Annotated in this window: 41 protein-coding genes and 1 other RNA gene (1 of these 42 cut by a window edge); 31 read left to right on the forward strand and 11 right to left on the reverse strand. The window is 32.4% G+C overall.

Annotated elements, in window-relative coordinates:
- Positions 1-1724 carry the 3' portion of a reprolysin-like metallopeptidase gene (locus BTO05_RS03140; protein WP_087491259.1) on the forward strand. 1051 nt of this gene lie to the left of the window's left edge, so 1724 of the gene's 2775 nt are visible here — the last part of the coding sequence; the start codon falls outside the window, past its left edge; its stop codon occupies positions 1722-1724.
- A gap of 69 nt (positions 1725-1793) precedes the next feature.
- On the opposite strand, the gene BTO05_RS03145 is transcribed toward BTO05_RS03140, so the two are convergent.
- The gene (locus tag BTO05_RS03145; protein ID WP_087491260.1) at positions 1794-2321 is read right to left on the reverse strand and encodes a hypothetical protein; all 528 of its coding nucleotides are present in this window, start codon (positions 2319-2321) and stop codon (positions 1794-1796) included.
- 122 nt (positions 2322-2443) lie between these two features.
- On the opposite strand from BTO05_RS03145, the gene uvrA reads away from it, so the two are divergent.
- From uvrA to BTO05_RS03250, 22 genes are all read left to right on the forward strand, one after another.
- The gene (gene uvrA / locus BTO05_RS03150) at positions 2444-5272 is read left to right on the forward strand and encodes an excinuclease ABC subunit UvrA (protein WP_087491261.1); all 2829 of its coding nucleotides are present in this window, start codon (positions 2444-2446) and stop codon (positions 5270-5272) included.
- A 45-nt stretch (positions 5273-5317) separates the two neighbouring features.
- Positions 5318-6004, forward strand: a complete 687-nt coding sequence (locus BTO05_RS03155) for a TIGR00730 family Rossman fold protein (protein WP_087491262.1) — start codon at positions 5318-5320, stop codon at positions 6002-6004.
- A 7-nt stretch (positions 6005-6011) separates the two neighbouring features.
- Entirely contained in the window at positions 6012-8855 is a 2844-nt protein-coding gene (locus BTO05_RS03160; protein WP_087491263.1) for a metalloprotease, read from the forward strand.
- Between the two features lie 154 nt (positions 8856-9009).
- Positions 9010-11421 (forward strand): thiamine pyrophosphate-dependent enzyme, encoded by a 2412-nt coding sequence (locus tag BTO05_RS03165; protein ID WP_087491264.1) that lies wholly within the window; start codon positions 9010-9012, stop codon positions 11419-11421.
- Between the two features lie 154 nt (positions 11422-11575).
- Positions 11576-12748: a helix-turn-helix domain-containing protein gene (locus tag BTO05_RS03170; RefSeq protein ID WP_232459767.1), complete on the forward strand. Its 1173-nt coding sequence runs from the start codon at positions 11576-11578 to the stop codon at positions 12746-12748.
- 98 nt (positions 12749-12846) lie between these two features.
- On the forward strand, positions 12847-13341 hold the full coding sequence (locus BTO05_RS03175) for a DoxX family protein (RefSeq protein ID WP_087491265.1): 495 nt from the start codon (positions 12847-12849) through the stop codon (positions 13339-13341).
- A 19-nt stretch (positions 13342-13360) separates the two neighbouring features.
- Complete coding sequence (locus BTO05_RS03180) at positions 13361-13690, forward strand: hypothetical protein (protein ID WP_087491266.1); 330 nt, start codon at positions 13361-13363, stop codon at positions 13688-13690.
- A gap of 5 nt (positions 13691-13695) precedes the next feature.
- Positions 13696-13848 carry a hypothetical protein gene (locus BTO05_RS13925; RefSeq protein WP_157662521.1) on the forward strand — a complete coding sequence of 51 codons (153 nt, stop codon included), beginning with the start codon at positions 13696-13698 and terminating at the stop codon, positions 13846-13848.
- Positions 13849-13949: 101 nt separating this feature from the next.
- A complete protein-coding gene (locus BTO05_RS03185) occupies positions 13950-14237 on the forward strand; it encodes a hypothetical protein (protein ID WP_157662522.1) in 288 nt (95 codons plus the stop codon).
- Between the two features lie 82 nt (positions 14238-14319).
- Entirely contained in the window at positions 14320-14703 is a 384-nt protein-coding gene (locus BTO05_RS03190) for a DoxX family protein (RefSeq protein WP_317041906.1), read from the forward strand.
- Positions 14704-14807: 104 nt separating this feature from the next.
- Positions 14808-15467 carry a hypothetical protein gene (locus tag BTO05_RS03195; protein ID WP_087491269.1) on the forward strand — a complete coding sequence of 220 codons (660 nt, stop codon included), beginning with the start codon at positions 14808-14810 and terminating at the stop codon, positions 15465-15467.
- Complete coding sequence (locus BTO05_RS03200) at positions 15454-16518, forward strand: sensor histidine kinase (RefSeq protein WP_087491270.1); 1065 nt, start codon at positions 15454-15456, stop codon at positions 16516-16518. The genes BTO05_RS03195 and BTO05_RS03200 overlap by 14 nt, the downstream gene beginning before the upstream one ends.
- A complete protein-coding gene (locus BTO05_RS03205; RefSeq protein ID WP_087491271.1) occupies positions 16508-17197 on the forward strand; it encodes a LytR/AlgR family response regulator transcription factor in 690 nt (229 codons plus the stop codon). Before BTO05_RS03200 ends, BTO05_RS03205 begins: the two co-directional genes overlap by 11 nt.
- A 1-nt stretch (position 17198) precedes the next feature.
- Positions 17199-17669: a hypothetical protein gene (locus BTO05_RS03210; protein ID WP_087491272.1), complete on the forward strand. Its 471-nt coding sequence runs from the start codon at positions 17199-17201 to the stop codon at positions 17667-17669.
- 69 nt (positions 17670-17738) lie between these two features.
- The gene (gene gcvT / locus BTO05_RS03215) at positions 17739-18821 is read left to right on the forward strand and encodes a glycine cleavage system aminomethyltransferase GcvT (protein WP_087491273.1); all 1083 of its coding nucleotides are present in this window, start codon (positions 17739-17741) and stop codon (positions 18819-18821) included.
- Positions 18822-18848: 27 nt separating this feature from the next.
- Entirely contained in the window at positions 18849-19679 is an 831-nt protein-coding gene (locus BTO05_RS03220) for a sugar nucleotide-binding protein (protein WP_087491274.1), read from the forward strand.
- Between the two features lie 56 nt (positions 19680-19735).
- Entirely contained in the window at positions 19736-20179 is a 444-nt protein-coding gene (locus BTO05_RS03225; protein ID WP_087491275.1) for a hypothetical protein, read from the forward strand.
- 86 nt (positions 20180-20265) lie between these two features.
- Positions 20266-20556, forward strand: coding sequence for a 4a-hydroxytetrahydrobiopterin dehydratase (locus tag BTO05_RS03230; protein ID WP_087491276.1), 291 nt, complete (start codon positions 20266-20268; stop codon positions 20554-20556).
- An 81-nt stretch (positions 20557-20637) separates the two neighbouring features.
- Positions 20638-21387 carry a YebC/PmpR family DNA-binding transcriptional regulator gene (locus tag BTO05_RS03235; RefSeq protein WP_087491277.1) on the forward strand — a complete coding sequence of 250 codons (750 nt, stop codon included), beginning with the start codon at positions 20638-20640 and terminating at the stop codon, positions 21385-21387.
- 208 nt (positions 21388-21595) lie between these two features.
- The gene (locus tag BTO05_RS03240; protein WP_087491278.1) at positions 21596-22060 is read left to right on the forward strand and encodes a nuclear transport factor 2 family protein; all 465 of its coding nucleotides are present in this window, start codon (positions 21596-21598) and stop codon (positions 22058-22060) included.
- 99 nt (positions 22061-22159) lie between these two features.
- Positions 22160-24754: a zinc-dependent metalloprotease gene (locus BTO05_RS03245; protein ID WP_087491279.1), complete on the forward strand. Its 2595-nt coding sequence runs from the start codon at positions 22160-22162 to the stop codon at positions 24752-24754.
- A gap of 194 nt (positions 24755-24948) precedes the next feature.
- Entirely contained in the window at positions 24949-25446 is a 498-nt protein-coding gene (locus BTO05_RS03250) for a hypothetical protein (protein WP_232459768.1), read from the forward strand.
- Here the strand turns inward: BTO05_RS03250 and BTO05_RS03255 are convergent.
- The 5 genes from BTO05_RS03255 to BTO05_RS03275 form a co-directional block, all read right to left on the reverse strand.
- Positions 25443-25991: a 1-acyl-sn-glycerol-3-phosphate acyltransferase gene (locus BTO05_RS03255; RefSeq protein ID WP_087491281.1), complete on the reverse strand. Its 549-nt coding sequence runs from the start codon at positions 25989-25991 to the stop codon at positions 25443-25445. The genes BTO05_RS03250 and BTO05_RS03255 overlap by 4 nt on opposite strands.
- A gap of 1 nt (position 25992) precedes the next feature.
- A complete protein-coding gene (locus BTO05_RS03260) occupies positions 25993-27075 on the reverse strand; it encodes an iron-containing alcohol dehydrogenase family protein (protein WP_232459769.1) in 1083 nt (360 codons plus the stop codon).
- Positions 27076-27136: 61 nt separating this feature from the next.
- A complete protein-coding gene (locus BTO05_RS03265) occupies positions 27137-27844 on the reverse strand; it encodes an HAD family hydrolase (RefSeq protein WP_087491282.1) in 708 nt (235 codons plus the stop codon).
- The gene (gene kdsB / locus BTO05_RS03270) at positions 27845-28573 is read right to left on the reverse strand and encodes a 3-deoxy-manno-octulosonate cytidylyltransferase (protein WP_087491283.1); all 729 of its coding nucleotides are present in this window, start codon (positions 28571-28573) and stop codon (positions 27845-27847) included.
- 47 nt (positions 28574-28620) lie between these two features.
- Positions 28621-30051, reverse strand: a complete 1431-nt coding sequence (locus BTO05_RS03275; RefSeq protein WP_087491284.1) for an ATP-dependent RecD-like DNA helicase — start codon at positions 30049-30051, stop codon at positions 28621-28623.
- 159 nt (positions 30052-30210) lie between these two features.
- On the opposite strand from BTO05_RS03275, the gene BTO05_RS03280 reads away from it, so the two are divergent.
- The 3 genes from BTO05_RS03280 to rsmD are packed head-to-tail and all read left to right on the forward strand — an operon-like array spanning position 30211 to position 32244.
- On the forward strand, positions 30211-30936 hold the full coding sequence (locus BTO05_RS03280) for a hypothetical protein (RefSeq protein ID WP_087491285.1): 726 nt from the start codon (positions 30211-30213) through the stop codon (positions 30934-30936).
- Positions 30937-30961: 25 nt separating this feature from the next.
- On the forward strand, positions 30962-31696 hold the full coding sequence (locus BTO05_RS03285) for a DUF3822 family protein (RefSeq protein ID WP_157662523.1): 735 nt from the start codon (positions 30962-30964) through the stop codon (positions 31694-31696).
- On the forward strand, positions 31696-32244 hold the full coding sequence (gene rsmD / locus BTO05_RS03290) for a 16S rRNA (guanine(966)-N(2))-methyltransferase RsmD (protein ID WP_087491287.1): 549 nt from the start codon (positions 31696-31698) through the stop codon (positions 32242-32244). The genes BTO05_RS03285 and rsmD overlap by 1 nt, the downstream gene beginning before the upstream one ends.
- Positions 32245-32277: 33 nt before the next feature.
- Here rsmD and rnpB read toward each other — a convergent pair.
- Positions 32278-32614, reverse strand: an RNA gene (gene rnpB / locus BTO05_RS03295) — RNase P RNA component class A.
- Positions 32615-32714: 100 nt separating this feature from the next.
- On the opposite strand from rnpB, the gene dnaX reads away from it, so the two are divergent.
- The 3 genes from dnaX to BTO05_RS03310 are packed head-to-tail and all read left to right on the forward strand — an operon-like array spanning position 32715 to position 35613.
- Positions 32715-34436 carry a DNA polymerase III subunit gamma/tau gene (gene dnaX, locus BTO05_RS03300; RefSeq protein ID WP_087491288.1) on the forward strand — a complete coding sequence of 574 codons (1722 nt, stop codon included), beginning with the start codon at positions 32715-32717 and terminating at the stop codon, positions 34434-34436.
- Between the two features lie 9 nt (positions 34437-34445).
- A complete protein-coding gene (locus tag BTO05_RS03305; protein ID WP_087491289.1) occupies positions 34446-35027 on the forward strand; it encodes a hypothetical protein in 582 nt (193 codons plus the stop codon).
- 4 nt (positions 35028-35031) lie between these two features.
- On the forward strand, positions 35032-35613 hold the full coding sequence (locus BTO05_RS03310; protein ID WP_087491290.1) for a tRNA-(ms[2]io[6]A)-hydroxylase: 582 nt from the start codon (positions 35032-35034) through the stop codon (positions 35611-35613).
- 48 nt (positions 35614-35661) lie between these two features.
- Here BTO05_RS03310 and BTO05_RS03315 read toward each other — a convergent pair whose 3' ends face one another.
- The 4 genes from BTO05_RS03315 to BTO05_RS03330 all read right to left on the reverse strand — a co-directional run bounded on the left by BTO05_RS03315 (position 35662) and on the right by BTO05_RS03330 (position 39819).
- Positions 35662-36201: a porin family protein gene (locus tag BTO05_RS03315; protein ID WP_087491291.1), complete on the reverse strand. Its 540-nt coding sequence runs from the start codon at positions 36199-36201 to the stop codon at positions 35662-35664.
- A 95-nt stretch (positions 36202-36296) separates the two neighbouring features.
- Positions 36297-37202 (reverse strand): Ppx/GppA phosphatase family protein, encoded by a 906-nt coding sequence (locus BTO05_RS03320; protein ID WP_087491292.1) that lies wholly within the window; start codon positions 37200-37202, stop codon positions 36297-36299.
- Position 37203: 1 nt separating this feature from the next.
- A complete protein-coding gene (ppk1, locus tag BTO05_RS03325; RefSeq protein ID WP_087491293.1) occupies positions 37204-39261 on the reverse strand; it encodes a polyphosphate kinase 1 in 2058 nt (685 codons plus the stop codon).
- Positions 39262-39324: 63 nt separating this feature from the next.
- Positions 39325-39819 carry a SixA phosphatase family protein gene (locus BTO05_RS03330; protein WP_087491294.1) on the reverse strand — a complete coding sequence of 165 codons (495 nt, stop codon included), beginning with the start codon at positions 39817-39819 and terminating at the stop codon, positions 39325-39327.
- A gap of 634 nt (positions 39820-40453) precedes the next feature.
- Between BTO05_RS03330 and BTO05_RS03335 the strand changes: the two genes are divergently transcribed.
- A complete protein-coding gene (locus BTO05_RS03335; RefSeq protein ID WP_157662524.1) occupies positions 40454-40798 on the forward strand; it encodes an Fn3-like domain-containing protein in 345 nt (114 codons plus the stop codon).
- Between the two features lie 27 nt (positions 40799-40825).
- Positions 40826-43178: VWA domain-containing protein (locus BTO05_RS14085; protein ID WP_198295254.1), on the forward strand; the 2353-nt coding region annotated here is incomplete at its 3' end.

Here is a 43178-nt window from a genome sequence, read left to right on the forward strand (position 1 = left end):
GAGACCCTTACGATGTTGACTTTGTTGCTCATGAAATGGGGCATCATTTTGGCGCAAATCACATATTTAACGGTAGTCAAGGTAATTGCTCTGGGGCAAATAGAAATGCTTCAACTTCAGTTGAACCAGGAAGTGGCACAAGTATTATGGGGTATGCTGGTATTTGTGCTGGTGATAATATTCAACCAAATAGTGACGATCATTTTAATGCCATAAGTATTGATGAAATATTTGCAAGAATTACGGGTACAGCTCAATATTCTGCTTTTCCGACATGTTCTGTTAACACATCTAATAGTAATACCGCTCCAACAGTAAATGCTGGAAGCGACTATACGATTCCATTTGGTACTGCATTCACACTTTCTGGGACAGCCAGTGACTCAGACGGTACGGCAGTATTATCTTATAATTGGGAACAAGTTGATGCGGGTACAACAGCAGGTCAACCATCAGCAACAGATACTGATGGTCCAATGTTTAGATCAAGACCATCGCAACCTAATGGAGATAGAACATTTCCTCAGTTGAGTGATATTCTTGCAGGTAATTTAACACCTCAATGGGAAGTTATCCCTAACGTTGCTAGAGACTTGAATTTTGCCTTAACAGTGAGAGACAATCAAACTCCTAATGGTGGACAAACTAATAGAGATGATATGCTAGTGAGTGTTGCTAATACGGGACCATTTAGAGTAACATCTCAGTCTGCAGTTGGTACTGTCTTCAATGAAAATTCTTCAACAACAATTGAATGGGATGTCGCAGGTACAACTGCAAATGGAATTAATACATCTCAAGTAAATATACTGTTATCGACTGATGGTGGTCAAACTTTTAATACGACATTAGTTTCTGGTACAAATAACGATGGAAGCGAAACTATTACTTTTCCAAACGGTTTGACTTCAGGAAACTGTAGAATTAAAGTTGAATCTGTTGGGAATATTTATTTCGCTATAAACCCACAAGTATTTGCAATTGGTAATTATACAGTTAATTCTCAAGAATTCTGTGATGATTATCTGTTTAATGCTGGGATAACAGTTGTCGAAAATGGAGCCTCTTATACTGGGTATGCTTTGAACATTCCAGATTCTAGAGTAATATCAGATACTAATATAAATGTAAATATTACTAGTCCTAATAATGGAGATATTTGGTATGCTATTAGAGCTCCTTGGCAACCTGCAGGATTACAACAATTAGCTTCTGGTATTTGTTCAGGAACAACAAATACAGATATTACTTTCGATGATGAAGGTGTTGCTGTAAATTGTTCTAGTACCAATAGTGGCGACAATTTTATACCTCAAGTTGCTCTATCATTTGCAGATGGACAAAATTCACAAGGCGATTGGATATTTTTCTTAACAGATGTAGTAGTAGATGGTACAACTAGTACTTGGAACTCCGCTACAATAACAATTTGTTATGAAGAAACTTCATTTGTACTAAGTAATGATAATTTTGAACTAGACGATTTTGCCTTATTCCCTAACCCAAATAAAGGAGATTTCACATTACAGTTTAACTCTAACTCTGGTAAAGAAATTAATGTAGATGTATATGATATTTCTGGAAAATTAGTATTTGATAGTAATTATGATGCTACTTCAAGGTTTGATAAACAAATAATTTTAAACAATGTTAGCACAGGCATTTATATTATGAAAGTTAATGATGGTAATAAAACAATTACTAGAAAACTTATAATTGAATAATTTTAAAACTTAAAATAAATTAAAATGCCGAAGCTGTTAACTTCGGCGTTTTTTATTTGACAATATTTTTTATTTGGACGACTGTCCCTTAAACTGTTGACTTTTCAACTTAAACAATACATTAAAACTTGTTAAACTTCCGTAACTCCTTGTGATATATTGTTGTAAATCAATTTTCTCCTGATCGTCAAGATTTTTGCTAGAGTTAATTTTTTGTTCCATAACTCGCAAACGATCACGAACCATTGTTATCTTATGAAAAAAAGTGTCTATATCCATGACTTTACCTTGCATGTTAGGATCCCCTGCTTCAAAAATTAATTTCCCACCTTTCCATTTATCAGCGATAGTTACAACTTCAGAGGCATCAGACCATTTTTTTAAAATGTTACGCAAACTTTTTTCAACTTCATAAAAGCTAATTGTATCGACATCGTCTTCAGCAGCTTCAATAACTTCAAATTCAGCATCTAAATCAAGAGTCTCTAATCCATTTTCGATAAATGTCACCCAATAATGTTGAGTAGTCACATTAGTAACTACACCTTTACCATATTCAGCATGATTAATTCTTGAACCTATTCCTAATAATTTCATAGTATTTGTATTATAATTCTATCACAATTATAACAATTCTCGAGCAAACCTTCACACCAAATTAACAACTAAAAATTGTACCTTTGCAACTTTGCCAGTTTATCACTTAGCTGAAGTAATTTATGACAACATACGACGATTCTATTGAAGTAAAAGGCGCTCGCGTTCACAACCTTAAAAATATTGATGTTACGATTCCGAGAGAAAAACTAGTCGTTATTACTGGTCTTTCTGGAAGTGGAAAATCTTCATTAGCATTTGATACAATCTATGCTGAAGGACAACGTCGTTATATCGAAACATTTTCGGCTTACGCACGTCAGTTTTTAGGAAGTTTAGAACGTCCTGATGTAGATAAAATTGATGGTTTGTCACCAGTTATTGCTATTGAACAAAAGACAACAAGTAAATCTCCTCGTTCAACTGTTGGTACAATCACAGAGATTTATGATTTTCTTCGCCTTTTATTTGCTAGAGCTGCTGATGCTTATAGTTACGAAACTGGTGATAAAATGGTAAGCTACAGTGACGAACAAATCAAAGATTTAATTCTTGAATCTTTTATAGGCAAACGTATTAATATTTTAGCTCCTGTAATTCGCTCTAGAAAAGGCCATTATCGTGAACTTTTTGAACAAATTGCTAAGCAAGGCTTTGTAAAAGTGCGTACAGATGGAGAAATCGTTGACCTTGAAAAAGGTATGAAACTGGACCGCTACAAAACACATGATATTGAGATAGTAATTGATAGATTAAAAATTGATGAGTCTAGCGATAACGAAAAACGACTTATGGAGTCAATAAATACAGCGATGTATCATGGCGAAGATGTACTCATAGTTATTGATCAAGACACTAACGAGCCTCGTTATTTTAGTCGAAATTTAATGTGCCCATCATCAGGTATATCGTATCCAAATCCAGAACCAAATAATTTTTCTTTCAATTCGCCAAAAGGTGCTTGCCCAAAATGTAATGGTATCGGAGAACTATATGTCGTTAACGATAAAAAACTAGTCCCCGACGAGTCGCTCTCAATAAAAAACGGAGCTTTAGCACCACATGGACCACAAAAGAAAAGTTGGATTTTCAAACAGTTCGACACTATTGCACAGCGTTATGATTTTAAACTAACAGATGCTTGGAAAGATATTCCTGAAGAAGCTAAACAAGTTATTCTTCATGGTGGAAAAGACAAGTTTACAGTAGAGAGTAAGTTACTTGGTGTTGCTAGAGATTATAACATCGATTTTGAAGGTGTTGCAAATTTTATTGAAAGCCAATACAAATCTAATTCTACATCTCTAGTACGTTGGGCAAAAGAATATATGGATAAAGTCAAATGTCCAACTTGCGAAGGTTCTAGACTTAGAAAAGAGTCTCTTTATTTTAAAGTCGATGGCAAAAATATTGCAGACTTGGTCAATATGGATATTATCGAGCTAGGCGAATGGTCAAAAAACTTATTAGAAAGACTTTCTAGCAAGCAACAAAAGATATCATCAGAAATTATCAAAGAAATTAAAGCACGTGTAGAGTTTTTAGTTGATGTTGGCTTGACTTACTTATCGCTAAATCGAAGTTCTAAATCTTTATCTGGCGGTGAGGCACAACGTATTAGATTAGCGACTCAAATTGGTTCGCAATTAGTTGGAGTACTATACATCTTAGATGAACCAAGTATTGGTTTACATCAGCGTGATAATGAAAAGCTAATAAACTCTTTAGTCTCTCTACGTGATGTTGGTAACTCAGTAATAGTTGTAGAACACGATAAGGACATGATTGAACGTGCCGACCACGTTATAGATATTGGACCTTTTGCAGGTAAACATGGTGGTGAAATTATTAGCGAAGGCACACCTAAGGAGTTATTAGAACATAATACACTAACAGCAGATTATCTGAATGGACAAAAAGAAATTTCAATACCAAAAAAACGCCGCAAAGGAAACGGCAAAAAAATGGTGCTTAAAGGCTGTACAGGCAATAATTTAAAAAATGTTTCGGTTGAATTTCCTTTAGGTCAAATGATTGGAGTTACTGGTGTTTCTGGTAGTGGAAAATCCACTTTAATTAATGAAACGCTCTACCCTATTTTGAATGCACATTATTTTAATGGTGTCAAGAAACCAATGCCTTACAAAAGCATTAAAGGTTTAGAACATATTGATAAAGTTATTGATATCAACCAATCTCCTATAGGACGTACACCACGAAGTAATCCTGCTACGTATACCAAAACTTTTGACGAAATTCGAAAGCTATTTGCAATGATACCAGAAGCGATGATTCGTGGATACAAACCAGGCCGTTTTAGTTTTAATGTTGCTGGTGGACGTTGCGAAACTTGCCAAGGTGGTGGATTACGTGTCATTGAAATGAATTTTCTACCTGATGTTTATGTCGAGTGTGAAACTTGCCAAGGCAAACGTTTTAATCGCGAAACACTAGAGATTCGTTATAAAGGCAAGTCCATAAGTGACGTCCTAAATATGACAATTGAAGAAGCAGTTAGCTTTTTCGAACATATTCCAAAAATTTACAGAAAACTAAAAACTATTGCTGATGTTGGTCTAGGATACATTACATTGGGCCAACAAAGCACAACACTGTCTGGTGGTGAAGCACAACGTATTAAACTGGCTACAGAATTAAGTAAACGCGATACAGGTAACACATTTTATATTTTAGATGAGCCAACAACAGGGCTCCATTTCGAAGATATTAATGTATTAATGAAAGTATTAAATAAACTAGCTGACAAAGGTAATACTGTTTTAATCATTGAACACAATTTAGATGTTATCAAAACCGTTGATTATATCATTGACATTGGGTATGAAGGCGGAAAAGGTGGCGGTCAGGTAGTTGCAAAAGGTACACCTGAACAAATTATTAAAGATCAAAAAAGCTATACGGCAAAGTTTTTGAAGAAAGAGTTAAACTAATCAATATAAAATCAATCCTATTATTATAAAATTACAAATTTTAAAATGAGAAAAGAAAAACACTATAAAGGCTGGAACGAAATAAAAACAAATGACTCATGGGCAATTTTTAAAATCATGGGAGAATTTGTAAATGGTTACGAAAAATTAAGCAAAATAGGACCTTGTGTTTCTATATTTGGTTCTGCACGTACCAAACCAGACCATGAGTACTATCAATTAGCTGTAGATGTTGCAGAAAAGATTGTAGAAAGCGGTTACGGTGTAATTACAGGTGGTGGACCAGGTATTATGGAAGCTGGTAACAAAGGTGCCCACATTGCCGGAGGTACATCTGTTGGCCTTAACATAGAGTTACCTTTTGAACAACACGATAATCCATACATTGATAGCGATAAAAGTCTTGATTTTGATTATTTCTTTGTGCGCAAAGTCATGTTTGTAAAATATTCACAAGGTTTTGTTGTAATGCCTGGTGGTTTTGGAACTTTAGACGAGCTATTTGAAGCGATTACATTAATACAAACTCATAAAATTGATACATTCCCAATTATTTTGGTTGGTAGAAAATTTTGGGGTGGACTTGTAGATTGGATTAAAAATACGCTGCTTAATGAAAAGAATATTAGCCCTAAGGACTTAGATTTAATTCATGTAGTAGATACAGCAGATGAAGCGGTTGAAATTTTAAACAACTTCTACGATAAATCAGAATTAAGCCCTAATTTCTAAATGTAATTTGATTAAAAAAGCCCTTATATTCTTTGGTATTTGCCTATTTACATTATCGAGTTACACTCAAAATGTAATTAATGTTGTCGGAATTGTAAATCCTGACGACAAATCCATAACTGTCTCTCAGACTATTATTTATAAAAATACGTCTGATGATACCCTTAATGAAATTTATTTAAACGACTGGAATAATAGCTATGCAACAAAATCAACGGCATTAGCTAAACGTTTTGAAGAGGAGTTTAGCACAAAATTTCATTTGGCTAACGATAAGCAACGTGGATTTACAACGATCGAAAGTATATTAGACACTGAAGGAAATGAACTTCAAAATTTACACTTAGAAAACCAAATTGATGTTATCAAAGTTAATTTAAAAAGTCCTCTTTTACCAAATGAATCCTACGAAATCAAGCTCAAATACACTATAGTTTTACCAGACGCTACATTTACAGATTATGGTTTTACAGAAAATGATGATTTTCAGTTAAAGTATTGGTACTTAACACCAACAGTATATGATGGACAATGGCAATACTATAGTAACAAAAATTTAGATGATCTATACATTCCGAAGGCAGAGTTAAACATAACACTTAACTATCCGAAAAATTATAATCTTGTTTCTGAATTAAATACTATTTCAGAAAATGAAAATTCTGATATAAAAACGACAATTCTTAAAGGTAATAACAGAGTAGACACTTATTTGTCATTAAGTAAAAACAATACATTTAATCAAGTCACTACAGATGATTTTACTTTAGTATCTGATATTTATGAAAAAGGATTGTCTCCACAATCAAAAGCCATAATTACTGATAGAGTCACAGGATTCCTAATGGAAAATTTAGGTGAATATCCACACGAAAGATTATTGGTATCTCAAATTGACTATAACAAAAATCCACTTTATGGTCTAAATCAATTACCTAGTTTTTTAAGACCGTTTAAAAGTGATTTTCAATATGAATTAAAGCTACTTAAAACAGCTTTAAACAAGTATATCTATAATATTAGTTTAGTAAATCCAAGAAAAGAACATTGGTTAAATGATGGACTTTCTATCTATTTCTTGATGAAGTATGTTGAGGACTATTATCCAAATAGTAAATTACTAGGTACGTTAGCTAACGTATGGGGAATTCGTTCTTTTCATCTTGCAGATTTAAGTTACAATGCAAAATACACATTGTACTATATGGAATCTGCTAGAAAAAATAATGATCAAGCGATTACAAAATCAAAAGACTCTCTTACAAAATTCAATGCCAATATTGCCGGAAGATATAAAACTGGAGTTGGTCTAAACTACTTAGATGATTATGCTACTGATATAGATTTTAGAAGTTTAGCAAAAGATTATTTATCTCTGAAAAAATTAAAAACAAATACTCCTAGAGATTTCGAAACATATATCAAATCTAAAACTAGTAAAAATATTGATTGGTTTTTTGAAGATTATATTGATTCACGAAACAGGATAGATTTTAAAATATCAAAAATCAAAACAACTGAAGATTCAATTCAACTAACTATTAAAAATAAACGGGAAAATAATATGCCCATCTCGTTATTCAGTTTAAAAAATGATTCTGTAATTAATAAAATATGGTTAGACAATATTACTGATTCTAAAACACTAACAATTCCTAATAACAATACTGATCGTTTAGTTTTAGATTATGATAATGTAATCCCAGAATTTAATCAAAGAGACAATTACAGGTCTACTAAAGGCTCAGCCTTTTGGTCTAAACCACTTCAATTTAGATTATTTAAAGATGTTGAAGACCCATATTATAACCAGGTTTTCTTTATGCCTTTAGCAGAGTTTAAAAATATATACGACGGATTTACTTTAGGAACTAAAGTATACAACAAAACTATTTTAAGAAAGCGACTCAATTATCGTTTTTCGCCACAGTACGCATTACGCTCAAAATCATTAACAGGTTCAGGAACTATATTTTATACTCATAATTTAGAAGATTCCAACTTGTTTAATGTATCATATGGTATAAGCGCGAGTTACCGCTCATTTGCTCAAGATGCCTTTTTTAGGCGCATACGTCCAAATATTTCTTTCAGTTTTAGAGATAAGGATGATTTACGCTCGGATAAGAGAGAAACTATATCGTTACGTTATGTAGATATTGCTAGAAGTATTGGTACAGATGCGATTTTAGATGAAATTGAAGAAGAGCCGGATTATGGAGTTCTCAATCTTCGTTATATAAAGTCAAGTCCTGGAATTATCAATTTTTCACGCTTTTTTGCAGACGTTCAATTCTCTAGCAATTTTAGTAAAGTCTCTGTAAATTATGAATATCGAAAGCTAACAAAAAGTAACCGTAATATTAATCTACGATTATTTGCAGGAACATTCCTAAAAAACAATACTGACTCAAATTCAAATTTCTTCAGTTTTGCTCTTGATAGACCGACCGATTATTTATTTGATTTTAATTATTTAGGACGTTCCGAAGCTAGTGGAATTTTTAGTCAGCAGTTAATTGTTTCTGAAGGTGGCTTTAAATCACGCCTAGAAGACTCTGCTTTTGCGAACCAATGGATGGCAACAGCAAATTTTAGTACTTCAATTTGGCGATATATAGAAGCCTATGGAGATGTAGGTTTTGTTAAAAATAAGTTCACGAATGCAAATTTTGTTTATGATTCTGGTATTCGTTTAAACTTAGTGCCAGATTATTTAGAATTATATTTCCCTGTTTACTCTAATAATGGTTGGGAAATAGCAGAGCGCGCTTATGCACAAAATATCCGCTTTGTAGTAACCGTTGATCCTCAAGTACTTTTAGGTCTTTTTAGACGAAAATGGTATTAACATATTCTTACTGAAGTGTTAAATATTGACTTAATTTTGAATTATTAGTTGAATTTTAGCCGTATTTTAAGAATAATTCAAAATTATAACGCTTTTTCATATTGCTTAGCTTTATGTTATGTTGTACTTTTGCATAACCAAAAATGATGTGTCTATGAAGCCTAATACAAACTCAAAAACTGAGATTACATTTGAAGATTTTAAAACAGAAGTTTTAAATGATTATAAAACTGTAGTGACCAGTCGTGAATGTAGTCTTTTGGGACGTCGTGAAGTACTAACCGGTAAGGCTAAATTCGGAATTTTTGGTGATGGCAAAGAAGTACCACAAATCGCTTGGGCAAAAGCTTTTCAAAACGGAGATTTCCGCTCAGGTTACTATCGCGACCAAACGTTTATGATGGCAATTAGCCAACTTACTATTGAGCAATTTTTTGCTGGTTTGTATGCCAATACTGATTTAAAAGAAGAGCCAATGTCAGCAGGTCGTCAAATGGGTGGTCATTTTGCAACTCACAGTTTGGACGATAATGGTGAATGGAAAAATTTAACAGAACAGAAAAACTCAAGTGCAGACATCTCTCCTACTGCAGGTCAGATGCCAAGACTTTTGGGATTAGCACAAGCTTCAAAAATATATAGAAATGTAAATGGTATTGATACTACCAAATTTTCAAAACAAGGTAACGAAATAGCTTGGGGAACAATTGGTAATGCAAGTACAAGTGAAGGCTTATTTTTTGAAACCATAAATGCGGCAGGTGTATTACAAGTGCCAATGGTAATTAGTATTTGGGATGACGAATATGGGATTTCAGTTCACGCAAAACATCAAACTACAAAAGAAAATATCTCTGAAATTTTAAAAGGTTTCCAAAGAGACGAAAATAATAATGGTTACGAGATTTTTCGTGTTAATGGATGGAATTACCCTGAGTTAATTGACACATTTCAGCGTGCAGGAAAAATTGCTCGTACAGAGCATGTGCCAATTATGATTCATGTTCAAGAGTTAACACAACCGCAAGGTCACTCAACTTCTGGTTCTCACGAACGTTATAAAAGTAAAGACCGCTTAGCTTGGGAAACCGAATATGATTGTAATACCCAAATGCGTCAATGGATGATAGCAAACAACATTGCTACAGACGAAGAATTAAGCGCTATCGAAAAAGATATTAAAAAAGCGGTTAGAGATGGTAAAAAAGCGGCTTGGTCGGCATTTATCAATCCTCTTTTAGCAGAAAAGAAAGAAGCTATCGCTTTATTAGAGCGTGTGGCATCTTCAAGTAGTAATGGTGTTTTTATAACTAAACTTCGTAATGATTTAGACACAATTGCTGAGCCTTTACGTAAAGATATATTAGGGGCAACTCGTAAAGCTCTACGCTATTTGGTTTCTGAAAACTCAGCTGAAAAAATTGAGCTTCAAAATTGGATTACTAATTATATTGAAACCATCCAACCTAAATATAGTTCTCATTTACAAAGTCAATCTTCCAAAAGAGGTATTAATCAATCTGAGGTATTACCAACTTACGATGACAACTCAGAAGATGTCGATGGGCGTTTAGTATTACGTGATAATTTTGACGCCATCTTCAATAACTACCCAGAAGCATTAATTTTTGGGGAAGATGCTGGACATATAGGTGATGTAAATCAAGGTTTAGAAGGTTTACAAGAAAAATATGGCGAACTTAGAGTCTCAGATACAGGGATTAGAGAAGCTACAATTTTAGGGCAAGGTATTGGGATGGCAATGCGTGGTTTACGACCAATTGCTGAAATCCAATATCTAGATTATATTTTATACGCTCTACAATTGATGAGTGATGACTTGGCAACCGTACATTACCGTACAAAAGGACGTCAAAAAGCACCTTTAATTGTTCGAACTCGTGGTCATAGATTAGAAGGCATATGGCATTCTGGTTCACAAATGGGTGGCGTTCTTAATTTGGTTCGTGGTATACATGTATTAGTTCCAAGAAACATGACAAAAGCCGCTGGTTTTTATAATACACTTTTAGATAGTGATGAACCTGCTTTGGTTGTCGAATGCTTAAATGGTTACCGTTTAAAAGAAAAAATGCCTAACAATATTGGTAAATTTAAAACGCCTATCGGAGTAGTTGAAACTATCAAAGAAGGCGAAGACATTACCTTAGTATCTTATGGCTCTACATTACGCATAGTAGAAGAAGCTGCTAAAGAATTACAAGAAGTCGGTATTGATGCCGAAATTATTGATGTACAATCATTACTACCATTTGATTTAAATCATGATATTGTAAAAAGTATTGTAAAAACTAATCGTTTAATGGTTATTGATGAGGATGTTTCTGGTGGTGCTTCTGCATATATTTTAGATGAAATTTTAAACACACAAAATGCCTATCAACACCTTGATAGTAGGCCAAAAACTTTAGCTGCAAAAGCACATAGACCAGCTTATGGTACTGATGGCGATTATTTTTCTAAACCATCTGTTGAAGACGTATTTGAAGCTATTTATGATGTGATGCACGAAGCTAATCCTTCGGATTTCCCGAAACTGCGTTAATATACTCAACATAAAACTTAAAAAGCTCATAACTTGTTATGGGCTTTTCTTATTTAATAAGGATCATTAATCGAGATTTGAAACGAAATGAGCCGTATCCATTTTCTTTAATTAAAAGAATAGTACTAATTTTAGGTTCTAAACCTATTGTTAAGTGTTTCCAGATTTTAATCGTTGGAGTTTACCATTACTAATTCTTGTATTACAAGGTCTTATTTTTGTAGTACTACTTTTGTTACGCTATTATAAAAAACGTAACAATTCAGATTTGTTTTTAGGGCTAATTCTTCTATTAACGTGTTATACCCAAACTTGCTACACTGTTGGTTTTATGGGTTGGTATGATACGTTTAGGACTACAAAAATCAATTACTTTCTTATTAATATTGGAGTAGCCTTAGCGCCCTTGATATACTTATATGTCAAATCAGTTACTGAGAGTAATTTTAAATTCAAAAAGACATATTGGTGGCATTTCACTTTGGCCATTATTGTCATACTACTAAGAGTAGTTACATATACTTACGATATAATACAACCAGGCTTTGAAGATGCACAAAATGGAATTTTAAAATTAGCATTTGATGAAGCTATAGTTCAACCCGTTTTAGGTTATGTTTCTCCTATTCATATGTTATTGTATTTGGCTTTTACCTTTCAACTCTTCTACAACTATCGCAAAAAAATTATTCAATATTTTTCTAATATTTATAAGCTAGAACTTAACTGGATACTCACATTTCTAATATTATTTACAATTTCATTTTTGTACGATTCTATTCAAGAAATAATAGATCTATCAATTACAGATTTAGGTTACCAAGAACGTTGGTGGTTAAATCTTTATCTGGCTGTAATTACACTATTTATAGGTATCAAGGGTTACTTTACAGACACAACCAAGCTTAATAAATTAAAGTTTAGCTTTTCGCCAAAAACGATTGGAATCCCAGAGTCTAAAAACGAAATGGAAGACAAAACCGTTTCCGAAGTGGAATTAGCTCTAGTTAGAAACCTTATGGAAAACGAAAGAGCATATTTAAATCCAGAGTTAAATTTAGCCGACTTGGCAGAACAAGCCAATCTTACGCGTGGCCAATTATCTGAAATTATCAATTCTGGCTTCAATAAAAACTTTAATGATTTTGTTAATGGTTATAGAGTTGAGGCTTTTAAGAGCATGCTAAAAGAGAATAAGCACCAACAAATGTCTTTATTAGGTATTGCGCAAGATTGTGGTTTTAACAGTAAAGCAACATTCAATCGCGTATTTAAAAAACTAACCAACTACTCACCTACTGAATATTTGAAATCTCAATTAAATTAATACGTCTCAAATCGTATTTAAGTCCTGTTAAGACGTTCTAAGTCGTCCACAGCGAAATATTCTCGCAAATTTGTATCAACAACAAAAAATAGTTTGTGATGATACAATTAAAATCTTTATTCAAATTTTTAATAACTCCAGTTATTCAAAAAAACTGGTATAACGATGTATTAATAGCCATACCACGAATTATTTGTGGCCTATTATTAACAGCAAGTTTTGGCGCCGATAAATTTGGAATGCCATGGACAGCAGATAGTCAAAACCTAAACTTGTTTGAAGTATCTGCATGGTTTCCTGAAGATGTAGCTGCATACGGTGGTATTTTTGCTGTAGCACCAATATTCTTTGCTTGGATGGGCGCTTTTAGTGAAGCTGTTGGTGGACTCTTTTTAATGCTAGGACTTAAAACCAGAATAGCTTCGTTTTTAATAATGTGCACCATGCTCGTTCCAATATTTATGCAAAAATGGAATCAAGGTCTATGGGCAATGCTACCTGCTATGGGTTTCTTATGGATATCAGTCTATAATCTCATTTTGGGTTCAGGACGTTTTGGCTTGGACTATATAATTGGTAAAAAATTAAAATAATCATATAAACATTAATTACATGAAACATTTATCTACAGTATTCGCACTATTATTTGTAACACTATTTACAAATGCACAAGACACGATTCAACTTTCGGATTTTGAAAGCATGAACAACACCAAATGGAAAGGCCATCTAACTTATAAAGACTACCAATCAGGTAAACAAGAAAAAATTCCCTCGACAATGGAGTTAAAGATTGAAGGTGACAAAATCATCTATAGCATTCAATATGATTACGAACCAAATAAGAATAACGTCTCTAAAGTAAAAATTAAGAAAGACGGTACAATTTTCGGTAATGAAAAAGTAATTAGTTTCACTAAAAAAATAGTACCAAAACATTAGTAACCATGTATCAAGGTAGAGATAATGGTAAAAAAGCAGACATGTATGTAATTAGGGTTTTGACAGATACTACATATAGCGCTACTAAAGAGGTGCAGCTAGAAGGTTCTAATACTCGTTTTGTACGAAACAAATACGAATACACTAAAATCAATTAATAATGAGAGTCCGTAAATTACTAACTATCTGGAGCATAATACTTACATCATTAAGTTGCGTGCAAAAAACACAGCCTAAAACTATAACTTTAATAGTAGATATGAGCACTATAAAAAATGTAAAAACCGTTGGTGTTCGTGGTAGTAATCTTCCACTTTCTTGGAAAGAAACACTTTTTCTTGATGATAAAAATAACGATGGCACTTACAAAACGACATTAAACCTGAATACAGCAAATTACGATATAGAGTTTAAGTTTATAAAAAACGACTCCATATTCGAATTAGAAAAACAAAATAACAGAAATATTGTTTTTGAATACAAGCCAGAAAGTATCATCTACAAAACATCTTTTAATAACCCAGAATCCAAAACTTCTAAAAAGTAAATACGATTTATAAAAAAAGCATCTTTTAAAAAGATGCTTTTTTTATATCTTTAACTAAACTAACTAAAAAACCCCTTTTATTTTGAAAACCAATTACAACGACCTTGGATTATTAATTTTGCGCCTTGGATTTGGAGGACTCATGTTAATAAACCACGGTATTCCCAAACTTGATAAACTTAACGGACCAATAGAATTTGCCGATCCAATCGGAGTTGGAGCAACCGCTTCACTAATCTTATGTCTTATTGGTGAGGTCTTAGCACCGGTTCTAATCATTTTTGGTATTAAAACTAAATTTGCAGCAGTCCCAGCAGCTATAACTATGGGTGTTGCAGCATTTATAGTTCATGGTAGTGACCCACTAGCACGCAAAGAAATGGCACTACTCTATTTTATTGCTTTTGTAGTCATCTTTTTAGCTGGACCTGGGAAATTTTCTATCGACGGCAGAAAAGGAAGATAATAAAAAACTAAAATGTTTGACCTGAGTTGCAACGTGTTTGTCGAAATATGTTGCAACTCTTTGTCTTTTAAAGGAGTTTAGCTGAAACTTTTAAAACAAATAGTATGAAACGTAAACTTATATTACTCACTTTAGGTGTTTTATTATTTAGCTCTTGCATTGTAAAATCTATTCAGCCATTTTATACAACCAACACCATAAAACAGCACAATGCTTTTGTTGGTAATTGGACAGATAATAAAAGCGGCGAATGGGAAATTGTTTCTTTTAAAGAAGAATGGGAAAAAGAAAACCAAGACCAAACAAAATTACTAAAAGAAGACAAAGAAGCTTATGAGCGCTACAAAAACAGCTATTACATAAAACAAACAAGAAAAGAAAATGAGGCGCTTTTTTTAGCGATGCCTTTTATGGTTGACAACCACCTGTTTCTAGATTTCTCACCGTTTGAATACGACAGTAATGATTTAAACAGACTAGCTGGACAACACTTACTAAAAACACATTCTGCTGCTTATGCAAAAGTAGAAAGTGATAATACAGTCACTTTAAGATGGCTTAACGAAAAAGTAATGCGTCAACTATTGGACAATGATAAAGTGCGATTAAAGCACGAAAAAACAGGTGTTGATGATGATTTAATTCTTACTGCTAATAGCGAACAACTGCACAATTTTCTCAAGAAGTTTATGAGTGCAGATATTGAAGACAAATGGGATATCGATGTGGTTTATAAACTAACACCAAGCAATGCAAAACCTTAACATAAATACGTTTTTAAAACAAACTAATTACCACAGACCACTATTATTTAATGGCGTTCTGTGGTCTTTAGCTTTTGTGATTCTACTTTTTATTTTCTCAAAAGGACAGAACCCAATAACAGCAGATTATATTTATACTGTAGCATTTTTATTAGTCATCGCAGTACCAGTATGTGTTAACTTTTATGTCCTTATTCCAAGATTCTTAAAGAAAGAACGATATCTAATTTATATCCTATTATTTTTAATCAATGTATTAGTATTTGCATTTACCAATAGCTATTTTTTTAATAACCTATTAGATACGCTATTTCCAAACTACTTTTTTGTTTCATATTTGTCTAATCTTAATATATACTTGACCTATAGTATTTTTTTAATAGCGACAACCCTCTTGAAATTAGCTGAAGATTGGTTCTATTTTAATACCAATCTCAACAAAACACTAAGACTTCAAAATCAACAAATACAAACACAGCTTTCAGCATTACGTGCACAGATAAATCCGCATTTTTTATTCAATTCACTGAATGTAATTTACGCTATGGCATTAGAGAAAAAAGAAAACATTACTACCGCAATTGTAGAGTTGTCAGACGTTTTGCGTTATGTGATTTATGATTCAAATACAGAGCGTGTTTCTCTTAAAGACGAAATCAAACTCCTAAAAAATTATATATCGTTTCAGAAATATCGTGGTCATGCGTCAAATGAGGTAGAATTAGACATTCAAATTGTGGATGAAAACTTCAAAATATATCCTATGTTACTATTACCATTATTAGAAAATAGTTACAAGTATGGATTTTCCGGAAATGAAACATCAGACACTATTCAAATTCATTTGAAACAAGAGGCTTCAAATTTCAGTTTTAAAATAAAAAATAAAAATTGTAAAATATCAAATAACATGGCCGACGACTATTCTGGTGTTGGTTTAGAAAACTTACGTAATAATCTTAATTTAGTGTATCCGAATCAGCATAAATTTATCAAAGAAGAAACCAAAGAAAGCTTTACGGTTACCATAGAAATTACAGATGAACAATAGCGCAACCATATCGTGTATTATTGTGGATGACGAATTATCATCTCAAAAAGTGTTACAACATTTTATAGCAAATACTGCTGTATTGGATTTAAAACACACCTGTAATAATGCTGTAGAAGCTTTTAAATATTTGCAACTAAATCCGACTGTAGATGTAATATTTCTAGATATAAATATGCCTCAACAATCTGGAATAGATTTTTATAAAAGTTTAGCCAAACCACCAGCAGTAATTTTTACCACTGCATATCCACAATATGCAGTGGACGGTTTTGAAGTCAATGCCACAGATTATCTCCTAAAACCTATTGCCTACGAACGCTTTTTAGTGGCTATTAATAAAGTACTTACCAATACATCTGCATCATCAGAGACCGATTTTATAATACTAAAAGAAAACAAAGCCTTACACAAAGCACGTTTTGAAGACATCTTATTTGTAGAAGCTTATGGTGATTATGTCAAAGTACATCTTAACGATAAAACCATCACAACACACAGCACGTTTTCTGGCTTAATAGCACAATTACCAAAACATTTTATTCGCACACACAAGTCTTTTAGCGTTAATATAAATAAGTTAAGTCAGTTGTCAGGCAACCAAATAATGGTAGCTTCGCATAAGATTCCAATTGGACAAACCTACAAGACTAAAGTCCTAGAAGCACTACATTTATAATATGAAAGCAGCATCAATAGTTACTATAAAAAAGGAATTACAGCATTTACCAAAGGAAGATTTGCTACAACTGTGCTTGCGATTAGGACGTTTTAAAAAAGAAAATAAGGAGCTTCTCACCTATCTATTGTTTCAAGCACATGACGAAGAAAGCTACATCGAAAGCATAAAAGAAACTTTAGATGAACAGTTTGCGGGTATGAATACAGATAGTTATTTCTATATGAAAAAGACGATTCGTAAAATTCTAAGACAGATAAAAACTTTCAGTCGCTATAGCATTACCAAAACTACAGAAGTAGAATTACTGATTTATTTTTGTCAGAAGTTAAATGAACTTAAACCAAATATTCACCGCAATAGGACACTAGATAATTTATACCAAAGACAAGTAGTAGCTATTGAGAAAAAGGTTTTGAGTTTTCATGAGGATTTACAGTATGATTATCGAATGCAATTAGAGGAATTATAATTACTTTTTTTAAGAAAAATTGACTTAAAAAATCATTAATTTAGCATTTCAAATTTTGAAATTTATCTCATGAAAAATACTGCATTATCTGCTACACACGAAGCCTTAGGTGCTAAAATGGTTCCTTTTGCTGGATATAATATGCCTGTACAATACGAAGGCGTAAACATAGAACACGAAACCGTTAGAAATGCTGTTGGTGTTTTTGATGTATCACATATGGGAGAGTTTTTAATCGAAGGGCCAAATGCTCTAGATTTAATCCAAAAAGTATCTAGTAATGACGCCTCAAAATTAGAAATTGGTAAAGCACAATACAGCTGTTTACCAAATGATGATGGTGGTATTGTAGACGATTTAATCATTTACAAAATAAAAGACGAAACATACCTTTTAGTGGTAAATGCAAGTAATATTGAAAAAGACTGGAACTGGATATCTTCTAAAAACGATGTAGGAGCAGAAATGCGAGATTTAAGCGAAGACTACTCTTTACTAGCTATCCAAGGCCCAAAAGCAGTTGAAGCAATGCAATCCTTATCTTCTCATGATTTAGCTGGTATTAACTTTTACAATTTTGTAGTTGGTGATTTTGCTGGGATTGAACATGTGATTATTTCAGCTACTGGCTACACTGGTAGTGGTGGTTTTGAGATTTATTGTAAAAACTCTGAAGTCAAGCAAGTATGGGATAAAGTATTAGAAGCTGGTGCTGATTTTGGTATTAAACCTATTGGTCTTGCAGCTAGAGATACGTTACGTCTAGAAATGGGATACTGTCTTTACGGAAACGATATAGATGATACCACATCACCTATCGAAGCTGGATTGAGTTGGGTTTGTAAATTCAATAAAGAATTTACTAACAGCGAAGCACTACAAGCAGAAAAAGAACGCAAACCAGAAAACAGATTAGTCGCTTTTAAAATGGATGAACGCGGAATTCCACGTCATGGTTATGACATCGTTGACGGTTCTGGAAAAACAATTGGTCGCGTAACTTCTGGCACAATGAGTCCAAGCTTAGGCGAAGGTATAGGTTTAGGATATGTACCTCGTGTTTTTGCTTCTGCAGACAGTAAAATTAATATTCAGGTTCGTAAAAAAGCTATTCCTGCTACTGTTGTAAAATTACCATTTTACAAAAGCTAAAATGCGTATCTGAGCGTTGATAGATTAATGAAGAAGACAGAACGTAAACATAAAATACTAATTCTTGGCGTTAGTGGCTATCTAGGCAATGCCATATACACAGAGCTATGCAATTATTTTAGAACTTACGGTACGTATTTCTCTCCTAAGGCGGCTTACGAAAAAAACAAGCAATTCTTTCACTATAATGTTGAAGAAGATGATATCTACGAAATCCTTGAAGCTACAAAACCAGACATTATAATATCAGCGTTACGAGGTAATTTTCATGCACAAACTATTGCCCATGCGCATATTGCTGAGTATGCTTTAGAACATGGTTCAAAAATTATATTTCTTTCTTCAGCTAATGCTTTTGACGCCTATAGTAAATATCCTAGCTACGAAACTGACAAAACACTAAGTCATAGCATATATGGGCATTTTAAAATTAAGATTGAAAATATGCTAATGCGAATGCCAAAGCGTCAAATAGCAATATTAAGATTACCGATGGTTTTTGGTACCAATTGCCCAAGAATTCAGGAAATAAAACAACTCATTACAGAAAAAGAAGCAGTAGAAATTTTTCCAAATTTAATAATGAATGTGACACTCGATAAAAAAGTAACACAACAAATTCATTATATCATTAACAGAAATAAATCTGGTGTATTTCATTTAGGAAGTACCGACTTGGTGCACCATGACGAATTTATTAAAGAACTAGTGGCTAATCTCACAGAAGCCAAAGTTTCTTTAAAACAAGTGTATACAACAAACGAAGACAGATACTTAGCAGTACTACCAAAATATAATACCTTACCAAAACACCTTCAAATTACAAGCGATAAAGTATTGGAGGAACTAATGAAGTAAGTTTGTTATACTTGTTGAAATTAGTTAATTTTAATTCATAACATAATACAATTATTTTGAAAAGATGGATTTTAAATACAGTATCATTAAGCTCAATCTTTTTACTTATAATTTGTTCTTGTAAATCAAAAACTACTTCTTATCAGAATAAAATTATTATAACTAAATCTTGCGACTTAAATAATGTTATAAATGATACAATAACTATTAGAGGAGTTTATTATAATTGTATGGAATATTCTGGATTCAAAACATTAAAAAAAGATTCTTGTCAAGAAAATTTTGATATGGATTTAAATTTTAATCAAATTGAATTTCCTAAAGATTTACTTGAAAAAATATATAAAATAGAAGGTTGTACTGCTAATATCAACATGACTTTAAATGGAATCTTAAAAAATAATAATGTTAATGGATATGGTCATTTAGGCTCTAACAATTCAGAAATAATCGTTTTAAATGTTTTAGAAGTTGGGAAGCTAAGATATATCAGACCTTAGATTTTAATAAAATAGTAGATTGTTGTGATACTGATTGTAAATGACAAAAATAAAATAAACATAAGTTTAAATATATAATCAAAAAAATGAAAAAACTAGATAAAGACACTATAGAAGCTAAATTATTACAACTACCTGACTGGGATTATTTTGATGATGCGCTCCACTCAGAATTTGAATTCGAAAACTTTAAAGACTGTTTTAGTGCTATGAGCCGTATTGCATTTGAGTGCGAAGCTTTGGGTCATCATCCAGATTGGAGTAATGTGTATAATGTCTTAAAAATATCACTAACAACACATGATGCAGATGGCGTTACTGAAAAAGATTTCCAATTAGCAAAAGCAATTGATTTTATTGTTGAGCCAGAAGATTAAATTCATTTTTTAACCACACATATTTTTTTAAATTTGTGCAACTTCGGTTTTAATACACATAATAACCTTAAATTTTAAGAAATGGGAAGAGCTTTTGAGTTTAGAAAAGCACGTAAAATGAAACGTTGGTCTGCCATGAGTAAAGCTTTTACACGCATAGGTAAAGACATCGTAATGGCAGTAAAAGAAGGTGGACCTGACCCTGATAGTAATGCGCGTCTTAGAGCTGTAATACAAAACGCTAAGGCTGTAAATATGCCTAAAGCAAATGTAGAACGTGCTATAAAAAAAGCGAGTGAAAAAGGTCAAGGTGATTATAAAGAAGTTCTTTTTGAAGGTTATGCGCAGCACGGTATTGCTGTGCTAGTTGAGACAGCGACAGATAATAACACACGTACAGTAGCTAACGTTCGTAGTTATTTTAATAAAACAGATGGTAGTTTAGGTACATCTGGCTCAGTTGTATTTATGTTTGACCATACTTGTAATTTTAAGGTTATTGGTGAGGATTTAGATTTAGAAGAATTAGAGCTAGAACTTATAGATTATGGCGTTGAAGAAATTTTTGAAGACACTGATGAAGATGCTGATGGTAACGAGCAAACAAGCATTATGATATATGCACCATTCGAAAGTTTTGGAAACATACAATCCTATTTAGAAGAAAATAGTATAGAAATTATTTCGTCAGGATTTGAGCGTATACCACAAGTAACAAAGCCACTTACAGCAGAACAAGCAGAAGACGTAGAAAAACTATTAGAAAAACTTGAAGAAGACGATGATGTGCAAAATGTATATCACACTATGGAAGAATCTTCGGAAGCATAAATAAAATTTTATAAAATAAAATACAAAAGGCTATCATTTAATGATAGCCTTTTTCCTTTTTAAAATAATCCATTAAATTAAATAAGGGTAACCTACATAAGTAGGATTATATACTACATTTTGTAAAAACAAAATATAATATTTTATATACGCACAAAATCTGCTTTTGGATGTTTAAACCTGAAATTCTTTTTTGTAGATTTAAATCATGGATAAATTAATCGAAAAATTTTATAATGCATTTACAAATCTAGATGCAGAAACTATGGCTGATTGTTACCATCCAGATGTAGTTTTCGAAGACCCTGCTTTTGGCACTTTACAAGGTGAACGTGCTAAAAATATGTGGCGTATGCTTTGTTCATCCCAAAAAGGAAAAAACTTTATAGTTACATTTTCAGAAATAAAAACCAATAAAAATAATGGTTCAGCAAAATGGGAAGCTATTTATAATTTCAGTAAAACTGGTAGGAAGGTACACAATAAGATTTCAGCAAAATTTGAATTTAAGGATGGACTAATTATAAGGCATAAGGATAATTTCAACCTTCATAAATGGGCAACACAAGCAATAGGTTTTAAAGGGAAACTATTAGGGAGCACTGGTTTTTTTAGAAAAAAACTTCAAAAACAAACCAATAGTTTACTCGATAAATTTGAGGTAAAACTCTGACATTTAACACTCGTTAACTTAAACAAAGACTCATATTTTATATATTGTTAACCTATTCTATCTCAGAATAGTTAATATCACTAAACCAAATTAATAATTATGAAAATGACATCAATCAAAGCAGTTAAATCATTAACGCTAGCTTTACTCTTATGCGCTTTTTTAATGCCACAAAATTCTTTTGCTCAGAGAAAGAAAAAAAGAAAAAAAGACAAAACTGAAGCTGCTGCTCCTAAACCAGCTAAGAAAAAAGAAAAAACTATCAAAGATATAACCAAAACAAGTAAAAAAATTGAAGGCCTTTTTACTATCTATGAAGACACGATTACAGGTTCGTTACAAATGGTTGTAAAGGAAAATCAAATTGGTAAAGACTACATCTATTTTAGTCAAGTATCTAATGGTAGTACTGATGCAGGTTTGTATCGCGGAAGTTACGGTGGTTCTAAAGTATTTAAAATCAATAAGCATTTTAATAAATTAGAATTTGAAGGTCAAAATACATCATTCTACTTTGATGAAAACAATGCCATTTCGCGTTCGAAAGATGCTAATGTGACAAATGGTAAAATGGCGTCTTTAAAAATTGAAGCACATGATAAAGAAGCTGGTGAGTATCTTATCAAGGCTGATGATGTTTTCAAAAAAGAAACACTCAGACAGCTCAAACGACCTCGTTTTCCTGGCCAATCGCCATTTGCATTTACACTAGGTAATTTAGACAAAAATAAAACTACCGTAAGAGCAATTAATAACTACGAAGACAATACAAATTTAGAGGTAGAATATGTGTATTCGAAATCATCGGCTATTAATGGTGGTTCTAACGCTATCGCTGATGGAAGAAATGTAAGTGTACAAATCTTTCATAGTTTTATTGCTATGCCAGAAAACGACTATGAAATACGTTTGGATGATCCACGCGTTGGTTATTTTACAACACAAGTAGATGACCAAACTGCAACAAATTCTGCACCATTTAGAGATTTAGTACATCGTTGGAATCTTAAAAAGAAAGATCCAAGTGCAGCTATCTCAGAACCAGTTAAGCCAATCACATGGTGGATGGAAAACTCTACACCAGTTGAATGGAGAGAAACTATTAAGAATGGTGTTTTAGAGTGGAATAAAGCTTTTGAAAAAGCAGGATTCAAAAACGCTATGGTCGTAAAAATGCAACCTGACGATGCTACTTGGGATGCTGGAGATATTAACTATAACGTATTACGTTGGACATCATCTCCAAATCCTCCTTTTGGTGGTTACGGACCAAGCTTCGTAAATCCAAAAACTGGAGAAATTATGGGTTCTGACATTATGCTGGAATATGTACACTTTACTAATAGAGTTATGTATGATAAATTATTTGAACTTTCTGCAAAGCCAAAGGCTTTTGACGCTTCAGAATATTTGAAAGAAAATAAAGTGTTTTGTTCTATGGGACATGTCATGCACGAAAATACCATGTTTGGTCAAGCCGTATTAGAAGTAGCTGGTGCAAGTGACTTAGAAATGGAGCGTATGAAGAAAGAGTCAATGAAAGCCCTAATAATGCACGAAGTAGGACACACACTTGGACTTAATCACAACATGAAGGCCAGTCAACTATTCTCTCCTGAGCAATTAGCAGATGCTAGCTTTATTGAAGGAAAGTGTCTTACGGGTTCTGTAATGGATTATGCTGGTATTAATTTAACTAACGATAGAACAAAGCAAGGACAATATTATGATACATCTGTTGGACCTTATGATGTGTGGGCTATTCAGTTTGGATATACGCCATTTAAAACTGGTGCTGAAAAAGAAGTACTATTAAATCAATCTACAAAACCAGAATTAATTTTTGGTAATGATGCAGACGATATGCGTGCTCCTGGAAAAGCTATTGACCCTCGTGTAATGATTGGAGATTTATCAAATGACCAAATTGGTTATTCTATTGATAGGTTTAAACTCGTTGATGATATGATGGGTAACATTAAAAATAAGTTTGCTAAAAACGGTGAGTCTTTTCAAGAAATGCGTCGTGCTTATTATATTTTGAGTGGTCAACGCGCTACTGCTGGTAATGTTATTTCTAGATTTATTGGTGGTGTTTATGTTGATAGAGCTATGGTAGGTCAACAAGGTGCTACTAAGCCTTACACTCCTGTAAGTCTGGAAGACCAAAAAAGAGCAATGAATGCATTAAAAACATATGTGTTTGCTCCTAATGCTTTTGATGCACCTAATGACTTATATAATTACCTAGCTATGCAACGTAGAGGTTATAACTTCTTTGGTGGTCCAGAAGACCCAAAAATACATAGACAAGTACTAAACTATCAAATGGGAGTTTTGGTTCATATTCTTCATCCAAATACATTACAACGTATTACTGATAGTGAGTTATATGGTAATGAGTATAAACTTTCGACATTTATGACAGACCTAAATAATGCTATATTCAAAGCTGATATCTATGGAAATATAAATTCGTTTAGACAAAATTTACAGTTAGAATATACTAATATGCTTATAGATATGTTAACAGGTAAACAAAGTGGAAGATTTACAAACAATGCTAAATCAATGGTTCTTTATAATTTAAAAAATATTAGAGCCATGGCTGCGCCAAGTGGAGATGTATCTTCGAAAGCACATAAACAACACTTAAGAACACTAATTGATAATGCTTTAAAAGAAGTTAAATAAGACTATCAATCATACAAAAAAGGCTATCAATTTAATTGATAGCCTTTTTATTTTACAATGTTTCTTTCTAGTGACGCTAGGGTTTATTTTATGTTTCATTGCTTTAATAGATATGAAGCAAATCTTATGCCAAAATTGTTAGTATTTGTTTTATAAAACGACTGTAAGAATGACTTATCAAAAATAACATACCGATGAAAAAAATATTCACATTACTGTTAAGCATTACTGTATTGTCGTCAATTGCTCAAAATATGACGAATAAAAAATTAAGTGAACTTATATATGAAATAACTGAAAATGTAAAAGGTGAAAGTGGTCGATGGCAATTTAAAATTCAAGAAAAAGTCTTTATAGTACTTACAGACTCAACTAATAACAGAATGCGTATCATCTCTCCTATTGCAGATACTATTAGCTTAGAAAAAAATATGCTAGAAAATGCTCTGATTGCTAATTTTCATTCGGCATTAGATGTTAAGTATGCAATATCTGATGGTATTATTTGGTCAACTTTTATTCATCCTTTAAAAGAATTATCAGAGGATCAAGTCAAAGATGCTATAAGTCAAGTGTATTATGCAAACCAAAACTTCGGCACGACTTATGCCAGCACATCTCTAATATTTCCTGGAAGGAAACAAGTCGAAGAAAAACCTAAAGAGAATAAATTAAAAACCAGAAAGACTTAAGAGTATTTTGGCACTTTTCCTATTACAGCTTCAAAAAATGAATGCATAACTTTAAAATCAGCTTCTTTATCATCAGTCGGATAAAATGGTTCTGAAATTTTGTTTTTCTTATTTTGAAAATCTAACGTAAACATTATTATTGGTACGTTGGCAGCTTTAGCTATATAGTAAAAGCCTGTTTTCCATTCATCGACTTTTTTTCGAGTTCCTTCTGGGGCTAGAGTAAGCCTAAACTCTTCTTCGCCATCAAAAAGACTAGCAATAGCTTCGACTTTATTTTGTCCGGAAGTTCTATCTACTGCTCTTCCTCCGATAGATTTAAAATAATAATTAAAGGGCCATTTGAATAATTCTTTTTTGGCGATAAAATTTGTTTTTACTCCCGTTATTTTTCTCAAGTAAAGGCCTATAAAAAAGTCATGCCAACTCGTATGAGGTGCTGCGATTATAACAGCTTTCTTTACTGTATCTTTTGAAAAATTTGTGTTTCCAACAATTTTCCAGCCTAATACTTTGAAGTAAATGAATTTTGCAATAGCTTTCATGCTACATTTTTAGGTATAGAGCCTTTAGCTTTTCAGGTGTAATTATTTCTTTCCAATTCTTACCTATAGCATTTTCCCATAGCGGCTCCAGACTTAAAGCTACGTCTATCATAATATCAAACTCTTCATCTTCGAGATTGGAACAAATACCGGTTGGAAGCGAAATATTATGCTTTGTTTTCATTTCTTTAAAAAGCTTTACACCTTCAGGATAAAACTCTTCTAAATGGTCAAAAACAATACAATTACCGATACCATGTTTTATTCCTAATAGATAACCTAAACCGTAACTCATAGCGTGTGCAACACCAACTTGTGAATAGGCAATACTCATTCCGCCGTGCCATGAAGCCATCATTAGCTTATCTTGAGATTCTTCAACAGATAAATTATCCCCAAGAAATACTTCCTTGCAAATTTCAAATGCTTTTTCTCCATAACTCTGACTAAAAGCATTTAAGAACGTTCCGTTAAGAGACTCTATACAATGAACAAAACAGTCCATTCCTGTATAAAACCATTGGTCTTTTGGGACGTTTTTAGTTAATTCTGGATCTAAAATAACTTGGTCAAAAGGTGTGTAATCACTATTAATACCTAGCTTACGTTCTGGTCCTGTTAATATCGTGGTTCTTGACACTTCTGCACCTGTACCTGAAATTGTAGGAATCCCAACATGATAAATAGCAGGATTCTTAATTAAATCCCAGCCTTGATAATCTTTTGCTTCTCCTTCATTGGTAAGCATCAATGATACTGCTTTTGCTATATCTAAAACTATACCTCCACCAATACCTATGATTGCAGAAGGTCGTTCACTGAACTCTAAAATCAAATCTTCGACCAATTGGTCTATCTGCTCTGTCTTTGGTTCTTCTTTTGTAGATACGTAAATGATTCTATCCTTGTAGGATAGTGATATCCTAGAAGTCAACCAATGGTCACCCTTAAATACGTCATCAACGTAATAAATAAAAGGTGCATCACGTCCTTGTCGTTTTGGAGAGATAATTTCATCTAATTGATTGAAACTGCCTCTGCCAAAAATGACACGCGAAACCATCGGAAAATTTTTATAACTCATTTACTAAATTTCTATAACAAAAATATAAATACTATTACTTTATCAGTTGCTAAACAGCAAATTATTTTGGCAAATACACAAAGATATCTTTTAAGGCTTTTAATGTAAGGTAATTTTTACCATTACTGACGCTATCTTTAACCGTTTCATGCTGCCAAGTTGTATGAAACGGGATATGCGCTGCTTGAGCCCCAATATCAATTAAGGGTAATATATCAGATTTTAATGAATTACCTATCATTAAAAATTCTGACGGATTTATTTCTAAATGATTTAGAAGCTTACTGTAATTGGCACTCTCTTTTTCACTCAATACCTCAATGTGATGGAAATATTTAAGCAGACCTGATTTTTCTAGTTTTCGTTCTTGATCTAACAAGTCTCCTTTAGTAGCAACTATTAACTTGTATTTTTTTGAAAGTTCTTCTAAAACTTCATCAACATCGTCTAATAATTCTACTGGCTTATTAATCATAGCTTTACCAATATTCAAAATCTTTTCTAAAGTCTTATTTGATAGATTATAATTAGATAATTCTAGTGCCATTTCTACCATAGATAACATAAACCCTTTGACTCCATAGCCATAAAGCGGAAGATTCTTAATCTCCATTTTATAAAGCTCTTGATCTATTTTATTGGGTGTTTCAAAATGTGAAAGCAATTGTGCAAACTCTTGTTCTGCATCTCGAAAATAAGTTTCGTTAACCCAAAGCGTATCGTCTGCATCAAAGCCTATTACCTTAATATTTTTGAAATCAATACTCATTTATTTCCAGAGTTTTTTAGCGCGTTCTAAATCCTCAGGAGTATCTATCTCAACACCTTGAATATTTGTTTCTACCATTTTAATTCGCTTACCATATTCGAGATATCTGATACACTCAATCTTTTCTGTAGCTTCTAAAAACTGCATAGGTAAAACTGTAAAATCTAATAATGCTTGCTTTCTAAAAGCATATATACCTTTATGTTTAAAATATCTTGAGGCTACAGATTTATCACGCGGAAAAGGAATTGGACTTCTAGAAAAATATAATGCAAAATTTTTTTGATCGACAATAACCTTGACTGTGTTTGGATTATTTATTTCTTCCCAATCACTAATTTCGACCATTAATGAAGCTAAATCTATTTCTTTATCTAAATCGTCTTTAAAAACTTCTAAAACCTTCACTAAGCTTTCGCGTTCTGTAAATGGCTCATCACCTTGAACGTTAACTACAATGTCACATTCAACATCAGCTACAGCTTCAGCAATCCTATCACTACCTGATTCGTGCTCTTTTTTACTCATGATGGCATTACCACCATGACTTTTAATTTCATCGAAAATAATATCACTATCTGTAACTACATATACTTCTGAGAAAAGTTTCGTTGCAACTGTTGCTTCATAGGTTCTTGTAATAACTGTTTTACCAGCTAAATCTTGCATCAATTTTGCTGGAAAACGAGAAGCCGCATATCTAGCGGGAATCATGGCAATAACCTTCATTTAGGATTGTTTAGTTATTCAAAAATAATAGTTTGGTTTGACATAAACTATTCTACAAAAGATTCATCTCTAAATCCAATAAGGTACAGCTTTTCTTTTGCTCTAGTTACAGCAGTATACAACCACCTAATATAGTCTCTATCTGGTCCTTCGGGTAGATAAGGTTGTTCTACAAATATGGTCTTCCATTGACCTCCTTGAGATTTATGGCAAGTAATAGCGTAGGAAAACTTAACCTGTAAAGCATTAAAAAACTTATTGTTTTTTACGCCTAAAAATCGTTTATAGTTTGATGTTTCGTTGACATAATCTTTTGAAACTTCTTGATATAATCGATTAGATTCTTCATAGGTCAATGATGCACTTTCAGCAGATATAGTATCTAAAAGTAATACAGTTTCAAAAGGTCTCATCCGAGGATAATCGACCATTTTTACTTTAACTTCTGCAAATTTAAAACCATATAATTCTTTGATAGAGAAGATTTCTAAAACTTCTATAATATCTCCATTGGCTATAAAACCAGCTTCTGTTGTGGGTTTAATCCAATAATAATTATTCTTAACGACCATAAGGTAATCACCAGCAGATAACTCACTTTCATTGAATAGAATTCGGTTTCTAATTTGCTGATTATATAAGTTAGCGCGCTTATTACTTCTTACAATTATCGCTGTTTCTTCGTAACCATCATTACTATACGAATCATTAATCGCGTCCATAATCTCATAGCCATCTACTAAACGAACAATATCCTTGTAAGGTTTGACATCAAATTTAAAACTCTCATAAAACGAAGTTTCTAAAACTGCTCGAAGTTCTGTAGCATTTAATAAAATACCAGAGTTTTGTTCTTGCCTTACAACTTCATCTAACTCTATTGATTTGACGTCCTTGTTATAATTTAAATCTAGTTTATGAGCATCTAATGCTGGGCTTAAATCAGATTTTATTGGTGGTAACTGCGCTTTATCACCTATTAGAAGTAGCTTACATTTATGTCCTGAGTATACATATTGCATTAAATCATCTAATAATGATCCATTTTCAAAAAGTTTAGAGTCAGATGGTGCATCAGGAATCATTGAAGCTTCATCAACAATAAAAATTGTATTACGGTGCTTGTTGGGTTGCATTACAAATTTAACACCACCACCTTTTTCTTTTTTAGGGAAATAAATCTTTTTATGTATTGTAAAAGCCTCTTTTTTAGAGTAGTTAGATATAACTTTTGCAGCACGACCTGTAGGTGCTAATAAAACAGCACTAATCTTAGCCTGCCACAAATTTGAAACAATAGTTCCGATGATACTCGTTTTTCCAGTACCTGCATAACCCTTTAATAGATATAATGCGTTAGGTTTGGTATCAAATATAAACTCAGACAATTGTAATAAAACAATATCTTGTTTTTCAGTCGGTTGAAAAGGAAATTTAGACTTTATAAGTCTATAAAAATCTGATGCGATTTGAATCATTTATACTATTAGAATACTTGGGCAAGATACCATTATATCTTAATATTCTTAATTAAAACTGCAACTCAAAAATTCAATTTTTTATATTTTTATTTATTATGTTTTTACGAACAAAAAAAAATTGTAGATTTGCGAAAGACCTAATAAATAAAACAAACTATGTTAACAGTAATTATTGCAGTTGTTGCCATTATTCTTCTAACAATAGCCATCGTATGGTTAATTGATAAATTTGTACCAAAAAAATTAAAGCCTATTTTAAATTTACTACTATGGGTATTAATAATTTTCTTAGGCTATATAACATATGAGTCTGTGGCTGGTGAGTTAAGGTTTAAGGAAATAAAAGACGATCGCTACCAAGTAGTTGTAGACCGTTTATTGGATATTAGGAATGCACAAGTTGCGTATAAGGATGTAAACGGAAAATACACAGATAAATACGAAAACTTAATCAAATTCATTGATACAGCAAAAGTACCTATTACTGAACGTCGTGATTCTACAGTTTTAGATGAAGAGAAAACAAAACGCTTTAATGGTATTGAATACTTCAAAACTCTTATTGTTGTAGACACACTAGACTATTATTCTGTAAAAGATTCTTTATTTAAAAATATCGATTATAAAAACATAATGAATGTTGGTGCTGGTGAACCAGGTGCAAAATTTGAATTGAAAGCAGGTTCGATTGATGATATCCCGGTTTTTGAAGCTAGCGTAGACAAGTCAGTCATCTTATATGACCAAGACAAAAACTTAGTTTCAAACGAAAAACAAACAGTTTCTGTAGACGGTGTTAACGGACCAAAAATTGTAGTTGGTTCTATGAACGAAGTGAAAACTACGGGAAACTGGCCAAAAAACTTCTCTAAAAAAGAATAGTTTGACTAAAAAAATTATAAAAAAATTGTCCATTCAAGTTAATTTGAATGGACTTTCTTTTTGTATACTTAATAGAACTTCCAATACTGTTGAGTATCTCAATTCAATATGGTTTGGAGAAAAGCAAACACCTTTTGAAACTTTAAACAAACTAAAAGAAGAGTTGGCTTCAAATACTGTATTCTCCGATGACTTTGATACTGTAAAAGTTATTCATTATAACGAGCTATCTACCTTAGTACCAAAACCACTTTATGATGCAACTAATAATGCAGAATATTTAAAGTTTAATTCTAAAATATTAAAAACTGACTTTATAGCTTCTGATGAAATTAAATTAAAAGATATCATTAGCATATATGTTCCGTATGTAAATATCAATAATTATATTTTTGAAACATTTGGCGAGTTTACCTATACTCACGCCTCTACACTATTTATTGATACTGTTTTTAAATCTGAATTAAGCAATGAAGATTTATTACACATAAATGTCGATAGTGGATCTATGCAAGTTTTAGTGACAAAAGAAAAAGACATTAAGCTTTACAATTATTTTGAATTTACAAGTCCAGAAGATTTTATCTACTATATACTTTTTACTTGTGAGCAAGAGTTACTAAATCCAGATAGTTTACATCTTAAGTTGTCAGGTATCATTAATAAAGATGATGCTTTGTATAAAATAGCATATAAGTATATCCGAAATGTCAGTTTTATGGATAATCATAATGACTTTTTAATAAAAAACAGTTTCTAGTGCGTATTGTATCAGGAAAATATAGAGGAAGACGAATAACGGCTCCAAAACAGCTACCTGTTAGACCGACGACAGATATGGCAAAAGAAGCCTTATTTAACATCCTAAACAACTTATATTACTTTGATGATATATCTGTACTAGATTTATTTTCGGGTACAGGAAACATAAGTTATGAGTTTGCTTCTCGTGGTACAGAAAATATATTGGCAGTTGATTCAAATTATGGGTGTGTAAAATTTATAAGTCAAACTACCGAAAGCTTTGATATGCCTATTAACACAATTAAAAGTGATGTCTACAAGTTTTTAGAAAAATCAAAACAAAAACACGATATCATTTTTGCTGACCCACCATATGGTTTTGAATTAAAAGAATTCGCAAAAATACCACAACTTGTTTTTGACAACGAGATTTTAAACGATGAGGGTTTGTTAATTGTAGAACATTCTAAACATACAAAACTTAACGAATTAAAACATTTTTCGTATTCCAAAAGTTATGGTGGTAATATGTTTAGCTTTTTCGAAACAAAGACTGAAGAATAAAACAAAGCCCTTTGCACTGCAAAAGGCCTGTTTTAAAAAAGTAAATCTATAAGCCGAATTCTGTACTTTTTCATTTTAAGAAAAAGAATTTCTAAAAAAGAAAGAGCCCTTATCATTTATCTATGTTTACTATTACTAGTAAACTTTAGCTGTCTACCCTTTAACATTGCGCGTGTACGCTCAAACGTTAATATACATGACATTGCACCACATAGAGTTTACCTGATTTCACTACAGCATTACCTGTACATCCTTTCTGTTGCACTTTTCCTAGCCTTACGACTGGTGGCTGTTAACCACTATGATTACACTATGGTGTTCGGACTTTCCTACCCTAACAAAAGTTAGAATCGATAAGGCAATCTACTTGCGGCAAAAGTAATCAAATTGTTAATAACTCCTATTAAATTCTGACCTTTGGAAATGGGTTTTTAATGGTTATTGTTAAATTTGTAATTCAGTACTTTTCAATGGAGCATTTTGTAGTATCGGCACGTAAATATAGACCTCAGACATTTAAGGATGTTGTGGGACAGCAAGCCATTACAAACACTTTACTTAATGCTATCGAAAATAATCATTTAGCGCAAGCACTTCTATTTACAGGTCCACGTGGTGTCGGAAAAACCACTTGTGCTCGTATACTGGCCAAAATGATTAATAGTGATGGGAATACAAAAGAAGAGGAAGATTTTGCTTTTAATATTTTTGAACTTGATGCCGCTTCAAATAATTCTGTAGATGACATAAGAAGTTTAACAGATCAAGTTCGTATTCCGCCTCAAGTTGGTAAATACAAAGTTTATATTATTGATGAGGTACATATGTTATCTCAGGCAGCTTTCAATGCATTTTTAAAAACATTAGAAGAACCTCCAAAACACTGTATTTTCATTCTTGCTACTACTGAAAAACATAAAATTATTCCAACCATATTATCACGTTGTCAAATTTTTGATTTTAAACGCATCACAGTAAAAGATGCTAAAGAATATTTAAAATTTATCGCAAAAGAACAAAGTGTTACTGCCGAAGATGATGCACTGCATATTATAGCTCAAAAAGCAGATGGTGCTATGCGTGATGCGCTTTCAATCTTTGACCGTGTTGTCAGTTTTTCAGGAAAGAATCTAACAAGACAAGCTGTTACCGAGAATTTGAACGTTCTTGATTACGAAACTTATTTTACTAGTACAGATTTAATTTTAGAGAATAAAATACCTGAATTATTAATTCATTTTAATACTGTTTTATCAAAAGGTTTTGATGGGCATCATTATATCGCAGGATTGGCCTCTCACTTTAGAGACTTATTGGTTTGTAAAAACCCATCAACAATAGAACTCTTAGAAGTTGGAGATGATACTAAAGTCAAATACGTAGAGCAGTCACAAAAATCCTCTCAAAACTTTCTAATCAAAGGCATAGACATTGCTAACGATTGTGATTTAAAGTATAAGACTAGCAAAAATCAACGCTTACTTGTTGAACTAGCACTTATGCAACTTGCCTCTATCACTTTTGATGGAGAAAAAAAAAATAGCAGACATTACATAATTCCACCGTCGTACTTTAAGTCAAAAGGAATAACACCAATTCCTGTCAAAAAACCAGATAGTAAAGAAGTTACTACTCATACTCCATCTTCTCCAACGAAAATTGAAATAAAAGAAGAAATAGTAGCTAAAGTTTCAGAACCTATTATTCCAAAAATATCTATCAATAAACCTGCAAAAGTAACTTCTGGTTTATCTCTAAAAAGTATTAAAGAGAAGAAAGAACATCTTATTCGTCAAATGGATGTGGTTATTGACGAAGAAAATCTTCCTAAAGAACCTGTCACTGAAGAAAAATTAATAGAAACTTGGAATAGCTATATAAAGATGCTTCATAGAAAAGGTGAGAAAATTATGGCATCTATAATGGAAATGGAAATACCCAAACTTAAAGGTACTGCTATATGTCTAACCTACTCAAACAACACTAGTAAGATTGAATTAGAGCGTGCACAATATCCATTATTAGCACATTTACGTAAGCTTTGCAAAAACTTTGACTTACACTTAGACATCACCGTAAACGAAGAAGTGGCAAAAAAATACGCTTTTACTCCTCAAGAAAAGTATGAAAAGTTAAAAGAGAAGAATCCAAATATTGAAATTCTAAAACAAACCTTTGGTTTAGACGTTTAATCTATTGTTATGAAGAATTACATCTACATATTTTTTGTTTTGGTTTTGGGTTTTGTAAGCTGTGACGGAAGAACTTCTTCTAGTAAAGCTTTATCGGAAAGTATTGAAGATTTTAAAGCTCAAACCTCACTAAAAGAATTGCATTTTATTCCAGAAACTGCTATTCAAAAAACTGTCGACTCTACTTTATCCAATGGTTTTAGAGTCAAGCTTAAAGTTGTTACTGACCTTGATAATTCTGTAAAAATTTCTTCCCAAAAAGATACAGTTAATCACATTACAACTTATAGGAATTTTAAATTTTCAATATTGGTTGAAAAAGAAGGAAAACTCATCTTCTCAGATAGTTTTGATAAATCAAAAGTAAATAAACTGTTAGGTTTTAGTGATGATTTAAAAGCTAATGAACCCTTTTATGATTTTCATAAAAAATCAGTTTTAAAATATATAGAACTTTATGATAAACCATCATTAGAAACGGAAGTATTAATCAATATTGGCTATGCGATTCCTCAAAGCAGGCTTTATTCAGAGCAAACTTTGCGTATTAAAGAAGATGGAACTTTAGATATCGTTTACTTAAATTATTAATTATATGCTAGGACTTAAACTACCAACTGATCCTCGTTGGGTTAATATCGTAGAAAAAAATATTGAAGACATCTTAACTGACCATGCTTACTGTGAACAAAAAGCTGCTAGTACCGCAGTTTCTTTAATTGTCAGTTTCCCTGAATATACAGAACTAGTTCAGGAAATGATAGAGCTAGTAAACGAGGAAATGAGTCATTTTAAAATGGTACATGACCTTATTTTAGAAAAAGGGTGGATACTTGGTCGTGACCGTAAAGATGAATATGTTATTCAATTATTGAAGTTCTTCCCAAAAGGTGGTAGCAGAACTACACAATTAGTTCATAGACTATTATATGCTTCATTGATTGAAGCAAGAAGCTGTGAACGATTCAGGCTTTTATCAGAAGAGTTAGAGGACAAGAAATTAGCCAAGTTTTACCGTAAACTTATGATTAGCGAAGCTGGACACTACACCATGTTTTTAAAGTTTGCTAGAAAATATGGTAACAAGGAGGAAGTCAATAAAAAATGGGAAGACCTACTAATTTACGAAGCAGAAATCATGCAATCTCTAGGGAACAAAGAGACGATACATGGATAAAAAAAGCCTCTTTATAAAGAGGCTTTTTTTTATGTATTAAGTGTGAATTTATATTTTTATACCGATACCGGCTTGGATAACAAACTGTTTAGCTTCGAGTGGTGCAAGAGCATCGTCTAACATATTAGAGAAACCATAAACACCTCTTACCTCGATAAAATAATCTTCAAATATTTGATATTGAACACCGCCAACACCAGCAAAATTAAAAGTACCAAAAGCATCTGAACTTTTCCAAGTCTTTAAATTTAATTGTGGTCCAACGCCAATTGAAAATTTTTCACCAACCATAAATTTTAATTGGATTGGTAGACTAAGGTAATTTGCTTTCCAATTTTCATCTTTAGCTCCTTCCGAAGAAAATTGCAATTCTGTATTTAACCATAAACTTTCAGAAATAGCAAATTCAGCAAAACCTCCGAAGTAAAATCCATTTCTGTGTAAGTTTCTATCTATAGGTGCTGGATCAAAATCTAAATTAGAAATATTTACACCAGCTCTAACACCATATTTAGTAGCACCATATCCTTGAGAAAAACTCAATGAGATGAATAATAATAAGATTGAGGTAAGTAAAACTTTTTTCATAAGAATTTAATTATTTATGGGACGAATATATATTATATCTGTTTAAAAAAAATAATAATAAGATTTTTGATGAGAAAAAAAAGACCAACTGCAAACTAAAGGGATGTACTGCTAATAGTTTTATAATACATGCTTTTTATGATACCATCTGATAAACCAATCTTTGGCACCAAAATATCTTTTGCGCCACTCCATTTCATTGCAGATAAATAAATACGTAACGCAGGAATAATCACATCTGCTCTATCTTGATTAAGATTAAGCTCTGTAATTCTTTCCTCATAGGTATAGTTTTGCAAGTTATTATAGTAGCTGGTTAAGTAAAAATATGAAAGTGGTTTACCTATATCTTTACCAGATATCTTAAATATTTTGTTGATGTTTCCACCAGAACCTATGAGTTCAATTTTGTCATAAACTTTAGTATTTGTTTTAATCCAATCTTCAAGTCCTCTCCAAGTTTCATTTTTTACACTATCGTTAAGCAACCTAACTGTACCTATTCTGAAAGATTTCGATTCTACTTTTTCAGAGTTATGAATAATTGAAAACTCTGTACTTCCACCACCAACATCAACATACAAATATGTTTTATTGGGATTAATAAATTTATTTAAATCTGTTGCAGCGATTATTGTTGCCTCTTCTTCTCCGTCAATAACATCAATTTTAATATTACATTCTTTCTCTACTAAATCACAAACCAATCTACCATTTAAAGCTTCACGCATTGCAGATGTAGCACATGCTTTGTAATTAATAATTCCATGAGACTTCATTAAAAGATAAAAAGCTTTCATTGTATCTCGTACTCTAGTTATGTTATATTCTGAAATATTACCATTAACAAAAACATCTGCACCTAATCTTATCGGGACACGAACTAGTGCATTTTTCTTAAAAACAACAGGCTTATCTTCTTGCTCTATTATACTCATAATAAGCAACCTAACCGCATTTGAACCAATATCAATTGCTCCATATTTTTTTATACTTAGCATATTAGTTTTCTAATTGGTTTTTGTAGTATTCATACACTTCAAATTGTGATCTAATTTTTTTACCAGAAGATGCAACTCTATAACTATTATCTTGATTTTGGCTTATGACTCTAGCTTTTACATTATCCATCCAGTAAATTTCAAACATGTCTTGTAATTCTTTCTTAATACCGGTGTCATAAATTGGGCAACTTACTTCTACTCTATTCTCAATATTACGAGTCATCCAATCTGCAGATGATATGTATATTTTTGGGTCACTATTATTTCCAAAAATATAAAGTCTTGTATGCTCTAAAAATTTGTCGACAATACTAATTACTTCAATATTTTCACTCATGCCTTCAACGCCAGGCACTAAACAGCAGATGCCTCTTACAATCATTTGTATTTTTACACCATGATTACTTGCTTCGTAAAGCTTATCAATCATTTTGTAGCTACTTATACTATTCATTTTAAGTTTTACATAAGCTGGCTTACCTTCGTTTGCATTAGCAATTTCATTATCAATTAGTGTAAATAATTTGGTCTGCGTATAATGAGGTGAGGTTATAATATGTTTGTATCTATAAATCTTATAGTTTACCTCAAAAAAGCTAAATACTTTATTGACGTCTTTAAGTAATTTTTGGTCGGCAGTTAATAAGGTGAAATCTGTATAAATACGTGCAGTGGATTCATTAAAATTTCCAGTACTAATAAAACCATAGCGCTTTAGCTTTTTTTCTTCTTCTCGCTCTATAATGCACATCTTGCTATGCACTTTTAGACCAGGAACACCAAATAACATAGTAACACCTTCGCTCTGCATTTGCTCGGCATATTTAATATTAGCTTCTTCATCAAAACGTGCTCTCAACTCAATAGAAACAATTACTTTTTTTCCATTTTTAGCTGCGTTTATTAGAGAGCTTGCTACGTGAGAAATTTGCGCAAGTCTATATATAGTTATCTTTATAGACCTAACTTGTGGATCTAATGCAGCTTCTCTTAAAAATCTAACGACATAAGAAAATGTATGATATGGTGTATGTACCATAAAGTCCTTTTTGGAAATGGCACTAAAAACACTTTGTTGAAGGTTGAGCCCTTTTACTGGTAAAGGTGTTATTTTTTCGTAAAGCAAATCTTTTCTACCTAAACTCGGGAAACCCATATAATCTCTACGATTATGATAGCGTCCTCCAGGTATAACACTATCTTTACTATCAATGCCCATTTTTTCCATAAGGTACTCTAGAGTATCATCATCCAAAGTTTTGTCATATACAAATCTGACAGGTTCTCCAATCTGCCTGTCTTTTACACTATCAGAAATTTTTGCCATGAAACTTTTACTCAAATCACTATCAAAATCTAACTCTCCGTCACGAGTAATCTTAATCATATTTGCTGAAATTGATGAATAATCAAATACATTAAGAATATCCTTTAGGCAGTAACGCAGCAGATCATCTATTAATATGATATAGTTTTTGCCGTTATGCTCTGGCAAAACGACAAACCTATCCATAGCTTTAGATATTTCTATTAATGCATATTGGTTAGTCCCATTCTTCAAATTCATCTTTACAGCAAGATATGCTGCTGTATCTTTTAGCAATGGCAACTCTACATCGTCACTGAGTATAATAGTAACTAGTGCTGGACTTACCTCTTGAAAGAAATAGTTTTTAATAAAGTCGTGATGAAATGTTTGGATTTTAGTTTCGTCAATGACATGTATATTTTCTTTTTCTAACTCTTTATATATACTACTTAAAATCTCTAGACTTGTAGTCTGGTGACCAATTACTATTTCAGTAATTTTATTAAGTAAATCGCTTGCTTTTATTCCACCAAGTTGATTTTTCCCTGCTTTTCCGACCTGATCAATGCGCTTTACTGTTGCATATCGTACTTTGAAAAATTCATCTAAATTATTAGAAAATATGCCTATAAATCGGAGGCGCTCTATCAATGGTACATTTTCATCAGCAGCTTCTTGAAGCACACGAGCATTAAATTGTAGCCAACTTAGTTCACGATTTACATAAATATGGTCAAGTTTACTCATCAATAAAATCTTTTTTCAAATATAACCGTTCAAGAAAACAAGTACTACTATATTATGCAAAAATTATGGTCTAAAATCTCTAGGAAACATAACAAGCTCGGTTTGTCCATACTTAGCGTGTTCCCAAGTTTCAATATTAAAATTCAAAACGACCAAACCAGAAGTAGGCAAGTTGTCAATATACATGTCACCACAAGTATTTGCAATTGAAGTAAATGCGTGGTTATGCCCAAAAATGAGTACCGTATTTAAACTATTATCTAAAGTATTAATAAAGTGCATGACATTTTCTCCAGAAAAATCATATAAACTATCTACGATGCTTATTGAATCTTTTGCCAATCCAAGGTTATTTACAAATATTTCGCAAGTACTATGAGCTCTCTTAGCAGGACTGGAATAAACCTTTTCTATTTTATATTTTTTTTTATTGAATTCGGTAGAAATGATTAATGCATCATTAATTCCTCTTTTTTTTAAAGGTCGATTTCTATCACTTACATTATGCCCCCAAGAAGATTTACCATGCCTTACAAGAATTATTTTTTTATTTATCATCGATGAAATGCAATTTTTTACGTTTAAATGTTTTATTTATCAGATTATAGTTATACATTGCGGCAAATTATTAAACTAAATCAGTATTGTCTTATACAACTTAAATTATGTTTATTTTAAAAATTAATAAAAAAATGTGATAATTTTACTTTTTATTAACATAAAAATTGGTTTAACTGTTAATATATAAACAAAAGGTAATAAGTATAGCTTAAGAGCAATTAAATCTGTTAAAGTAACAAATAAGTCCTGTCAACGATTATTCTTGTACTTAGGGAGATTTATTTGCTACTAAAGGTACTTGTACGTTTTTTTGCTTAGCTATTATAAATTAATAAATCCATTTAGTACTGCAATAAAGTACGACTCCCTCTAATAAAACATAAGAAAAGAAAATGTTGTTGGTTAGTATTAGAATATTCAAAATATTCCAGTTCAAACTTTCAGCGCATAAATATTTTAGATAACACTTAGCATTATGAAAAACAAGTACAATTGTAATTATCAAAAAACTAATAAATTAATTTATGTTTTTAGGTTTATTTTAATTTTACTACCTGCATTCGCTCTGGCTCAGAATTGTAATACGAATTTAGATGTTAAAAAAAATAGAACGTTTAAATCTATTAGTTCAATGAATGGTAATAAAACCATTTTTGCCATGAGCATTGAGAACACATCTACCAAAATGCAAACGTATTCAGTGACTGCCGTAAAATCAGCTTCAGATTGTTCTAACAAAACCTTAAGAAGACAAAGAAATGAAGCCAATGTTGATGTGTTAGTTTCATTTTCAGATAATTTAAAAAACGTTTCAGTATATCCAGGACAAGTAACTGATTTCACGGTTACAATTACTGCTCCTAAAGGTACAGAAATGAATAAATGGGGTTGTACAAAAATTATAGCCGCAACGAAAGACTGTGCTGAAGCGGATTCCGTGATATTGAGTACATATATAGCAACTAACCAAGAGTAATTAAGAAATTTACTTAAAAAATATTTTATGAAATATAATCTACTATTTCAAAACATAAAGATTAATAAGCTTACTAAATGGATAGTAGGCTTAACGTTTTTGATGTGCTTTTCACTTTCAAACGCACAAAATAATGACCCTTTTGTGGACATTGATAAAATAGCCATTGAAAATCCTAATAACTGTAACCAATTTGATATTACTACAACCATTACTGGAACACCACCTTCAAAACCAGTGGAAGTTGTCCTAGTTCTTGACCGATCTGGTAGTATGGGTTTTGTAGACTCTAACGGAGATATTGCTTTAGACTTTGCCAAAGATGCCGCTTTAGATTTTATTGACAATTTGTTTTTACCCATTAATAATCCAACAGGATTGAATAAAGTAGGAATTGTTTCTTACTCCGCAACGGCAACTACAGATACTAATTTATTACTTGATACTGCTGCTAACAGAACGACACTTACGCTTGCTGTAAACAGTTTGGTTGCTAGTGGTACCACCAATGTACAAGATGGCATGATAAAAGCAGACCAATTGATGACCTCGCAAGGGACATTTGATTGTGATACATCAAGATCTATTATAATGCTTTCAGATGGTGTACCAACTAGAAGTTTCAATCCAGATGGTTCAGGCGATGGTTGTCAAGACGATGTAGATTTAAATCAACCAAATTCAGGAGGTAATGATACAGATTGTATTACACGTGCTATAGCAGCAGGTATAGATGCGCAAACTACAGTCATAGCTGGAGAAATATTTGAGCAAACTGTTTTTAGTGTTGGGTTATTAAATTTCTATCAAAACGATCCAGTAAGACTGAATAATGCAACTTTCACCTTAAATGGTATGGATAATACTGATGGTGCCGATATTACATTTGATGCTGCTGACTTAGATGGTATATATCTTAATATATTGGGACAGCTATCCGCAGTTGCTAAGCAGTTATCAAATGACTTCTTGGTATCAGATAATATAGGTATTGGTTGGCAGATTGTCCCTGGAAGTGTTATTGTTAGTAAGGGATTACCGCTTGTGAATGGTCAATCTATAAGCTGGGATTTAGATGAAATAGGTAATGAAACGGTAACTATGAACTATTCAATAATACCAACATCTACAGATGTGTGTGGGCTTGGAATTTTTGGTAACTCAGTCATGAATTATGAAAATGCATCTTGTGATATAGCGCAATTAACATTTGTAAATCCACAAGTTTGTGTACCATGTCCTGTACTTGATAGTGATTTTACTAGACAGGGATGTACAAATTTCTTTGATTATACAGGTACACTAACAGATGGCCCTGATTGTTCTCCTGTTGCAACCGATTTTACATGGATTTTTACACTTAATGGTGTCCAAATAGGTACAGCTTCTCAGCTTTCTGGAACTTTTGAATATACAGGAACTGAAGATTTAGTAGGAAACATCGCAGCCACACTAAGCTATAACGGTACTTATGGTAATAACTGTACATTACCAATGATGGAGTCGACCAATCAAATCATATTAGCTCCATTATTAGAGGTAACATTGGATAATTTTTCTGATGCATTGTGTAATGGTGAAGAAAGTGGGTCTATAAATATCAGTGTAACTGGTGGTGTTCCTCCTTACACATTTTTATGGAGTAATGGTGAAACTACTGAGGATTTACCAAATGTTGGAGCTGGCACATATAATGTTACAGTTACGGATTCTAATACCTGTGCTGCTGATGTATCAACAGATATTGTTATTGGAGAACCAACACCTGCAATAACAATAACAAATACAGTGCTTACTGAAGTTGATTGCTATAGTACTAGTACTGGTGCAATTGATATTGATGTCATCGGTGGAACAGCACCATATACATATACTTGGAGTGATGGTGTTAATGAAATTGCAACTTCACAAGATATTGAAGATTTAGCGGCAGGTGATTATACAATTACAATAATTGATGCAAATCTTTGTGTACTAGAAGAAACTTATAACATCTCCGAACCAAACACTGCACTTTCTACAAATGCTACGGTTGCTTCTGAAATTTCTTGTTTCGGGTTAACTGACGGTGCGATTACTATTAGCTTCGCTGGTGGTACAAGTCCTTACGATATCTCTGGTGACTTTACAGCTACTGACGTAACAACGGACCAATCGCATACTGGTCTTGCTGCTGGAACTTATAACTATACAATTACAGATGCTAACGGTTGTACTGAAACGGCTAGTGCTACTATTGCTGCTGCGCCTTCTGACGTAACGGCTAATGCTACAGTAGCTTCTGAAATCTCTTGTTTCGGTTTAACTGACGGTGCGATTACTATTAGCTTTGCTGGTGGTACGAGCCCTTATGATATCTCTGGTGATTTTACAGCTACGG

Source organism: Winogradskyella sp. PC-19 (assembly GCF_002163855.1).
Taxonomy (GTDB): Bacteria; Bacteroidota; Bacteroidia; order Flavobacteriales; family Flavobacteriaceae; genus Winogradskyella.

What these genes read in the sequence shown, in the direction of transcription:
- BTO05_RS03145 (WP_087491260.1), bottom strand. Translation starts at nt 2,321, where the DNA reads ATGAAATTATTAGGAATAGGTTCAAGAATTAATCATGCTGAATATGGT.
- uvrA (WP_087491261.1), top strand. Translation starts at nt 2,444, where the DNA reads ATGACAACATACGACGATTCTATTGAAGTAAAAGGCGCTCGCGTTCAC.
- BTO05_RS03155 (WP_087491262.1), top strand. Translation starts at nt 5,318, where the DNA reads ATGAGAAAAGAAAAACACTATAAAGGCTGGAACGAAATAAAAACAAAT.
- BTO05_RS03165 (WP_087491264.1), top strand. Translation starts at nt 9,010, where the DNA reads ATGAAGCCTAATACAAACTCAAAAACTGAGATTACATTTGAAGATTTT.
- BTO05_RS03175 (WP_087491265.1), top strand. Translation starts at nt 12,847, where the DNA reads ATGATACAATTAAAATCTTTATTCAAATTTTTAATAACTCCAGTTATT.
- BTO05_RS03180 (WP_087491266.1), top strand. Translation starts at nt 13,361, where the DNA reads ATGAAACATTTATCTACAGTATTCGCACTATTATTTGTAACACTATTT.
- BTO05_RS13925 (WP_157662521.1), top strand. Translation starts at nt 13,696, where the DNA reads ATGTATCAAGGTAGAGATAATGGTAAAAAAGCAGACATGTATGTAATT.
- BTO05_RS03185 (WP_157662522.1), top strand. Translation starts at nt 13,950, where the DNA reads ATGAGCACTATAAAAAATGTAAAAACCGTTGGTGTTCGTGGTAGTAAT.
- BTO05_RS03195 (WP_087491269.1), top strand. Translation starts at nt 14,808, where the DNA reads ATGAAACGTAAACTTATATTACTCACTTTAGGTGTTTTATTATTTAGC.
- BTO05_RS03200 (WP_087491270.1), top strand. Translation starts at nt 15,454, where the DNA reads ATGCAAAACCTTAACATAAATACGTTTTTAAAACAAACTAATTACCAC.
- BTO05_RS03205 (WP_087491271.1), top strand. Translation starts at nt 16,508, where the DNA reads ATGAACAATAGCGCAACCATATCGTGTATTATTGTGGATGACGAATTA.
- BTO05_RS03210 (WP_087491272.1), top strand. Translation starts at nt 17,199, where the DNA reads ATGAAAGCAGCATCAATAGTTACTATAAAAAAGGAATTACAGCATTTA.
- gcvT (WP_087491273.1), top strand. Translation starts at nt 17,739, where the DNA reads ATGAAAAATACTGCATTATCTGCTACACACGAAGCCTTAGGTGCTAAA.
- BTO05_RS03220 (WP_087491274.1), top strand. Translation starts at nt 18,849, where the DNA reads ATGAAGAAGACAGAACGTAAACATAAAATACTAATTCTTGGCGTTAGT.
- BTO05_RS03230 (WP_087491276.1), top strand. Translation starts at nt 20,266, where the DNA reads ATGAAAAAACTAGATAAAGACACTATAGAAGCTAAATTATTACAACTA.
- BTO05_RS03235 (WP_087491277.1), top strand. Translation starts at nt 20,638, where the DNA reads ATGGGAAGAGCTTTTGAGTTTAGAAAAGCACGTAAAATGAAACGTTGG.
- BTO05_RS03240 (WP_087491278.1), top strand. Translation starts at nt 21,596, where the DNA reads ATGGATAAATTAATCGAAAAATTTTATAATGCATTTACAAATCTAGAT.
- BTO05_RS03245 (WP_087491279.1), top strand. Translation starts at nt 22,160, where the DNA reads ATGAAAATGACATCAATCAAAGCAGTTAAATCATTAACGCTAGCTTTA.
- BTO05_RS03250 (WP_232459768.1), top strand. Translation starts at nt 24,949, where the DNA reads ATGAAAAAAATATTCACATTACTGTTAAGCATTACTGTATTGTCGTCA.
- BTO05_RS03255 (WP_087491281.1), bottom strand. Translation starts at nt 25,991, where the DNA reads ATGAAAGCTATTGCAAAATTCATTTACTTCAAAGTATTAGGCTGGAAA.
- BTO05_RS03260 (WP_232459769.1), bottom strand. Translation starts at nt 27,075, where the DNA reads ATGAGTTATAAAAATTTTCCGATGGTTTCGCGTGTCATTTTTGGCAGA.
- BTO05_RS03265 (WP_087491282.1), bottom strand. Translation starts at nt 27,844, where the DNA reads ATGAGTATTGATTTCAAAAATATTAAGGTAATAGGCTTTGATGCAGAC.
- kdsB (WP_087491283.1), bottom strand. Translation starts at nt 28,573, where the DNA reads ATGAAGGTTATTGCCATGATTCCCGCTAGATATGCGGCTTCTCGTTTT.
- BTO05_RS03275 (WP_087491284.1), bottom strand. Translation starts at nt 30,051, where the DNA reads ATGATTCAAATCGCATCAGATTTTTATAGACTTATAAAGTCTAAATTT.
- BTO05_RS03280 (WP_087491285.1), top strand. Translation starts at nt 30,211, where the DNA reads ATGTTAACAGTAATTATTGCAGTTGTTGCCATTATTCTTCTAACAATA.
- dnaX (WP_087491288.1), top strand. Translation starts at nt 32,715, where the DNA reads ATGGAGCATTTTGTAGTATCGGCACGTAAATATAGACCTCAGACATTT.
- BTO05_RS03305 (WP_087491289.1), top strand. Translation starts at nt 34,446, where the DNA reads ATGAAGAATTACATCTACATATTTTTTGTTTTGGTTTTGGGTTTTGTA.
- BTO05_RS03310 (WP_087491290.1), top strand. Translation starts at nt 35,032, where the DNA reads ATGCTAGGACTTAAACTACCAACTGATCCTCGTTGGGTTAATATCGTA.
- BTO05_RS03315 (WP_087491291.1), bottom strand. Translation starts at nt 36,201, where the DNA reads ATGAAAAAAGTTTTACTTACCTCAATCTTATTATTATTCATCTCATTG.
- BTO05_RS03320 (WP_087491292.1), bottom strand. Translation starts at nt 37,202, where the DNA reads ATGCTAAGTATAAAAAAATATGGAGCAATTGATATTGGTTCAAATGCG.
- ppk1 (WP_087491293.1), bottom strand. Translation starts at nt 39,261, where the DNA reads ATGAGTAAACTTGACCATATTTATGTAAATCGTGAACTAAGTTGGCTA.
- BTO05_RS03330 (WP_087491294.1), bottom strand. Translation starts at nt 39,819, where the DNA reads ATGATAAATAAAAAAATAATTCTTGTAAGGCATGGTAAATCTTCTTGG.
- BTO05_RS03335 (WP_157662524.1), top strand. Translation starts at nt 40,454, where the DNA reads ATGAATGGTAATAAAACCATTTTTGCCATGAGCATTGAGAACACATCT.